This is a genomic window from Cupriavidus sp. FW305-3-2-15-C-LB2 (genome assembly GCF_058787575.1).
In genome coordinates, this window is record NZ_JBYSZW010000002.1 from 114,906 (window position 1) to 170,387 (window position 55,482).

At 69.0% G+C, this 55,482-nt stretch carries 52 protein-coding genes (1 of these 52 cut by a window edge); 25 read left to right on the top strand and 27 right to left on the bottom strand.

What is annotated here, in order from left to right; genetic code table 11:
• Positions 1-1,076: the 3' portion of an amino acid adenylation domain-containing protein gene (locus tag AC3WRR_RS02460; RefSeq protein WP_492296142.1), read on the top strand. Its footprint begins 4,951 nt before the window's first position; only the last 1,076 of its 6,027 coding nucleotides appear in the window; its start codon lies off the left edge, out of view; it ends in the stop codon at positions 1,074-1,076.
• 12 nt (positions 1,077-1,088) lie between these two features.
• On the opposite strand, the gene fhuF is transcribed toward AC3WRR_RS02460, so the two are convergent.
• Positions 1,089-1,844, bottom strand: coding sequence for a siderophore-iron reductase FhuF (fhuF, locus tag AC3WRR_RS02465; RefSeq protein WP_081050127.1), 756 nt, complete (start codon positions 1,842-1,844; stop codon positions 1,089-1,091).
• A 250-nt stretch (positions 1,845-2,094) separates the two neighbouring features.
• On the opposite strand from fhuF, the gene AC3WRR_RS02470 reads away from it, so the two are divergent.
• The 8 genes from AC3WRR_RS02470 to AC3WRR_RS02505 all read left to right on the top strand — a co-directional run bounded on the left by AC3WRR_RS02470 (position 2,095) and on the right by AC3WRR_RS02505 (position 14,292).
• Complete coding sequence (locus AC3WRR_RS02470; protein WP_492296144.1) at positions 2,095-5,322, top strand: amino acid adenylation domain-containing protein; 3,228 nt, start codon at positions 2,095-2,097, stop codon at positions 5,320-5,322.
• Complete coding sequence (locus AC3WRR_RS02475; protein ID WP_492296146.1) at positions 5,319-7,001, top strand: cyclic peptide export ABC transporter; 1,683 nt, start codon at positions 5,319-5,321, stop codon at positions 6,999-7,001. The genes AC3WRR_RS02470 and AC3WRR_RS02475 overlap by 4 nt, the downstream gene beginning before the upstream one ends.
• Positions 7,002-7,033: 32 nt before the next feature.
• Complete coding sequence (locus AC3WRR_RS02480; protein ID WP_010810184.1) at positions 7,034-8,134, top strand: GNAT family N-acetyltransferase; 1,101 nt, start codon at positions 7,034-7,036, stop codon at positions 8,132-8,134.
• A gap of 22 nt (positions 8,135-8,156) precedes the next feature.
• Entirely contained in the window at positions 8,157-9,557 is a 1,401-nt protein-coding gene (locus AC3WRR_RS02485) for a lysine N(6)-hydroxylase/L-ornithine N(5)-oxygenase family protein (RefSeq protein ID WP_010810183.1), read from the top strand.
• Positions 9,558-9,737: 180 nt separating this feature from the next.
• The gene (locus tag AC3WRR_RS02490) at positions 9,738-11,945 is read left to right on the top strand and encodes a TonB-dependent siderophore receptor (protein ID WP_492296148.1); all 2,208 of its coding nucleotides are present in this window, start codon (positions 9,738-9,740) and stop codon (positions 11,943-11,945) included.
• A 70-nt stretch (positions 11,946-12,015) separates the two neighbouring features.
• Positions 12,016-12,339 carry a hypothetical protein gene (locus AC3WRR_RS02495; protein ID WP_010810181.1) on the top strand — a complete coding sequence of 108 codons (324 nt, stop codon included), beginning with the start codon at positions 12,016-12,018 and terminating at the stop codon, positions 12,337-12,339.
• Positions 12,336-13,967 (top strand): PepSY-associated TM helix domain-containing protein, encoded by a 1,632-nt coding sequence (locus AC3WRR_RS02500; RefSeq protein ID WP_492296149.1) that lies wholly within the window; start codon positions 12,336-12,338, stop codon positions 13,965-13,967. The genes AC3WRR_RS02495 and AC3WRR_RS02500 overlap by 4 nt, the downstream gene beginning before the upstream one ends.
• A complete protein-coding gene (locus AC3WRR_RS02505; RefSeq protein ID WP_010810179.1) occupies positions 13,951-14,292 on the top strand; it encodes a DUF3325 domain-containing protein in 342 nt (113 codons plus the stop codon). Before AC3WRR_RS02500 ends, AC3WRR_RS02505 begins: the two co-directional genes overlap by 17 nt.
• Positions 14,293-14,420: 128 nt before the next feature.
• Here AC3WRR_RS02505 and AC3WRR_RS02510 read toward each other — a convergent pair whose 3' ends face one another.
• The 3 genes from AC3WRR_RS02510 to AC3WRR_RS02520 form a co-directional block, all read right to left on the bottom strand.
• Positions 14,421-14,753 (bottom strand): DUF2917 domain-containing protein, encoded by a 333-nt coding sequence (locus tag AC3WRR_RS02510; protein WP_010810178.1) that lies wholly within the window; start codon positions 14,751-14,753, stop codon positions 14,421-14,423.
• Between the two features lie 14 nt (positions 14,754-14,767).
• A complete protein-coding gene (locus AC3WRR_RS02515; RefSeq protein WP_492296151.1) occupies positions 14,768-15,793 on the bottom strand; it encodes an alpha/beta fold hydrolase in 1,026 nt (341 codons plus the stop codon).
• Positions 15,794-15,964: 171 nt separating this feature from the next.
• Positions 15,965-16,570, bottom strand: a complete 606-nt coding sequence (locus AC3WRR_RS02520; RefSeq protein WP_041688140.1) for a TetR/AcrR family transcriptional regulator — start codon at positions 16,568-16,570, stop codon at positions 15,965-15,967.
• Between the two features lie 338 nt (positions 16,571-16,908).
• On the opposite strand from AC3WRR_RS02520, the gene AC3WRR_RS02525 reads away from it, so the two are divergent.
• From AC3WRR_RS02525 to fahA, 3 genes are all read left to right on the top strand, one after another.
• Positions 16,909-17,295 carry a helix-turn-helix domain-containing protein gene (locus AC3WRR_RS02525; RefSeq protein WP_011617393.1) on the top strand — a complete coding sequence of 129 codons (387 nt, stop codon included), beginning with the start codon at positions 16,909-16,911 and terminating at the stop codon, positions 17,293-17,295.
• A 507-nt stretch (positions 17,296-17,802) separates the two neighbouring features.
• Positions 17,803-19,122 carry a homogentisate 1,2-dioxygenase gene (hmgA, locus tag AC3WRR_RS02530; RefSeq protein ID WP_011617392.1) on the top strand — a complete coding sequence of 440 codons (1,320 nt, stop codon included), beginning with the start codon at positions 17,803-17,805 and terminating at the stop codon, positions 19,120-19,122.
• 137 nt (positions 19,123-19,259) lie between these two features.
• Positions 19,260-20,522, top strand: a complete 1,263-nt coding sequence (gene fahA / locus AC3WRR_RS02535; protein WP_010810173.1) for a fumarylacetoacetase — start codon at positions 19,260-19,262, stop codon at positions 20,520-20,522.
• 6 nt (positions 20,523-20,528) lie between these two features.
• Here the strand turns inward: fahA and AC3WRR_RS02540 are convergent, their stop codons facing one another.
• The 9 genes from AC3WRR_RS02540 to AC3WRR_RS02580 form a co-directional block, all read right to left on the bottom strand.
• Complete coding sequence (locus AC3WRR_RS02540; RefSeq protein ID WP_010810172.1) at positions 20,529-21,017, bottom strand: hotdog family protein; 489 nt, start codon at positions 21,015-21,017, stop codon at positions 20,529-20,531.
• Entirely contained in the window at positions 21,010-21,822 is an 813-nt protein-coding gene (locus tag AC3WRR_RS02545) for a beta-ketoacyl synthase chain length factor (RefSeq protein WP_011617391.1), read from the bottom strand. The genes AC3WRR_RS02540 and AC3WRR_RS02545 overlap by 8 nt, the downstream gene beginning before the upstream one ends.
• Before the next feature lie 8 nt (positions 21,823-21,830).
• On the bottom strand, positions 21,831-23,033 hold the full coding sequence (locus AC3WRR_RS02550) for a beta-ketoacyl-[acyl-carrier-protein] synthase family protein (protein WP_492296153.1): 1,203 nt from the start codon (positions 23,031-23,033) through the stop codon (positions 21,831-21,833).
• 66 nt (positions 23,034-23,099) lie between these two features.
• A complete protein-coding gene (locus AC3WRR_RS02555; RefSeq protein ID WP_058696462.1) occupies positions 23,100-23,948 on the bottom strand; it encodes a polysaccharide deacetylase family protein in 849 nt (282 codons plus the stop codon).
• Complete coding sequence (locus AC3WRR_RS02560; protein WP_136227915.1) at positions 23,945-26,344, bottom strand: MMPL family transporter; 2,400 nt, start codon at positions 26,342-26,344, stop codon at positions 23,945-23,947. The genes AC3WRR_RS02555 and AC3WRR_RS02560 overlap by 4 nt, the downstream gene beginning before the upstream one ends.
• Before the next feature lie 20 nt (positions 26,345-26,364).
• Entirely contained in the window at positions 26,365-26,964 is a 600-nt protein-coding gene (locus tag AC3WRR_RS02565; protein WP_492296155.1) for a LolA-related protein, read from the bottom strand.
• A 24-nt stretch (positions 26,965-26,988) separates the two neighbouring features.
• A complete protein-coding gene (locus AC3WRR_RS02570; protein ID WP_011617386.1) occupies positions 26,989-27,963 on the bottom strand; it encodes a lysophospholipid acyltransferase family protein in 975 nt (324 codons plus the stop codon).
• On the bottom strand, positions 27,957-29,672 hold the full coding sequence (locus tag AC3WRR_RS02575) for an AMP-binding protein (RefSeq protein ID WP_492296157.1): 1,716 nt from the start codon (positions 29,670-29,672) through the stop codon (positions 27,957-27,959). Before AC3WRR_RS02575 ends, AC3WRR_RS02570 begins: the two co-directional genes overlap by 7 nt.
• Positions 29,673-29,721: 49 nt before the next feature.
• A complete protein-coding gene (locus tag AC3WRR_RS02580) occupies positions 29,722-30,456 on the bottom strand; it encodes a COG4648 family protein (protein WP_041688134.1) in 735 nt (244 codons plus the stop codon).
• 267 nt (positions 30,457-30,723) lie between these two features.
• Between AC3WRR_RS02580 and AC3WRR_RS02585 the strand changes: the two genes are divergently transcribed.
• Together AC3WRR_RS02585 and AC3WRR_RS02590 are read left to right on the top strand one after the other, a co-directional pair.
• Entirely contained in the window at positions 30,724-30,984 is a 261-nt protein-coding gene (locus AC3WRR_RS02585; protein ID WP_010810163.1) for a phosphopantetheine-binding protein, read from the top strand.
• A 55-nt stretch (positions 30,985-31,039) separates the two neighbouring features.
• Positions 31,040-31,894 carry a glycosyltransferase family 2 protein gene (locus AC3WRR_RS02590; RefSeq protein WP_058696458.1) on the top strand — a complete coding sequence of 285 codons (855 nt, stop codon included), beginning with the start codon at positions 31,040-31,042 and terminating at the stop codon, positions 31,892-31,894.
• Positions 31,895-31,965: 71 nt separating this feature from the next.
• Here AC3WRR_RS02590 and AC3WRR_RS02595 read toward each other — a convergent pair whose 3' ends face one another.
• A complete protein-coding gene (locus AC3WRR_RS02595; protein ID WP_010810161.1) occupies positions 31,966-32,142 on the bottom strand; it encodes a glycine zipper 2TM domain-containing protein in 177 nt (58 codons plus the stop codon).
• 143 nt (positions 32,143-32,285) lie between these two features.
• Positions 32,286-33,233: an NAD(P)-dependent oxidoreductase gene (locus tag AC3WRR_RS02600; protein ID WP_256333578.1), complete on the bottom strand. Its 948-nt coding sequence runs from the start codon at positions 33,231-33,233 to the stop codon at positions 32,286-32,288.
• A gap of 231 nt (positions 33,234-33,464) precedes the next feature.
• On the opposite strand from AC3WRR_RS02600, the gene AC3WRR_RS02605 reads away from it, so the two are divergent.
• From AC3WRR_RS02605 to AC3WRR_RS02615, 3 genes are all read left to right on the top strand, one after another.
• Positions 33,465-33,716 (top strand): helix-turn-helix domain-containing protein, encoded by a 252-nt coding sequence (locus AC3WRR_RS02605; RefSeq protein ID WP_011617379.1) that lies wholly within the window; start codon positions 33,465-33,467, stop codon positions 33,714-33,716.
• A gap of 2 nt (positions 33,717-33,718) precedes the next feature.
• Positions 33,719-35,074 (top strand): type II toxin-antitoxin system HipA family toxin, encoded by a 1,356-nt coding sequence (locus AC3WRR_RS02610; protein WP_492296159.1) that lies wholly within the window; start codon positions 33,719-33,721, stop codon positions 35,072-35,074.
• A gap of 153 nt (positions 35,075-35,227) precedes the next feature.
• Positions 35,228-35,398 carry a hypothetical protein gene (locus AC3WRR_RS02615; protein ID WP_010810157.1) on the top strand — a complete coding sequence of 57 codons (171 nt, stop codon included), beginning with the start codon at positions 35,228-35,230 and terminating at the stop codon, positions 35,396-35,398.
• A gap of 131 nt (positions 35,399-35,529) precedes the next feature.
• Here the strand turns inward: AC3WRR_RS02615 and AC3WRR_RS02620 are convergent, their stop codons facing one another.
• Positions 35,530-36,465: a LysR family transcriptional regulator gene (locus tag AC3WRR_RS02620; protein ID WP_492296161.1), complete on the bottom strand. Its 936-nt coding sequence runs from the start codon at positions 36,463-36,465 to the stop codon at positions 35,530-35,532.
• A 188-nt stretch (positions 36,466-36,653) separates the two neighbouring features.
• Between AC3WRR_RS02620 and AC3WRR_RS02625 the strand changes: the two genes are divergently transcribed.
• Both AC3WRR_RS02625 and AC3WRR_RS02630 read left to right on the top strand, forming a co-directional pair.
• Positions 36,654-37,622, top strand: coding sequence for a 3-hydroxyacyl-CoA dehydrogenase family protein (locus AC3WRR_RS02625; protein ID WP_492296162.1), 969 nt, complete (start codon positions 36,654-36,656; stop codon positions 37,620-37,622).
• Complete coding sequence (locus tag AC3WRR_RS02630) at positions 37,619-38,500, top strand: beta-keto acid cleavage family enzyme (protein WP_439669169.1); 882 nt, start codon at positions 37,619-37,621, stop codon at positions 38,498-38,500. The genes AC3WRR_RS02625 and AC3WRR_RS02630 overlap by 4 nt, the downstream gene beginning before the upstream one ends.
• 22 nt (positions 38,501-38,522) lie before the next feature.
• On the opposite strand, the gene AC3WRR_RS02635 is transcribed toward AC3WRR_RS02630, so the two are convergent.
• Positions 38,523-38,756 (bottom strand): hypothetical protein, encoded by a 234-nt coding sequence (locus AC3WRR_RS02635; RefSeq protein WP_010810153.1) that lies wholly within the window; start codon positions 38,754-38,756, stop codon positions 38,523-38,525.
• A gap of 273 nt (positions 38,757-39,029) precedes the next feature.
• Between AC3WRR_RS02635 and AC3WRR_RS02640 the strand changes: the two genes are divergently transcribed.
• On the top strand, positions 39,030-39,350 hold the full coding sequence (locus AC3WRR_RS02640; RefSeq protein WP_010810152.1) for an H-NS family nucleoid-associated regulatory protein: 321 nt from the start codon (positions 39,030-39,032) through the stop codon (positions 39,348-39,350).
• A gap of 113 nt (positions 39,351-39,463) precedes the next feature.
• On the opposite strand, the gene AC3WRR_RS02645 is transcribed toward AC3WRR_RS02640, so the two are convergent.
• Positions 39,464-39,907 (bottom strand): hypothetical protein, encoded by a 444-nt coding sequence (locus tag AC3WRR_RS02645; protein WP_492292555.1) that lies wholly within the window; start codon positions 39,905-39,907, stop codon positions 39,464-39,466.
• A gap of 199 nt (positions 39,908-40,106) precedes the next feature.
• Between AC3WRR_RS02645 and AC3WRR_RS02650 the strand changes: the two genes are divergently transcribed.
• The 4 genes from AC3WRR_RS02650 (at position 40,107) to AC3WRR_RS02665 (ending at position 45,243) form a co-directional block, all read left to right on the top strand.
• Positions 40,107-40,796: a heavy metal response regulator transcription factor gene (locus AC3WRR_RS02650; protein WP_010810150.1), complete on the top strand. Its 690-nt coding sequence runs from the start codon at positions 40,107-40,109 to the stop codon at positions 40,794-40,796.
• Positions 40,793-42,250 carry a heavy metal sensor histidine kinase gene (locus tag AC3WRR_RS02655; protein ID WP_492296164.1) on the top strand — a complete coding sequence of 486 codons (1,458 nt, stop codon included), beginning with the start codon at positions 40,793-40,795 and terminating at the stop codon, positions 42,248-42,250. The genes AC3WRR_RS02650 and AC3WRR_RS02655 overlap by 4 nt, the downstream gene beginning before the upstream one ends.
• Before the next feature lie 102 nt (positions 42,251-42,352).
• The gene (locus AC3WRR_RS02660; RefSeq protein ID WP_010810148.1) at positions 42,353-42,763 is read left to right on the top strand and encodes a VOC family protein; all 411 of its coding nucleotides are present in this window, start codon (positions 42,353-42,355) and stop codon (positions 42,761-42,763) included.
• Positions 42,764-42,867: 104 nt separating this feature from the next.
• The gene (locus AC3WRR_RS02665; RefSeq protein WP_492296166.1) at positions 42,868-45,243 is read left to right on the top strand and encodes a heavy metal translocating P-type ATPase; all 2,376 of its coding nucleotides are present in this window, start codon (positions 42,868-42,870) and stop codon (positions 45,241-45,243) included.
• 29 nt (positions 45,244-45,272) lie between these two features.
• Here the strand turns inward: AC3WRR_RS02665 and AC3WRR_RS02670 are convergent, their stop codons facing one another.
• Genes AC3WRR_RS02670 through AC3WRR_RS02700 form a run of 7 tightly spaced genes read right to left on the bottom strand, consistent with a single transcriptional unit; the run spans position 45,273 to position 52,516 of the window.
• Positions 45,273-46,169, bottom strand: a complete 897-nt coding sequence (locus AC3WRR_RS02670; protein ID WP_011617369.1) for a polysaccharide deacetylase family protein — start codon at positions 46,167-46,169, stop codon at positions 45,273-45,275.
• Between the two features lie 13 nt (positions 46,170-46,182).
• A complete protein-coding gene (locus AC3WRR_RS02675) occupies positions 46,183-47,235 on the bottom strand; it encodes a bifunctional UDP-4-keto-pentose/UDP-xylose synthase (RefSeq protein ID WP_011617368.1) in 1,053 nt (350 codons plus the stop codon).
• Positions 47,232-48,173 (bottom strand): formyltransferase, encoded by a 942-nt coding sequence (locus AC3WRR_RS02680; protein WP_058698855.1) that lies wholly within the window; start codon positions 48,171-48,173, stop codon positions 47,232-47,234. The genes AC3WRR_RS02675 and AC3WRR_RS02680 overlap by 4 nt, the downstream gene beginning before the upstream one ends.
• Entirely contained in the window at positions 48,173-49,162 is a 990-nt protein-coding gene (locus AC3WRR_RS02685; protein WP_439671919.1) for a glycosyltransferase, read from the bottom strand. Before AC3WRR_RS02685 ends, AC3WRR_RS02680 begins: the two co-directional genes overlap by 1 nt.
• Positions 49,141-50,313 carry a DegT/DnrJ/EryC1/StrS family aminotransferase gene (locus AC3WRR_RS02690; RefSeq protein ID WP_058698856.1) on the bottom strand — a complete coding sequence of 391 codons (1,173 nt, stop codon included), beginning with the start codon at positions 50,311-50,313 and terminating at the stop codon, positions 49,141-49,143. The genes AC3WRR_RS02685 and AC3WRR_RS02690 overlap by 22 nt, the downstream gene beginning before the upstream one ends.
• A gap of 55 nt (positions 50,314-50,368) precedes the next feature.
• Positions 50,369-50,740: an EamA family transporter gene (locus AC3WRR_RS02695; protein WP_011617364.1), complete on the bottom strand. Its 372-nt coding sequence runs from the start codon at positions 50,738-50,740 to the stop codon at positions 50,369-50,371.
• Between the two features lie 36 nt (positions 50,741-50,776).
• Positions 50,777-52,516: a glycosyltransferase family 39 protein gene (locus AC3WRR_RS02700; protein WP_492296168.1), complete on the bottom strand. Its 1,740-nt coding sequence runs from the start codon at positions 52,514-52,516 to the stop codon at positions 50,777-50,779.
• Between the two features lie 435 nt (positions 52,517-52,951).
• On the opposite strand from AC3WRR_RS02700, the gene AC3WRR_RS02705 reads away from it, so the two are divergent.
• Positions 52,952-53,845, top strand: a complete 894-nt coding sequence (locus tag AC3WRR_RS02705; RefSeq protein WP_011617362.1) for a hypothetical protein — start codon at positions 52,952-52,954, stop codon at positions 53,843-53,845.
• Positions 53,846-53,914: 69 nt separating this feature from the next.
• Here AC3WRR_RS02705 and AC3WRR_RS02710 read toward each other — a convergent pair whose 3' ends face one another.
• Positions 53,915-54,226 (bottom strand): hypothetical protein, encoded by a 312-nt coding sequence (locus AC3WRR_RS02710; protein ID WP_011617361.1) that lies wholly within the window; start codon positions 54,224-54,226, stop codon positions 53,915-53,917.
• Between the two features lie 188 nt (positions 54,227-54,414).
• On the bottom strand, positions 54,415-55,353 hold the full coding sequence (locus AC3WRR_RS02715; protein WP_492296170.1) for an amino acid ABC transporter substrate-binding protein: 939 nt from the start codon (positions 55,351-55,353) through the stop codon (positions 54,415-54,417).
• Between the last annotated feature and the right edge of the window lie 129 nt (positions 55,354-55,482).

The following is a 55,482-nucleotide window of genomic DNA, read 5'->3' on the forward strand; positions in this document are numbered from 1 at the left end:
ATCGCCCGGCCGCGGCCGCCGACGATGCCCAATGGCAGGCGCTGTGCGAGGCCGAGTTCCGCGAGGGCTTCGACCTGGGCCAGGCGCCGCTGATGCGGCTGACGCTGGTGCGCATCGGCGACCACAGCTGGCGCTTCCTCTGGACCTGGCATCACCTGCTGCTGGACGGCTGGAGCATGTCGCGCCTGCTGGGCGAGGTGCTGCGTGGCTACGACGGCGAGCAGCCGGCCCAGCCCGCGGTGTCGCTGCGCCGCTACGTGGCGTGGCAGCAGGCGCAGTCAGGCGCCGATCCTGAACAACGCTGGCGCGAGCGCCTGGCGCCGCTGGCACGCCAACCGGTGCGCATCACGTGCGAGGTCGCGCCGGCACGGCGCGGGCAGCAGATCCGGGCGGTGGAGCACGTGGTGCAGGCCGATGCGCTGCGCACGCTGGCCGCTTTCGCCAGCCGCCAGCACGTCACCGTCAACACGCTGGTGCAGGCAGCATGGATGCTGGCGCTGCGCCAGGCCACCGGTGCGCGCACGGTGGGGATGGCCGTGGTGGGCTCGGGCCGTTCGGCGGAGTTGCCCGGCATCGAAGACATCATGGGCTTGCTCGCGAGTACCTTGCCGCTGGTGCAGGCGCTGCCCGACTCGCTGCGCGTGGCCGACTGGCTGCCGGCGCTGCAGGCCGACAACCTGGCGCTGCGCGAGATCGAGCATGCGCCGCCGGCGTGGCTGCAGAGCTGGGCGGCCGGCAGCGACGATGCCGCGCGCACGCCGTTCGACACCATGCTGATCTACGAGAACTACCCGGTCGACAGCACGCTGCGGGAAACCCAGCGCGGCGTGCTGCGCTTCAGCGATGTCGATAACCGCGGACAGATGAGCTATCCGGTAACGGCCATCGTGATTCCGCGTGAAACGCTGACGCTGCGCGTGGAGTACGACACGGCGGCGCTCGACGACAGCGCGGCGAAGGAACTGACCCGGCAGTGCGTGGCGATCCTGCTGGCGCTGCCGGCGCTGGCCGGCGCCACGCTGGGCGAAGTGCCGGTGCGCGTGGAGCACGGCAGCGCCAGCGCGCTGGCGGCCTAGGTGCCGACGGCTTTACCGCAGCAGGCGGCGCGGGCAGTCGCCGCACAGCGTGAAGGCCGGCAAGCGGTAGCGCAGGCAACACAGCCGGCGCAGCCACAGCGTGGTGGTGGTGCCGTCCTGCGTCACGCGGTGCGCGCGCATCGGCGCATGCAGCGGGTTGTCGCGGCCGTCGGGGCGGGTGCGGGTGTCTATCAGCCAGGCCGCGTCGGCAGCCAGCGTGGCGTCCGTGGCCGGCATATCCGGCTGCAGCAGGGCGGGCGCGTGGCGCAATACCTCGGCGACGACAGCGCCGGCATTGGCCCACAGCAGGCGCGGCGACGCGCCGCTGGCCGCTGCCAGCGCTTCGATCAGCGGTGCCAGCAGGTCGTCCAGCAGGGCGCCGTAACGCTGCTGCGGCGGCGCGCCGGCAAACCTCTGGCCAGCGTGTGGCAGCAGCAACGTCACGGCGCGGCCGTGCCGATCGGGCCGGATGGCCGTGTCGCGCAAGGGCAGCACGTGGTGCGCCAGCGCCGCGGCGGCCACCGTGCCAGGCAGCAGCGCGGAGAAGCAATGCCGCGCCCAGACCGAGCCGGCCACGCGCGCATCGTCGCCACCGTAGTGGACGGCCATGGCGTGAAGCGCCTGCCGTAGTGGGGCGCGGCCCGCCGGCGCGGACATGAGCGCGGCGGGCATGACGTCATCGGACGTCGTGGGGCCGATGCGTACGGCCTCGGCGTAGTGACGCAGCGGCTCGGGAAACAGTGCAAGCAGGATCGGTAACGGAAACAAGAGGCAGCCCCGTACGGCGTTGCGGATATGCAGTCAACGCCTTTTCTTTGTTGAAAATGAGAATGATTATCAGGTATATTCGCAATTCGCTTTGTAAAGACAATCTCGCACCTGGGCGCCCCCTTGCCAGTCAGTCGCAGCATGGCCGCGGCTGCGGGGCGGTCCTGGCCTTGCCGTTCGCGCGGCAAGGCCATGCGCGCGGTGGCAGCCAGGCCAGCAATGACTGCCTCGCGGCTCCCGAGGAGACCCAATGACGCAGCCTATGCCCGACCTGACGATCCGTGCGCGCGCCTCGCAAGACCCCGCGCCGCTGTCGTTCGCGCAGCAGCGCCTGTGGTTCCTGCAGCGCTACGCGCCGGACAGCACCGCGTACAACCTGGTGCGCGCCTGGCGCCTGCAGGGCCCGCTGTCGGCTCCGGCGCTGGAGCAGGCGCTGGCGCAGGTGACGGCGCGCCATGCGGTACTGCGTACCCGTTTCTCGACCGGTGACGGCGAGCCCCGGCAGATCGTCGACAACGCGCCGCCGGCCGTGCAATGGATCGACCTGCCCGCAGGCGAGCTCGATGCGCTGCTGCGCCGCGAGTCGGCGCGCGTATTCGACCTGCACGCCGCCGCGCCTTTCCACGTCACCGTCGCCCGGCTGGAGGAGGGCGCCCACGTGCTGGTGCTGGCCATGCACCACATCGTCTCGGACGGCTGGTCCAACCCGATCCTGGCGCGCGACCTCGCACGGGCCTATGCCGCGGCCGTCAATGGCAGCGAGCCGGGCTGGACGCCGTTGCCGGTGCAGTACGCCGACTACGCTGCCTGGCAGCGCGAGCGTCTCGATGGCCCTGCGCTCGATGCCGCGGTGGCACGCTGCGCGGACCGCCTGGGCATTGGCATTCCCGCGCTGGAACTGCCGCTCGATGCCCCGCGTCCGGCGCGGCCGGCAGGCAAGGGCGGGCGCGTCCGCTGGACGCTGTCGGACGACGTGGTGGCAGCGCTGCGCAGCTACTGCGCTGGTGGCACGGGTCGGGGTGGCCGGCTCACGCCGTTCGCCGTGTTGCTGGCCGCATGGCAGGCGCTGCTGGCGCGCCACAGCGGCCAGTCCGACTTTGCCGTGGGCGTGCCCAACGCAGCCCGCACGCATGAAGAGCTGGACGAACTGGTCGGCTGCTTCATCAATACCCAGGTCTATCGCGCCCGGCTGACGCCCGGCCTGAGCGGCCACGCGCTGTGTCAGCAGGTCCGCGACGATGCGCGCGCCGCGCTGGACCACGCCGACCTGCCGTTCGAACTGCTGGTCGACAGGCTGGCGCCGTCGCGCGACCCCAGCCGCACGCCGGTGTTCCAGGCGATGTTCAACCTGCAGATGGGCGAGCCCGCCGCCTTCACGCTGCCCGGCCTGCAGGCGAGCCCACTGCCGGTGCCCGACGACAGCGCCAAGTTCGACGTCACGCTCGACCTGCACGCCAGCGCCACGCGCGTGTCGGCCACGCTGGAATACGACGCCACGCTGTTCACCGCGGCCACGGCCCAGCGGATGGCGCGGCACTATGAACACCTGCTCGGCGCGATGCTGGCCGCGCCCGAGACGCCGCTCGAAGCACTGCCGCTGATGGATGAAGGCGAGCAGGCCCGGACGCTGGCCGACGGCAACGACACCGGCCTTGCACTCGACCCGGCCGACGACGTGGTCGCACGGATCGCGCGCGCCGCCGCGGCCACGCCCGATGCCATTGCGGTGACGGACGGCGCCTCGAGCCTGACCTATGCCGGGCTGGAAGCGACCGCCAACCGCATCGCGAACTGGTTGGCCGCGCAGGAACTCGGCGCCGAGGCGCTGGTCGGCGTGTGCCTGCCGCGCACGCCCGCGCTGGTGGCAGTGCTGCTCGGCATCCTGAAGGCGGGCGCCGCCTACCTGCCGGTCGACGCTCACCATCCGGCCGCGCGCAATGCCCACATCCTCGGCCATGCCCGTGCGCGCCTGATCCTGGCGAGCGCCGCTACACGCGCCGCGCTCGGCGACAGCGGCGCGGTGGTGCTGGTCGACGGCGACACGCCGCCCTGGAGCACGGCCCCCGATACGCCGCCGGCTGCGCCATGCCATCCGGCACAACTGGCCTACACGCTCTACACCTCCGGCTCGACCGGCACGCCCAAGGGCGTGCAGATTTCGCGCGGCGCGTTTGCCAACTTCTTGCGGGCGATGACGCCGGTGGTGCCGATGGACGGCAGCGACCGGCTGCTGGCGGTGACCACGCTCGGCTTTGATATCGCGGGGCTGGAGCTGTTCCTGCCGCTGGCCAGCGGCGCCCGCGTGGTGATCGCCACGCGCGACGATGCGCGCGACCCGGCGCGGCTGGCGGCGCTGATGTCCGCGCACGGCATCACCGTGATGCAGGCCACGCCCGCGACCTGGCAGATGCTGGTGACGCAAGCCTCGCCGGCATGGGAGGGGCTGCGCGTGCTGTGCGGCGGCGAGGCGCTGGGGCGCGAGCTGGCCACGGCACTGCTGGCCAGGGGCGCGCAGGTCTGCAACGTCTATGGCCCCACCGAGACCACGGTCTGGTCCGCGGCGCATGCGCTGGCGGCCGAGGGCGCTCCCGCGTGGGCGGTCGCGCCGGTCGGCCGGCCCATCGCCAACAACCAGCTCTACGTGCTGGACGCGCGGCTCGAACCGGTGCCCCCGGGCGTGGCCGGCGAGCTCTACATCGGCGGCGCCGGGCTGGCGCGCGGCTATGCCGAGGATCCGGCCCGCACCGCCGCGGCCTTCGTGCCCAACCCGTTCGCGCCCGGCACGCCGGGCGCCATGGCGGGCGACCGGCTGTACCGGACCGGCGACCTGGCGCGCAAGCGTGCCGACGGCATTGTCGAGTTCCTCGGCCGGCGCGACCACCAGGTCAAGGTGCGCGGCTTCCGCGTCGAACCGGGCGAGGTCGAGGCGGCGCTGAGCGCGTGCCCGCAGGTGAGCCAGGCAGTCTGTGTGGCCCGGCAGGGTCCCGACGGGATGGCGCGGCTGTGCGCGTACTACGTGGCCGCCACGGCTGGCGATGACTCGGACGACGCCATCCTCGCGCGCCTGCGCGAGCAGTTGCCCGGCTACATGGTGCCGTCCAGCCTGACGCGGCTCGATGCGCTGCCGCTCAACGCCAACGGCAAGGTCGACCGCCAGGCGCTGCCCGAGCCGGCCGCGCCGCGCGCGGCGGCGGCACCATCGACGCCGACCGAGCATGAACTGGCGGCGCTGTGGTGCGCGGTGCTGGACGTGGCCCAGGCCGGAGCCGACGACGATTTCTTCCTGCTGGGTGGCCATTCGCTGCTGCTGGTGCGGCTGCAGACCCGCATCCGCGAGCAGATGGCCTGCGAACTGGCGCTGCCGGCGCTGTTCGCTGCGCCCGTGCTGCGCGACATGGCCGCGGCGATCGACCAGGCCGGCCGGCGCGATGCCGACGCCGACCTGGCCTTCATGAACGATCTGCTGGAGGCCCTGTGAATCTGTTCCTCTCATTGCGCCGCCGCTTCGGCGGCCTCCTGCTGTTGGCGCTGGCCGCGGGCACCTGCAGCGCGCTCGCCGGCATCGCGCTGATTGCCGAGATCAACCGCATGATCGCCGCGCCGGCGGCGCTGGAAGCGGGGCGCACCGGCGTGCTGCTGGGCCTGCTGGCGGTGCTGTTCGGCTGCGGCTTCGGCTCGCAGGCGCTGCTGACCGCGCTGGGCCACCGCGTGGTGTACGACATGCGGCTGCGCATGCTCAAGCGCGTGCTCGATACCGACGTGGAGCGCCTGGAAGCGATCGGCGGCCCGACCGTCTATGCCACGCTGACCAAGGACATCGCCTCGATCGGCATGGCCTTCAACCGCGTGCCGTTCGTGTTCTACAACGGCGTGCTGGTGCTGGGCGGGCTGCTGTACCTGGGCTGGCTGTCGTGGCAGCTGTTCGTGCTCGGTGCCGCGGTGCTGGGCGCAGGCGTGCTGCTGGCGCAGCGCTGGGTGCTGCGCATGCGCACCCTGATGAAGGCGGTGCGCGATACCGACGACCGGCTCTACGCCGGCTACCAGGGCGCGATTGATGGCCGCTACGAACTGGCGCTCAATGCCTGGCGCAAGCAGAGCTTCTACCAGCGCGACTTCGAGCCCGCCGCGGAGTTTGCGCGCGCACATGAGGTGCGCGCCGACCGCTACTGGGTGCTGAGCCTGTCGTTCACCGCGACGCTGATCCTGGGGGTGGCGTGCGCGATCTTTATCGCCGGCGATGCGCTGGGTATTGGGCGCGAGCGCATCACCGCCTTCGTGCTGGTGCTGATGTTCCTGCGCATGCCGCTGAATGACCTGGTCGGCACGCTGCCGATCCTGATGACCGGCAACGTCGCGCTGCGCAAGATCGAGACGCTGCGGCTGGCGCCGTACACGGAGGATTTCGCGCTGCATTCGACCAATACCGCCGCTGCACCGCCCGCGCCGGGCACGCCGCTGATCACGCTGCAGGACGTGCGCTACGACTATCCCGGCCAGGGCGACGAGCGCGGCTTCCGCCTCGGCCCCGTGTCGCTGACGCTGTCCGCCGGCGAGACGGTCTTTATCGTCGGCGGCAACGGCAGCGGCAAGTCCACGCTGATGAAGCTGCTGGCGGGCCTGTACCAGCCGAGCGCCGGCAGCATAGCGCTCGGCGACCGGCCGGTGGGCACCGCCGAGCTGCCCTGGTATCGCAGCCATTTCGCCACGGTGTTCTCCAACGCCCATCTGTTCGCGCGGCTGGTCGGCCCGGACGGGCGCTTCGACGCCGCGGTGGCCAATGCTTTCCTGAAGCGGCTGCACATGGACCACAAGGTCGCCATCCGCGATGACCTGCTGTCGACCACGCAGCTGTCGCAGGGGCAACGCAAGCGGCTGGCGCTGCTGGCGGCTTATGTCGAGGCGCGCCCGGTGCTGCTGCTCGACGAATGGGCAGCCGACCAGGATCCCGTGTTCCGCGCCTATTTCTATGAATCGCTGCTGCCGGAGCTCAAGCGCAGCGGCAAGACCATTGTCGCGGTCAGCCATGACGACCGCTATTTCCACGTGGCCGACCGCGTGATCGGCGCCGACAGCGGCGTGATCCGCGCCGACAGCGCCACCGACAGCGCCGCCGCCCCCGCCGCGGCCGGCCAGACCGACCATCAGGCCGCCGCATGACGCGCGCCAACACAGACAGGGAGTCAGTTCACATGCAAAGCAATGCCGCGCCTTTGATGACCCACGCGATCGCGAGCCAGCCCTGGTTGTCCGCGACGAGCCCCACCCTGCAGAGCCGCTGGGATGGCTGCGCGCTGCAGCTAAGCCTCGACGGCACGCCGCTGCAGGCCTGGCAGTTTACGCCCGGCACCCAGCCGCGGCTGGCACTTGCCGATACCGACCCGGTCCATCCGCTGGCGCGCGCCGCGACCTTTGCCGCCTGCGAGGCGGTGCTGGCGCGCACCCCGGCGACGCAGGCAATCGCGCTGGACCTGCCCGATGCCATCGCCAACGCAATGCTGCGCGAGGGCAGCGCCACGCGCGCGGCCGGCGGCGAGCTGGTGACGCGCGTCGAGCAGCTCTGGCAACTGCCGGCGCTGTGGCACACCGGCACCTCGGGCCGCGACTATCCGCTGCAATACGCGATGACCCAGGGCCGGCGCCATCCGCTGCGCGCGCCCAAGCCGTCGGGCCAGGTCTATGCACGCCATATCCCGTGGCTCGGCCAGGTGTTCTCGATGCGGGTGGCCGATCTCGATGCCGACCTGGCGTGCTTCCACGGCTGGATGAACGATCCGCGCGTGGCGGCGTTCTGGGAGGAAGAAGGCGATCTGGAAAAACATCGCGATTACCTGTCGGCGCAGCTGGCCGACCCGCACACCATCCCGCTGATCGGCTGCCTGGACGGCAAGCCGTTCGCGTACTTCGAGGTGTACTGGGCCAAGGAGAACCGCATCGGCCCCTACTACGACGTCGACGACTTCGACCGCGGCTGGCACGTGCTGATCGGCGACGGCGAGATCCGTGGCAAGGCGTATATCAGCGCCTGGCTGCCGTCGCTGATGCACTACATGTTCCTGGACGACCCGCGCACGCAGCGCATCGTCGGCGAGCCCCGCATCGATCATGTGCAGCAGATCCGCAACCTGGACCGTTCCGGGTTTGCCAAGGTCAAGGCCTTCGATTTCCCGCACAAGCGCGCCATGCTGGTGATGCTGCTGCGCGAACGCTTCTTCGGCGAGCGCCTGTGGGTGCCGCAGGACGACGGGCAGGCGCAGCTGTCCGGTGCAGAACCGACCGCGCTGGCGGCCTGAGCCAGCCGCGCAAGGAGAGACCATGCTCTATTCCGCTTCCACCTTCGCCGCCCACGGCACCGATGCCGGTGCAGGGCCCGTGCTCGACCTGCTGGGCATCGGCTTCGGGCCTTCCAACCTCGCGCTGGCAGTGGCCCTGCGCGAAATGCTGCCGCAGCAGGCACCGTTCCGCTTCGGCTTTGTCGAGAAGAAACCGGGCTTCGTCTGGCACGGCAATATGCTGCTCGACAACAGCCGCATGCAGATCTCGTTCCTGAAGGACCTGGTCACGATGCGCAATCCGGCCAGCCGCTATACCTTCATCAACTACCTGCACGAGCGCGAGCGGCTGCTGGACTTCATCAACACCCGCACCTTCTATCCCAGCCGCTACGAGTTCAACGACTACCTGTCCTGGGTGGCGGGTGATTTTGCCGACGCCTGTCACTACGGCGAGGAAGTGGTTTCGGTCGCGCCCGAGCCCGCCGGCGGCAATGGCGATCTGGCCTGCCTGCGCGTGACCTCGCGCACGGCGGAAGGGGCGCTGACCGAGCGCCGCGCGCGCAACGTGGTGGTCAGCGTCGGCGGCGCGCCCAGCATTCCGGACGCCTTCGTGCCGCTGCGCGGCCACCCGCGGGTGTTCCATTCGTCGTCGTACCTCGAGTCGCTGGAGCGGCTGGAGCGCACAGCGCCCGTGCGGCGCGTGGCAGTAATTGGTTCGGGCCAGAGCGCCGCCGAGATTTTCCTGGACCTGCATGGCCGCGAAGGCGGCATTGCGGTCGACCTGGTCAGCCGTGCGCCGGCGCTCAAGCCGGCCGACGACAGCCCCTTCGTCAACGAGATCTTCAACCCGCGCTATATCGACTACCTGTTCTCGCGCGAGGCGACTGAGCGCGAGCAACTGCTGCGCGAGTTCGGTAATACCAACTACGCGGTGGTCGATACCGACCTGATCGAAGCCATTTACGAGGTGCTGTACCAGCAGAAGGTCACCGGCAAGGTGCGCCACCGCCTGCTGGCCGGCAGCGAGGCCCGCCATGCCGAGGCCGATGCCGACGGCGTGCGGCTGGACATTGCGCGGCGTGACGATGGCGCGCATCAGTTGCAGCGCTATGACGCGGTCATCCTCGCCACGGGCTACCGGCGCGAGCTGCACCAGTCGCTGCTGGCGCCGCTGGCGTCCTACCTGGACGACGCCAAGGGCTTCCAGGCCGACCGCGACTACCGGCTGCAGATGGCGCCGGGCTGCCAGGCGGGCGTATTCCTGCAGGGCTGCTGCGAAGCGACGCACGGCTTGTCGGACACGCTGCTGTCGGTGCTGGCGGTGCGCGCGCAGGAGATTGCGGCCGCCGTGCTGGGCAACCGGGCGGGTGCGGCATGCGCCATGGAGGCCGAGCCGCCTCGCAGCCGCCCCGCGCGCGTCGCGCACGCCGGCACGCACTGAGGTATCGCCCATACAAAGCAATATGAGGACCGGCGGCCGCGACCAGGCGGCCAGCCGGGTCCCACGGCCTGGATTTTCACAACCGAGCAGGGGAGTAAGAAGGAAATGAAACACAGCAACAGACGCGCGACCGAACGCGCGCGGGCAACAAGGCATGGGTCCGTGCAGTGCCGCGCCGCCATGCGCTGGATCCCGGCCGCCGTTGGCCTGATGGTCAGCGCGTCGGCTTTCGGACAGGAAAACGTGACAGGTTCGGCATCGTCGGCAACGCAGGCGGAGCAGCCGGCCCCCGCGGGCAGACCCGCCCGGCAACCGGAGCCTTCGCTGCCGGCGGTGACAGTCAACGGCGCCCGCGAAAACCCCGTCAACCCGCCTACTACCGCTGGCAGCAAGGTGCCGCTGACCGCGCGCGAGGTGCCGCAATCGGTCACCGTGGTCAACGCCGAGCGCATCCGCGAGCAGAACCTGACCACGCTGGAAGACGCGATGATGCAGGCTACCGGCGTGTTCGTCGAAAAGCGTGACCAGGAGCGTTCGATCTATTATTCGCGCGGGCTGGAGATCGACACCTTCATGCTGGACGGCGTGCCGACCAAGTATGACTGGCGCAACACCGTGCAGCCGGACCTGTCGATGATCGAGCGGGTGGAAGTGCTCAAGGGGCCGTCGGGCCTGCTCGCCGGGGCGGGCAAGACCGGCGGCGCGATCAACCTGGTGCGTAAGCGCCCGACGCGAGATACCCAGATCGGCGGCGCGCTGTCGGTGGGATCGTGGAACAACTACCGCGCCGAGGTGGATGCCGGCGGCGCGCTCAATGCCGACGGCACGCTGCGCGCGCGCATCACCGGCGCGTTCCAGGACAAGGACTCGTTCATCGACAAGACCAATATGCGCACCAGTGCGCTCTATGGCGTGATCGAGTACGACATCACGCCCAGCACGCTGGTGACGGTCGGCGCGAGCTACCAGGATTCGGAAGGCCGCCAGCCGTGGACGCTGCCGGCCTACTTCAACCCGGTCACGCGCCAGGCCAGCCTGCTCGACGTGCCGCGCTCGACTTACCTGGGCGCGGACTGGAACCGCGACCACTTCTATACCACCTCGGCCTTCGCCGAGCTGGAGCACAAGTTCGACAGCGGCTGGCAGGTCAAGGGTGCGCTGCGCTACCTGAACAACCGCCTGAACCGCGAGCAGGCCTATGCCTATACGCCGGTGATCCCGGGCGTGAACACGACCACGCTGTTCGCGGCCAAGCAGACCTACACGCAGGAGCAGACCAGCTTCGACCTCTACGCCAACGGGCCGTTCTCGCTGTTCGGGCGCCGGCACAAGGCGCTGGTCGGCTTCAATTTTTCCGATTCGGAACGGCGCGACCCCCGGTATGCCATTTCGCCGTTCTCGCAGGTCGTGAACATCTTCAACCCGCGCAGCGACTTCGCCAAGCCAACCTTCACCCCCAATGGCACAGGCATCACCACCACGACCAGGCAGTACGGCGTCTACGGCGACGCGCGCTTCTCGCTGGCGGATCCGGTGACGCTGGTGCTGGGCGGGCGGCTGAGCTGGTGGGACATCAGCGCGCGCCAGTACACGTCGACCACCAGCGTGACCCGGGGCGACGACATCAACGCCAAGTTCACGCCGTTCGCCGGGCTGATCTACGACTTCACCGAACACTGGTCGGCCTATGCCAGCTATGCCGAGATCTTCCAGCCGCAGGATGAGTACCTGACCGCCAGCGGCAACCTGGTCGATCCAATCAAGGGCAAGCAGTACGAGGTCGGCGTCAAGAGCGAATTTTTCGAGGGCGCGCTGAACACCTCGCTGGCACTGTTCGAGGTACGCGAGACCGGTCGCGCCACGCTCGACAATATCAACACGACCAATCCGAGCAATCCGTTCTTCGTGTCGCAGGGCGAGACCAAGAGCCAGGGCTTCGAGCTGGAAGCCAGCGGCCGCATCACGCCGAGCTGGACCATCTACGCCGGCTATACGTTCAACGTCACGCAGGACCTGCAGAACCGCACCGGCCAGGTCAACACGCCGTTCTCGGCGATTGCCCCCAAGCACCTGTTCAAGCTGTGGACGATGTACCGCCTGCCCGGCGATTTCAACCGCTGGCGCATCGGTGGCGGCATGACCGCGGTCAGCCATGTGCAGAACACCGCGCTGTTCCCCGCGCCGATTGGTGCGGTCACGCTGCGCCGCGGCGGCTATGCGACGTTCGATGCCGCGATCGGCTACGACTTCAACAAGCACGTGTCGGCGGACCTGAACCTGACCAACCTGTTCGACCGCAGCTACTACTCACGGATCAGCAACCCGCGCGAAGGCAACATCTGGGGCCAGCCGCGCGCGGCCATGTTCACCGTGCGCATGAAGATGTAAACGCAGCGGCCTTCGTGGTGGTGCGATGCCATTGCACTACCACGCCGGCCGCGCGTTGCGAGGAATTCCAATGAACGACAGTCCCTCATCCCTGCCATCGCGCCGCGCCTTCCCGCGCGCGCTGGCCATGACCGCCCGCGCGCTGGCCGCGCTGGCGGGCAGCTATGCCTTTGTCTGGGGCATCACCGCCGGCGGCGCCGCGCTCGGTTGGCGCCTGGGCCTGGCCCGCAGCGAGGCCGTGCTCTGGTTTTCGATGCTGGCCTTCCTCCTGTTTCCGATGATGTCACTGTGGGCGCTGGTGACGCGGCACTTGCTGCGCGTGTGGCTGGTGCTGGCGGCCGGCGCGGCCATCGGCGCCGGCGTGGCGTGGTGGCTGGGGGAGAAGCTGGCGTGACGCGACCCGCACGAAATAACAAGGCCCGCGCACAGAAGGCCGATGCACATGCCGGCGGCCTGCGCCAGGCCATGACCTGGGCGCACACCTGGATTGGCGTACTGCTCGGCGGTGTGCTGATGGTGGCGTTCTTCATGGGCTCGGTGGCGGTGTTCGACCGCGAGGTCGACCGCTGGATGATGCCGGCCACGCGCCTGGACGCAGCGCCGCCCACGATCGACATCGACACCGTGGTGCCGCGCGCCGTGGCGGCGCTGGCGAGCGGCAAGCCGCTGCGCGAATGGGCGGTCACGCTGCCCGAGCAGCGCACCCCGGTGATGATCGCGCGCGTGCGCTATGCCGCCGCGGGCGGGCAGATCCGCCTGGCCGATCCGCGCAGCGGCGAGCTGCTGCCTGACGTGGGCACTTTGGGCGCGTCGTCGTTCTTCTATCCGCTGCACTACAACCTGCACCTGCGCGCCTGGAACATCGGCTACTGGCTGGTGGGCCTGGCGGCGATGGCGATGCTGGCGGCGATCGTGTCGGGGGTGATCATCCACGTCCGCATCTTCCGCGACTTCTTTACGTTCCGGCCGCGCAAGCAGCTGCAGCGCAGCCTGCTGGACCTGCACAACCTGACCGGCGTGCTGGCGCTGCCGTTCCATGCGGTGATTACGTTCTCCGGGATCTGCATTGTCTACATGATCCTGATGCCGGCCGGCATCAGCGCGTTGTACCAGCAGCCGAACACCTTCTACGACCAGGCCTTGTCCGGCTACTCGCGCCCGCCCGCCGGGGTGGCGGCACCGATGGCCGCGCTGGGGCCGATGGTCGAGACCGCGCGCGCACGCTGGGGCGGGGCGGCGCCGGCCGCGATCCGGGTGTGGAACCCCGGCGATGCCAACGCCGTGGTCAAGGTGAGCCGCTCGGTGGGCGACCGCGTCAGCCTGGCCGACGACGCCGCCTACTTCGACGGCGCCACCGGTGCGTTGCTGCATCACGTGCCGTTGCAGCCCGCTGCGACCACGCAGCGCTTCCTGACCGGCATGCACTTCATCGCGTTCGGTCACTGGCCGCTGCGCTGGCTGTATTTCCTGGCCGGGCTGGCGGGGTGCGTGCTGATCGCTACCGGGCAGTTGTACTGGCTCGACAAGCGCCATGCGCGCCACGGCGAAAAGGGCGTGCGGCTGGCGGCCGCGGTCACCGCGGGTACCACCACGGGCCTGGTCATCGCCACGCTGGCGATGATGGTGGCCAACCGGCTGCTGCCGATGACGCTGCCGTCGCGCGAGTTTATCGAGGCCGGGCTGTTCTTCCTGGTCTGGCTGACCACCGCGATCCATGCGCGGGTGGCGATGCGTCCGGGCAGCCGCACGCTGGTGCCATGGCGCCAGCAATGCCTGGCGATCGCCGCGCTGGCGCTGGCGGCGCCGGTGCTCAACGGCCTGAGCACCGGCGACTGGTTGCCGCTGGCGCTGGCGCGTGGCCACCTTGCCCTGGCCGGCGTCGACATCGTGCTGCTGCTGACCGGTGGGCTGGCGCTGGCGTCGGCGCGACGGCTGCGGCGCGTCGACGCGGCACGCCAGGCCCGGACCGCTGCTGCCAGCAGCCAGGCGCTAGAGGAGATGGACCGTGCCAATCACGCTTGAACACTTGCTGCTGCTGGGCCTGGCGCTGTGCGCGTACAGCGCTTTCGTGCTGTTTGCCTGCGCCACGGAGCGGCACTGGACCGAGTTGTCGGGGCAGGGCGCGGACCTGCCCGCCAGTGGCCGGCGGCGGCTGCGCTGCGCGGCCTGGGCGCTGGTGGCGCTTGGCGCCGTGGCCGCGCTGGCGGGCAACCGCACCGGCTTTGGCGTGCTGCTGTGGGCGCTGGCGATGATGGCGGGAGCGTTGGCGGTGTCGTTCACGCTGACCTGGCGGCGTGGCTGGCTGCAGGCGATCGCACGCGGGCTGATGGCTGTCTTGCGTATCTGAGACACGTGCCCCGCAAGGGACGCGCTTTTTATAGAAAAACGCAATTAACCGCCATAAGTTGCACCCGACCACGACCACGCATCCGCGTCAGGGCTGGCAGAGCCAGGGGGCGCCCCCAGCCCCGCGCATCATCGGCCTGCGCCGGTAAAGCCGCGCCCAGGCGGCGCCAGCAAGCGCCGCAGCCATTGCCGCCAGGTGCTCGCCGCCGGCCCGGCGCCTTGCCGGCAGCGCGTTACGTGCAGCGATGCCGTGGTGACGGCATACAGCTCGATATGGCCGCTGTCGGACAACGTAAAGCTCTCGCTCGCCGTCAGCGCCGTATCCTTCGGGTCTCCGTCGCGGATCAGCCAGAGTTCGCCTTCCGTGCAGCGCACGGCGACGTGTTCGCCGGGGCCCGCCACCAGCCGCAGCGAACTGCGTGCGGGCAGGGTGGCGGTCATGTCATTGCTCACCAGGAACATGATGGTCTCCAGGCTCAGTCGACGGCCAGCCCGTGCAACGCTGGCGGGATTGCCGCGCGCGCGGGGGCTGTGCCGGGCCGGATGAAATCGGCGATGTGCCGGATCACGCCGGGATCCTGCAGGATGCGGCGATGCCCCAGGCCGCTGGTCGTGACCAGTTGCGCGCCGGGCCAGGCGCCGGCGATGGCGGCACCGTCTTCCCAGCGCACTTCCTTGTCGTCGCGGTCATGGATCACCAGCGTTGGCGGGACCGGCCGGGTGCGGCCGACGTCGGGCACGTTGAAGGCCGACCATGGCAGTCCCAGCCAGCGCTCGCTCTGGCGCTGCATGCGTGCCAGCACGCCGGGCGTGAAGCCCATTTGCCAGGCCAGCGACGCGCACGCGGCGTGCATGTCGGCCGGCGATCCGACCAGCACGGTGGCGCGGGCGGGCAGGCCCTCACGCAGCGCCAGCGCGGTGGCCGCGCCGCCGAGCGAGTGCGCCACCACGGCGTGCACCGGCCCCGCGTGCCAGGCCGCGGCGAGCAGCGAGCGCGACATTTCCAGCACCGAGGTCTGCGCCGCGCCGCGTGCGCCGGCATCGGAGGCGCCGTGCGAGAGCGCATCGAAGGCCACCACGCGCATGCCGGCGGCCAGCAGGCCATCGACAACCGCATGCCACTGGCCGGCATGTCCACCCCAGCCGTGCGCGAGCAGTATCACGGGGCCGGACCTGCCCCAGCGATAGACGCGCACGCGCCGGCTCGGGCCCTGGCCCGTCACCAGCGCCCAGTCGGCGCGCGCACTGTCCAGCAGGCGCCGTGCTGCCGATGTGGCGGCGGCGCGCGGCGGCTTGAACCAGATGTGCTCCAGCGCCCGCGCTGTCGCGCCGGGCCTGACCACGCTGCCCGCCAGCCAGCGCAACCGCTGCCAGCCCTGCAAGGCCCGCTCCACCGCGCCGGACTTGCCGGGGCGCAGCGGCGCATCGCCGGCGCGCGCGGGCAAGGGCGCGGCGGTGCGGGATGAGGAAACCGGGGAAGGAGAAGAGACTGCTTGCGTCACGACCTGCACCTCCAATGGATTCTGGATGGCACGGCATCATCGGCACCGGCCCCGCCGGCGGCTTTCCGTGCTGTTGTTACGACCGACCAGTCGTGCTTTTTTCGGTACAAAAAAAGTCCGCCGGAGCGGTTGCTGCCTGCCGGCGGGATTGCGCCGGCGCCAATGTGTGGATCAGTGGCCGCGAGCACCCTCGGCGGCACGGGCCACCAGGGCCGCAAATGCGCGCCGCGCCATGGTCTCGGCATCGTCGCGGCCAAGCAGCTTGAACGATTGCTGGAAGGCCATGCCGATACCCGAGAGTTCGAAAGCAAATTGCCGTGGGTCGGTATCCGGCCCGAAATGGCCCTCATCGATGGCGTCGCCCACCACGCGCGCAACCGTGCTGTGCCAGTCCTTCAGCGACTGCACCACCAGGTCGCGGATCGAGCCCGGCCGGTCGCGGTATTCCTGGCCCAGCGCCGTGAACAGGCAACGTCCCTGCGTCACCGTGCCGCCCAGCCATTCCAGGTAGCCTTCGAACAGCCCCTGCAGTCGTGGCATGCCGCGCGGCTGGCGCATCGCCGGCCGGATCACGATCTCGCCGAAGCGCTCAACGGCCAGGTCCAGCACTGCCTGCTGCAACACCTCCTTGGACTTGAAGTGCGCATACAGGCCGCTCTTCGACATATTGGTGTCCGCGGCCAGCGTGGCCAGCGACAATTGTTCGAAGCCGACCTTGGCAGCGGTGTCCAGTGCCTGTTCGACGATGGCGTTGCGGGTGAGTTGTCCTTTCTGCATGGTGTGGAGAATAGCACGACCGGTCGGTTTGTCAACGAAACCAGATGCATGGTATTTGCCCCGACTTGCGCACTTGTGTCCGGGAGGCCATAACGTCATATGGATATGCATGTGACGTCAACGCAAACCGCCAAGGCCCGTTAGAGACTGGGCGGTGCAGCGTTGTTGTGCACGATCCGGCTCTTTGATGTTCGCCAACCGGCCGATGTCAGGGCGGGATTGCGGACTTCTAAGAAATCTGCACAAAGTGTTTCTGCGGTTACATACGGAACGCTTTGCGTGCTCTATACTCGAATGCACGTCCGCGCACTTTTTTTCACTGGTGACTGGAGACCGACATGAACAGTACAGCCGTGCCAAGAGGCGCTAGCGAACCGTTCCGGCAACTGCGGGCGTTGCGTCGCGCGCGCAAGCTCAAGCAGGAGGACGTCGCCCGTAAAGCGGGGATTTCCCGGGAAGCCTACCTGCGGGCGGAGTCGGGTCAGGCCGATCCCCGCATGTCGACGTTCCTGGCCGCCTGCGAGGCGCTGGGCCTGGAAGTCGTGCTGGCCCCGCAGCATCTTGCTGCAGACGTCAACGCATTTATTGCCAGCCGCAATGGCGGCGTGACGGCAGCTTCCATGGCAGGCCAGCCGGCCGCCGGAAGCACGGCCGCGCCGGCTGCGGCACCGGCTTCCGGAGGCGGTTTCGGCTCCGGGACCGGAGAGGGCCACAAGCCGGTCTGACTGGCCGCTGCCTGGCCGGCCGCGTTCGCAACGCGCCGGCACTGGAAGCTGGCCTCCAGGCCACCCATGACAACCGGCGCGGGGCTTTCCGCACTGCGCCGGTTGCTACCGTCCTGAGCGCCGTTCGCGACGCCTGGCGTGGATGACGCCGCAGGCCTGGCTGCCTGCTTCGGCGCTTTCCCGCATTTCCTGGTTTTTCCCGCTGCGTGAGCAACTGCCGCCGCGCAGGCGTCGACGCGCGCATCCCGGCGCTTCCTGCTTTTTCCCGCTGTTCCCGTTTCCCACCTACAACTGCAATGCAAGCGGCGTTCGACGCATGCGTCAGCGGTGCCGTTTGACACGTCCGAAGTTGGCTATTACGATATGGTAAATTCATTACGCATTACGTAATTCATGCTCCGTGCACCGCGCACAGACTGAATACGGACCGGCAGGCACTCCCAGCAGAGGCCGCCAGGCGCCAGCGCAGCGCCAGATGGACTGAGACCCAGGAACGCTGACGACACCATGACACTCACGCACACCCAGCTCGCCGAGCACGGCTATATGTCCGGCTTCGCCAATGAATTCGCCACCGAGGCGCTGCCCGGTGCGCTGCCTGTAGGAAGGAACTCGCCGCAGTGCGCGCCCTACGGCCTGTACGCCGAGCAGCTGTCCGGCACGGCCTTCACCGCGCCGCGCGCGCACAACCGGCGCTCGTGGCTGTACCGCATTCGCCCGGCCGCGATGCATACGCCGTTCACGCAGATCGAGCAGTCGCGTTTCCTGAGCCGTTTCGACCAGGTGCCGCCGTCGCCCAACCAGATGCGCTGGAGCCCGCCGGCAATGCCGTCGGTGCCGACCGACTTTGTCGACGGCATCGTCACCATGGCCGGCAATGGCGGCCCCGAGGCCATGACCGGCTGCGGCATCCACCTGTACCTGGCCAACCAGTCGATGCAGGACCGGTTCTTCTACAACGCCGACGGCGAGATGCTGATCGTGCCGCAGCAGGGCCGCCTGCTGATGGTGACCGAGCTTGGCCGGCTGGAAGTGGAGCCGCAGGAGATCGTGGTGATCCCGCGCGGCGTGCGCTTCCGCGTGGAGCTGCCCGACGGCGAGGCGCGCGGCTATATCTGCGAGAACTACGGCGCCTTGTTCCAGCTGCCCGACCTGGGCGTGATCGGCTCCAACGGCCTGGCCAACCCGCGCGACTTCCTGTCGCCGGTTGCCAGCTATGAAGACCGCGAGGGTGATTTCGAGCTGGTGGCCAAGTTCCAGGGCAACCTGTGGCGCGCCGGGATCGGCCACTCGCCGCTGGACGTGGTGGCCTGGCATGGCAACTACACCCCGTACAAGTACGACCTGCGCCGCTTCAATACCATCGGTTCGATCAGCTTCGACCACCCGGATCCGTCGATCTTCCTGGTGCTGCAGTCGCCGTCGGCCACGCCGGGCGTGGACACCATCGACTTCGTCATCTTCGGGCCGCGCTGGCTGGCGATGCAGGACTCGTTCCGCCCGCCCTGGTTCCACCGCAATATCGCCAGCGAGTTCATGGGCCTGATCACCGGCGTCTACGACGCCAAGGCCGAAGGCTTTGCCCCGGGCGGCGCCAGCCTGCACAACTGCATGAGCGGCCACGGCCCGGATGCGGAAACCTTCGAGAAGGCCAGCGCCGCCGATACCTCGAAGCCGCACCGCATCGAGGACACCATGGCCTTCATGTTCGAGACCCCGGGCGTGATCCGCCCGACGCCGTATGCCGCGCAGTCGGCCTCGCTGCAGCAGGACTACTACACGTGCTGGCAGGGCCTGAAGAAACACTTCAACCCGAACACCCGCTGATCTCGCGCGCCTGGCCGCCCGCCCGGCTTTCTCCCCTCGCGCAAGCGGGAGAGGGGCCGGGCGGAGAGAGCCGGCGCTCGTCGAGCATGATGCGTCACCGCACGCGACAAGTGCCACCAAATTTTCGGAGTATCCCAATGACCGCCCCCAAGACCAGCTGGATCGCTTCCGCCAACGACGGCCAGTCCCACTTCCCGCTGCAGAACCTGCCGTATGGCGTGTTTTCGACCAAGGGCCAGGCCCCGCGCGTCGGCGTTGCCATCGGCGACCAGGTGCTGGACCTCGCCGCGCTGGATGAGGCCGGCCTGCTGCCGGCCGCTGCCAAAGGCACGTTTGCCGCAAGCAGCCTGAACCGCTTTATCGCTTTGGGCAAGCCGGTGTGGAGCGAAACCCGCAAGCGCCTGGGCGCGCTGCTGTCTGGTGATGACGCCGCGCTGCGCGACAACGCCGCCCTGCGCGACCAGGCACTGGTGCCGATGTCGGCCGCGACGCTGCACCTGCCGGTGGAGATCCCGGGCTACACGGACTTCTATTCGTCCAGGGAGCACGCCACCAACGTCGGCCGCATGTTCCGCGACCCGGACAATGCGCTGCTGCCGAACTGGCTGGAAATCCCGATCGGCTACAACGGCCGTGCCAGCTCGGTGGTGGTGAGCGGCACGCCGCTGCATCGTCCCAACGGCCAGATCAAGCTGCCGAACGAGGCACGCCCGATCTTCAGCGCCTGCCGCAAGCTGGACTTTGAACTGGAGATGGGCTTTATCGTCGGCAAGGAATCGGCGCTGGGCGAGCCCGTCAGCACCGCCGATGCGCCGGCGCATATGTTCGGCATGGTGCTGCTCAATGACTGGAGCGCGCGCGATATCCAGCAGTGGGAATACGTGCCGCTGGGGCCGTTCAACAGCAAGGGCTTCGGCACCTCGATCTCGCCGTGGGTGGTGACGATGGAAGCGCTCGAGCCGTTCCGCCGCGACAACCCCGAGCAATCGCCGCAGCCGCTGCCGTACCTGCAGCAGCAGGACAAGAATGCCTACGACATCGCCCTGGAAGTCGCGCTGCAGCCGCAGGGCGCAGCGGCACCCAGCACCATCTGCCGCACCAACTTCAAGGCGATGTACTGGACCATGGCACAGCAGCTGGCCCACCACACGGTGTCGGGCTGCAATGTGCGCGTGGGCGACCTGATGGGCTCGGGCACGATCAGCGGCACCACGCCGGACTCCTACGGCAGCCTGCTGGAAATGACCCGCAACGGCGCCGAGCCGGTGACGCTGGCCGACGGCAGCCGCCGAGCCTTCCTGGAGGATGGCGACGACGTGATCATGACCGGCTACTGCCAGGGCGAAGGCTATCGCGTCGGCTTCGGCGCGGTGTCGGGCAAGATCCTGCCGGCGCGCTGAAGCGCTTCAGCCGGCGCCGCGGTCGGCGCTTTGGCCGACTGCGGCGGCATCCAGGATGACCGCCGCGCGGCCTGACAGCAGTGCCTGGCCCTTGGCGCTGACGGTGAAGGCATACAGCACGCTGCTGCCTTCACCGCTGATGCGCTGTGCCTCGACCTGCAGCGGCGCGTCGATATCGTCGAGCCGCTCCACATGGAGCACCAGCTTGCGCACGCTGGCCAGGTAGCCCGAGCGCGGGCGCTGTGCGCCCATTCCTGATTCCGCTTCCGCCAGCAATGCGCCGTGCACGGCCATGGCCTGTGCCGCGTATTCAATGCCGCTGAGCGCGGCCAGCCGGCCGTGCGCGCGCAGCGGGTTGTCCGCGCGCGTATGCGTGGCTGACGTGCAGCGAACCGATGCCGGATCCCAGGCCAGCACGCCGTCGAGCAGGCACATCGTGCCCTGGTGCGGAATGCGTGCCGCGATCCAGTCGCGGTCTTTCAGCAGCTCAGCCATCCGCCTGGCCGCCGAGGCTTTCCACCTCGGCCGCAAGCTGCAGCGTATCCAGATAATCGAGCACCACGGTGGTGGCCTCGCCGCGGGCGATGGCCGCCAGCAGCGGCAGCATGCGTGCGGCCGGTGCCGACGTGCGCAGTGCTTCCAGCGCGGCGTCCGGCATCACCGTGGCTGGCGCCTGCTTCAGCGCCACGCCGACGCGCGCGAGCGAACGCGCGCTCTGCCGCGGCGTGACCAGCAGGGCCACGCCGAAGGGATCGGGGATCGGGCGGTGGCTATGCAGCGGCTCGGGGTAGCCGGTGTCATAGGCGATCAGCAGGCAGGGTTCGGCATCGGCGGCGGCCTGCAGCACGCATTCGAGCAAGCCCGCGCTGCCACTGCCATCCATGGCGCACAGCACATTGGAGGTGCGCATCGCGCCCGCGGCGATCGACCAGTAGCCGGCGGTGGCGTTGTGCACGGAGTTGTGGAAGCGCGTGGGCGACATCAGCGGCTCGGGCTCGGCCAGCGCTTCGCAGATCGCATGGAAGTTGAAGCCGTCGCTGCTGGACGAGGCAAAGATCGTCGGCAGCTGCGCGGCTTCGCAGTCGCTGGCGGCGACGGCCTGCTGGCCGACACCAAGCGCCAGCCGTACGGTCGGGCCGGTGCGGCGACGCTCGGCCGGCGGCAGGCCCGCGGGTGGCGGCAGTTCGGTGGGCGCGTGCGCGTATGGCACGCGGCCGGCAAGGACTTCGGCGGCCTGCTGCCAGCCGGTCAGGCCGGGGCCGAGCAGGCCGATGCTTTCGATATACACGTGCTGCGGCATGGCGATGCTCAGTGGGAAGCCGCGTCCGCGCGGGCGAACAGCAGGCTGCAGTTGGATCCGCCGAAGCCGAAGGCATTGGTCATCGCATAGCGCAGCGGTGCCTCGCGGTTGGCGAGCTGGTAGTTCACGTCCAGCGCCGGATCCACCTGCGTGGTGTTGATGCCGCCGGGCATCAGGCCGTGGCGCAGCGCCAGCGCGCAAATGACGGCTTCGAGCGCGCCGGCGGCACCCAGCGCATGCCCGGTGGCGCCCTTGGTTGAGCTGCACGGCGTGCCGGGCAGCACCGCGGCCATGGCCATGGCCTCGGCCGCGTCGTTGCTGCGCGTGGCGGTGCCATGCAGGTTGACGTAGCCGACCTGCGCCGGCGCGACCCCCGCGCTGGCCAGTGCCTGCTCTAGTGCCAGGCGCGCGCCCAGCCCGTCGGGGTGCGGGGTCGACATATGGTGCGCATCGCTGGATTCGCCGATCCCGGCCAGCAGGATGGCATCGCCTTGCGCGCTGCCGGCCACGCGCTCGAGCAGGCCGAATGCCGCGCCCTCGCCGATCGAGATGCCGTTGCGCGCCACGTCATAGGGCCGGCACGGCTGGTCGGACAACAGCTCCAGCGAATTGAAGCCGTACAGCGTGGTGTGGCACAGCGAATCGACGCCGCCGACCACAGCCACATCGATCAGCCCTGCCTCCAGCATGCGCCGTGCCGAACCGAACACCTTGGCGCCGGATGAACAGGCCGAGGACACCGCAGCCGCGGGACCGGTCAGTCCCAGGTATTGGCGCAGGAAGGCGGGCAGCGAGTAGGGGTTGTGGGTGGTGGCGTAATGGAAGCCCGGCGGCAGCGCGCCGCTGGCAGGATCGCGCTGGCGATAGGCCAGTTCCGTCTGCAGCACGCCCGCGGTGCTGGTGCCCAGGAAGACGCCGACCCGGTGGGCGCCGTAGCGCGCCGCCGCTTCGCGCACGCGCGCGGCAAAGCCGTCCTGCTCCAGCGCCAGTTGCGCCAGCCGGTTGTTGCGGCAGTCGAATTCGGCCAGTGCGGGCGGCAGTGCCACGGTGTCCAGGCCGGGGACTTCGCCGACGAAGGTATCGAGCTCGACACCGCCGAAGCGGCAGGGCGCCAGGCCGCCGCGCTGCGCACGCAGTGCCGACAGGGTGGCGTCTACACCGGCGCCAAGGCAGCTGGTGGCCGTGAAATGCGAGAACAGGAGCGGGGACACGGCTTAGGGGGAACGAATGGAAGGAATCTCGGAAGGCTGTGCCAATTGTAACAAGCCGCCGCTCACTCAGGCTGTCGGCACGGCCGCGCGCAGCGTGACGCAGCGCAGGCCGGCGCGTTCAATGGCAGCGAGCAGGCCCGGCAGCACGGTGGTGCAATGTGCATTGCCGGCGGCATCGGTGCCGGGATTGCCGTCGTGCAGCAGCAGGATGTCGCGCCCGGCGAGCTTGCCGGTGAGGCGCTGCGCCACGCGCCCCGCGTGGTCGCCGCAGCGGGTATCGAAGCCGCGCCGGGTCCAGGCCGCAAGCTGAAGCCCGAGCCGGCACAGCACCGGCTCAAGGAAGGGATTGCGCAGCCCCGCGGGCGCGCGGAAGAAGCGCGGCGCCTGGCCGGTGAGGTCGGTCAGCACCTGCTGCGCGGCACCGATGTCGCGCAGCATGCGCCCGGGACCGAACACCGAGAAGTGCAGCCGGTGGTACATGCTGTGGTTCTCCACGGCGTGGCCGCGGCCGACGATCTCGCGCACCAGTTCCGGATGCGCCGCGGCGCGCGCGCCGACGCAGAAGAAGGTCGCGCGCGCGCCGTGCTGATCCAGCATGTCGAGCACGCGCGGCGTCAACGCCGGGTTGGGGCCGTCGTCGAATGTCAGTGCCACGCAATCATCGGCAGAGGGCGGCAGGCGCAGCACATTGGGGCCAAGCCAGTGGCTGCGCGGCCACAGGCCGGCGGCGCACATTGCCGCATGGGCGGCACCAACGCCGGCCAGCGCCATGCCCATGGCCTCAGGGTGCGCCAGCATTGCGCCGGCGGCACCCAGGTGCACGGCGGCGGCGCCGTAAAGCAGCGGGGTGGGGCGCCAGGGGCGGCTGTAAGAGGTGCCGCGCAAGGCTACGCGCGGTGCGGGATACGAATTCATGTTGCACTCTTGGCTGTGTCTGGCGCCGCGGGGCGCGCCAGGATCGCCGAAAACCACAGGGCCAGCACGGCCCCTGGACCTACTGTCAGGCCGAAGGCCTTGAGCAGCGGCAGGCTCGACAGCGCCAGCAGGCCGAAGGCGGCCACCGTGGTCAGGTTGGCCAGCAGCAGCGACACCAGCGTATGCGGTGAAGCGCCCGCCACCTGGCTGCCTGCAGCGGGGCCGTTGAAGAATAGCGCGTAATTGGAGCCCACGGCCATCAGCAGCAGCAGGCCCACCAGGTGCAGCAGCGTCAGCGGCTGGCCGAGCGCTGCCAGCCCGCCCAGCACCACCAGCGCCGCCGCGGCCAGCGGCAGCACCGTGGCCACGACGCGCCGTGCCGAGCGCAGCGCCACGGCCAGCAGCACGATGATCGCCAGCAGGCCGGCCAGCGACAGCAGCAAGGCCTCGCGCAGGTAGCCGGTGTAGAGGCGGTCGGATTCGCCCTTGAGGTCGACGAACAGCGTGTCGGGAACGCCGGCCCGCGCCACCGCGGCCCGCACCGCGCCGGTGTCGACGCCGTCGGCCGCGCCGGTGCTTTGTTGGGCCGGTGCGCGCAGCGGCAGCGTGGCGCTCCAGCGCCCGTCGCGCTGCGCCAGCAACGCATCGACAGCCAGCGCCATGGAGGTGCCGCGCAAGTCCTCGCGCCGCAGCAGCGCACCGGTGCGCGCGGCCTCGGCCTGCGCCAGGAAAGGCGCGAACAGTGACGCGCGCACCGGCTGCGTGGCGATGGCGGCGCCCAGGCGCTGCGCCAGCTCGTCGGGCGGCGGCAGGCTGGCCTGGCGCTCGCGCTGGGTCGCCGCGCTGGGCAGGTAGCGCGCCGGGCTCTCGTAGCCGCCGATGAAATTCTGTGCCACCAGCGGGTCCAGTTCACGGGCCACGCGCTCCGCGCCCTGCAGCACGGATTCCTGGTCCGGCCCGGACAGCACCACCAGGTAGCGCACGTCGGGCGCGCCAAGATCCTCGCGCAACCTGGTATCGAGGGCCTGGTCGCTGGCCGACACCGGGCTCAGCGCCTGCAGCTCGCGGCCCCACAGCGTGCCGCGGTGCATGGCCAGCACCGTGGCGGCTGCCACCACCAGCACGAGCACCAGCCAGCGCAGCCGGTGCGCGCGCGCCGCCAGCCACTGCAGCCGGCGGCCCAGCGGCGCCACGTCGCGCAGGTGCAGCGTGGCCGGCACCAACTGCGGCAGCACGAAGCGCGTCACCAGCGCCGCGGTCGCCAGCCCGGCAATCGAATACAGCCCCAGCTGCGCCAGCCCCGGAAAGCCCGACAGCAGCAGCGAGGCAAAGCCGCAGACCGAGGTCAGCACGCCCAGGCGCACCGTCGGCCAGAAGCCGCCCAGCCAGGCGCGCTCGTCGCGCCGGCCGTCGCGCGTGTACTGCGCGGACTGCACGAACAGGTAGATCGAATAGTCGACCGCCTCGCCGATCAGCGTGGTGCCGAAGCCCAGCGTCAGTCCGTGCACCGAGCCGCCGAAGCCCAGGCTGACCGCGGCAATGCCCGCCAGCGCGCCGCTCAGTACCGGCACCAGCCCCAGCACCAGCAGCGGCACCGAGCGGTAGACCAGCAGCAGCAGCGTGACGATGATGGCCACGCCGATGGTCGACAGGCGCTCCACGTCATGGCGGATGGTGTCGCGTGCATTGACGGAGAACACGCCCGGCCCGGTCATCGCCAGCTGGTACTTGCCAGCGATCGCAGCCTTGGCAAACGCCTCGCGCACGGCCCCGATGGCTTGTGCCTGCGCATCCGTGTCAGACCCCGCGGCGGCGGTCTGCGCCAGCAGCACCGCGCGCTTGCCGTCGCGCGACGCCCAGGCGCCGGCGTGCATGGGCACGCGCTGCCCGGCATCCAGCTGTGCCAGCATCGCGGCCACTTCGCCGGTGGGATCGCGCGGCAGCAGCGACTTGGTGAAGAGCCCGGCGGACGAGGCCAGCAGCTCGAACGATTCATTCAGCGCCTGCGCCAGGCCGCGTTCACTGAAGCGCTCGGGCGTGACCGCGGGGCTGAGCAGGTAGCGGTGCGCAAACACGTATTGGCGGTCTGCATCCTGGTTGACCGGCTCGCCGTTCTGGATCGCCGTGAAGCGCGGGTCGCCGCGCAGCTGTGCCGCCATGGCACGCGACACCGCGGCGCGGCCATCGGCATCGCCGCCTTCGATCCCGACCAGGACCAGGCGCGATACCAGCCCGTCGCGCAGCTGGTTCACCAGCAATTGCTGCTCGGCGCTGGGCAGGCGCGGCAGGAAGGCCGAGAGGTCGGCCGTGAAGGTGGTGCGGCTGATCACAGCCGCGCAGGCGAGCATGGCGAAGATCCACAGTGCCAGTGCGAGCCGGCGCATCGCTGGGCGCATCGTTGCGGGCGGCGCTGCGCTCATGGGCGGCCGGCAGGTCGGATCTTCATCACCGAGCGGTCGCCGTCGGCCTGCTGGATCTCGACGCGGTCAAGCGCATCCTGGCTGCCGTCGATGCGCACCTGGCTGACCACCGCGGCCATGCGCGAGTCCGCCGGAGTCAGTGTCAGCGTCCAGCGGCTGGCACGGCCTTCCAGGCCGAGCTTGTAGTAGCGCTCAAGCGTCTGGCGGTTGCCTGCCAGCGTGCCGCGGATGCTTTCGATAAAGGCAGCCAGCTCGGGGTAGTTCTGCAGCGGCATGGTGTAGCGCTTGCCGTCGCGCTCGACCGTCAGCATGTCGCCGTCGAGCACCATGTTCTCGGCCTTGGGCGACAGTGTGCGCTTCTCCAGGTGGTCGGGCGCCGTGAACAGCAGCTCGCCGGACGACTGCACCGGCTTGTCGACTATCGCCAGGTACTTGGTCTCGGTGAACAGCACGCGCCCAGACTTGCGCTGCGCCAGGGTGGACATCAGCTGGTCGACGCCAAATGTGGCGGCGCCGGACGGCGTGGCCAGCGCAAGCATGGCGCCGGCCAGCAGCATCGACAGCAGGAAGCGGAAAGGGCGTCTGGAAAGGGGCATCAGGGGCTGCTCAGGGCTCGCGGGTCATGGCTCGTTGCCCGGCGGCGGCTGTTCAGACAGCGGCGGGCCGGCGTGCCAGAAATCGTAGAAGTTGAACCAGTTGTACGGGGCGCTGCGGCAGAATTGTTCCAGCAGGCGCACGTATTCGGCCAGCGCGGTTTGCACGGCTGCCTCGCGCTGGCCGCGTGCGGTTTCGGTGAAGTCGGCCAGCGGCACGAAGTGCACATCGTAGCGGTTGCCGCCGCGGTACAGGCCGGTGATGAAGAACACCGGCCGGCGCAGCATCGCCGCCATGCGCAGCGGGCCGGTCGGAAGGCCGGTCGGCGTGCCGAGGAAGCTGCACTGCTGCACCGGGTCGGTGGCGCGTTGCGACAGCGTGCGGTCGGCCAGCATGCCGATCATGTAGCCGCGGTCAAGGTAGTCGCGCACCCGCAGCATGGTGTCGAAGCGGCCCAGCGCGATCACGTCCTGGCGCATCGCCGGGTTGATCGACGTCAGCACGTCATTGAGCTTGTGCGCGTTTTCCTCGTACATGGTGATCGCGACTTCCATGTCCGGGTGCCGCCGCCCGAGCGCGCGCACCACCTCGAAGCTGCCCAGGTGCGCACCCAGCAGGATTGCGCCGCGGCCGCGCGCCATCGCGGCTTCCAGCTGCTCCTCTCCGTGCAGGCGGATATCGAACAGGTCGAAGCGGCCGTTGAGCAGGTAGATGCGGTCATGGATGGTCGAGGCGAAGGTGAACACATGCCGGTAGCCATCGATCCAGTTGGCATCGCGCCCGAGGGCGCGGCCCATGTAGGCGCGCGAGGCATGGCGTGCCGCCGGCGCGAACAGCATGAAGTACGCCGCAATCCCCCGCAGCACCACGCGCCCGACGGGGCGGCCGAGTGCCAGCGAGATCCACGTCATGACGCGCAGCAGCGTGATGCTGCCGCGCTCCTGGCGGCGCGACCATTCGGATTCCAGCGGCGGCTGCCGCCTCCACAGCCAGCTCAGCATGCCGATGCCCCCGCGTGCGTCGCGGCACCGCGCACCTGCAGCGTGCCGCTGGCGACGTCGCGTCCGGCGCTGCGCAGCGTGAAGCGGATACTCACGCCGCCATCGGCCGCTGCGTCGGCCTGGTGGAGGATCTCAACGCGCTCGCCCGGGGTCACCGGGCTCAGGAACTTGATGGTGCCGGCCTCGGTGACGGCAAGGCGGCGGCCCATTGCAATGCCGAGTGCCAGCACCGCGTGGTCCAGCAGTACCACCCCCGGCACGATCGGATGGCCGGGAAAGTGGCCGGCGATGGCCGGGTGATCGGCGTCGATGACAAAGCCGGGCCTTGCCGCGCTATCGCCGTGGTGCGCCCCGGCAAGCCTTGCGACCAGCGCCGCCAGGGCCTCGCGCGGCAGCTTGCCGGCCGCATTGCGCGGCAGGCTGTCGGCAAAGAGGAGCGGGCGTGGCAGGAAGGCCGGGTCGATGCGCGCGCGCAGCGCCTGCTGCAGCTGCGCCGGGGCGACGCCTGGCGCCACTGCCACGGCCACCAGCCGCACCACGTGGCCATGCGTGTCGCCTTCGTGCGCATCATCGGGCATGAAGAACGCACCGTCGCGCACGCCGTCGATGGCCGTGAGCTGGTGGTTCAGGTAAGCCAGCGAGGTGCGCTTACCGGCGATATTCAGCATGTCGGCCTTGCGGCCATGGAGCAGGAAGTGGCCGGCATCCAGCGGCGCGATGGCGTCGCCCAGCGGCACCGGCTGCTCGATATGGCCGCCTTCGGCCCAGGTCTCGGCGGCGCCGGCGCCCTGGCGTGCCTGCAGCCGCACGCCCGGCACCAGTGTCCAGGCATCAGCCTGCGCGGTGCGGCGCGTGGCGATCTGGCCGGTCTCGGTGCTACCGTAGATCTCGCACAGCGGAGCGCCGAACAGGGTCTCGGTCTCGCCCGCCAGCTGGCGGCCAAGCGGGGCGGTCGCGCACAGCACCAGGTCTGCCGGCGGCATTGCCATGCCCGACTGCACCAGCGTGCGCAGGTGCACGGGCGAGCTGACCAGCGCACGCGGGGCCGGCACCGAGGCGAGGGCATCGTGCACGTCGGCGGGATAGAAGGCCGGGGCCGCCACCAGGGCCGCGCGGCCCTGCAGCACCAGCATGACCGTGGCCTCCAGCCCGAACATATGCTGCGGCGGCACCGTGCCCACCACGGTCCAGGCACGCCCGTCCAGCAGGCCGAGCCGCTGTGCCGCGGCCTGCGCGCACCGGGCCATCGCGCCCCAGGTCTTGCGGTGCGGCACCGGCGTGCCGGTCGAGCCTGACGTGAACACGTACGCCATGACCTGGGTCGCGGCAATCCGCGGGATCTCGACCGGCCCGTCCGTGGCCGCGCCGCGCAGGCCGTCGTGATAGTGGAACGCCGGCATGGCGAATGCCGCGTCAGGCTGGTCGTGCAGGCAGAAGGCGTCCGGGGCAAAGTCGGCCAGCTGGCGCACCATCTCCGGCGTATGCGATGGCGGCAGCAGGGTGGCCTTGCCCGCCAGCAGCGCGGCGCACAGGCCGACGGTGAAGCGGTAGCGGTCGGTGCAGGCGTTGAATACGTGCCCGCCTGCGGGCAGCGCATCGGCCAGGCTGGACGCATCTGCCAGGAACTGGCGCACGCTGACAGGCCGTCCGTGCGCCCAGGCGATGATGTCTTCGGGCGAGGCATGCGCGACGATCGGGAGCATGGTCATGGGGCTGAGCCTGTGCCTGTTGCCAGTGTAGGGGCCGGTTTGCGGCGCGTCAGCGCGGCAAACCGGGCCGGTCCGCACGGGCAGCCATGACTGCGCGATAGCCATGCACCGCGTCCAGCAGGCCGCCGTGGGCCATGCCCGGGAAGGCAACGCGGCGGCACACGGCTTCGCCCACGAACATCAGCGCGATCAGCAGCGGCGTGGCCAGGTTGGCGAAGCTGGACCAGGTCGCCACCGGCGCGAGCACGAACAGCAGCGTCGATACACCTACCATCGCGGCAAAGAACAGCGTCCAGGCCTGGGTCACGCGCAGCGTGTAGCGCAGGTGCGCGGGGGGCAGCTGGCCATGGATTGCCGTCGCGATCTGCGTGCACAGTGGCGTGCGGCCGGGACGCAGGCTCAGCGCGAACATCACGCCCAGCGCGGCATTGATGCCGGCGTGCTGCAGGAAATAGGTCCAGCCGAAATGCGCGGCCAACGGCATGCGCCAGATCCACAGGGCGGCGCAGGCGGCCAGCAAGGCGGCCATTGCGGGCAGGCGCCCCCAAGTGCGGAGGCAGGCAAGGAAGCCGATCAGCAGGAACGGCGCCGCCCCGAGCCACAGCGCGGCGACTTCGGCACCTGGCTGGTGTGCCGCATGGTGCAGGGCGGATTCGTAGGCGACAAAGGCGGCCACCGCTGCAATCCAGCCATGGCGCCGGCCTGCCGGCACGGCATCCTGCCGTACAGGCGTGGCTGGCGCGGCGGGCGTGGAGGGGCGGTCGAATTGCTGGCTCGATGGCATCTGCGAGGGTATATTGTGTGTAGCGTAAGTCGCTTGGTGCACGGCGTTGCCGGAAATGGCGCCGCGTGGTGCGCGAAGCGAACGCTTTATACCCCAAAAGACCGGCCCGACGTGGTGATGATTCCCAAAAGGCCTGCCTTTGTTGTTACTAAACTTCTCTCAACTGGCTGGGATTTGCCCCTTTTGATAGCATCGGTTGCCCTGCCATGCGGCCTGGACAACCTTTCCCGGACCCATGCCGCAGCGGCATTCCAGCCACCTAGCGACATGACCGAACTCGAAACCGAACTTGCCCGCCTGATCATCGACGAACTCGAAATTGCCGAGCTACGGCTGGAGGATATCAACGCCGCCACGCCGCTCTATGGCGAAGGCTTCGGGCTGGATTCCATCGATATCCTCGAGATCGCACTGCTGGTGTCGCGCAAGTACGGGGTCGAACTGCGTTCGGACAACCCCGACAACAAGACCATCTTCGCCTCGCTGGGCAGCCTGGCCAACTATCTGGCGGAACACCGTACGCGCTAGTTCGGCAGCCGCACCCAACCTTCCCCCCTTTCCAAAGCCAGGACCGGAGCACGACATGCCGCAGCAAGCCATGCCCGGGCCCGCACTGGTAGCCGGCGGCAGCGCCTGCCCGATGGGTGACGCCGAGCCGTCCGCCACGCACCTGGTGCTGATCCCCAGCTATAACCCCGGCGTGCGCCTGCATGAGGTGCTGCGCGCGGCGCGCGCCGCCTGGACACCGGTCTGGGTGGTCGTGGACGGCAGCACCGATGGCAGCGACCAGTGGCTGCTGGCGCAGGCAGCCACCGATCCCGGGCTGCGCGTCCTGGTGCTGCCGCACAACCAGGGCAAGGGCACCGCGGTGCTGCATGGCATCGATTCCGCCGCCGCGGCCGGTTTCACGCATGTGCTGGTGATGGATTCGGACGGGCAGCACCCCGCGCACCTGATTGCGCAATTCATGGCGATATCACAGCGCAACCCGGGCGCCATGGTGCTGGGCCGGCCCGTCTTCGACGCCAGCGCGCCGCGCGAGCGGGTCTACTGGCGGCGCATGTCCAACTTCTGGGCGGATGTCGAGACGCTATGGGCGGGCATCGGGGATTCCCTGTACGGCTTTCGCGTCTACCCGATCGCGCCGCTGCGCGCCGTCATGCGCGAGAGCCGCTGGATGCGCCGCTTCGACTTCGACCCGGAAGTGGCGGTGCGGCTGTGCTGGCGCGGCGTGCGCCCCATCAATGCCGACGCCCCGGTGCGCTACTTCGGCCAGCGCGAGGGTGGGGTGTCACACTTCCGCTATCTGCGCGACAACCTGCTGCTGACCGGCATGCACCTGCGGCTGCTGGCCGGCTTCATGCTGCGGCTGCCTGTCCTGGTGTGGCAGCGGCTGCGGCGGGCGGCCGGCGACGCGTCGTGCCGGCCGAAAGCCTGAACCCGCAAAAGAAGCAGAAAGGCCGCGCGAAGCGGCCTTTCTGCTTGTTGGGCCCAGGGGCCAGGGTTTGCTTACTTGCCCAGTTCGTGACCAATCACGCCGCCCACCACGGCACCGCCGATGGTCCCGGCGGCGCTGCCGTCAGTCAGCTCGTGTCCGGCCACGCCGCCGGCCACCGCGCCCGCCGCCGTACAGCCGGCCAGCGCCATGCTTGCGCTTACCAGTAGTGCACCTGCGAGTTTCCACATGATGGTCTCCTGCATCGTTGGCGGGCCAGTTGCAGGCAACCGGCCCCATGTGTCCAGCTTAGGCCCATGCCGGGCAGGGGCCTCTCCGAGACACGCCGATTGCGCTGTAGGAATCGGACGACGCAGGTGGCGCAGCGGTGGCGTCAGGCGTCGCCGGCGTGCTGGCGCAGGCGCTTGATCAGCGAAGAAGTGTCGGCGCGGCCGCAGCCCATCTGCTGCAGGTCGGCATAGAACTGGTCGACCAGCGCCGTCACCGGCAGGCCGGCGCCGTTGCGGCGCGCCTCGTCCAGGCACAGGCCCAGGTCCTTGCGCATCCAGTCCACCGCGAAGCCGAAGTCGAACTTGTTGTCGATCATGGTGGGGCCGCGGTTCTCGAGCTGCCATGAGCCGGCCGCGCCCTTGCTGATGACGTCCAGCACCAGGCGCATGTCCAGCCCGGCGCGCTCGCCAAAGGCGATGGCCTCGGACAGGCCCTGGATCAGCCCGGCGATGCTGATCTGGTTGACCATCTTGGCCAGTTGCCCGGCGCCGGATTCGCCGATGCGCGTGACGGCGCGTGCGTAGGCGGCAATGACCGGTTCGGCGCGCGCATAGGCGTCGGCATCGCCGCCGCACATGATGGTCAGGATGCCTTTCTCCGCGCCGACTTCGCCGCCGGAGACCGGGCCGTCGACAAAGTGCAGGCCGTGCTCGCGCGCGGCGGCGTGGAGTTCGCGCGCCACGTTGGCGCTGGCGGTGGTGTGGTCCACGAAAATGCAGCCGCTGGGCGCGCTGAAGAAGGCGCCGTCATGCCCGGTCAGCACCGCGCGCAGGTCGTCGTCATTGCCCACGCAGGAGCAGACCACCTGCGCATCGCGCACGGCCTGTGCCGGCGTGGGAGCCGCTTTGCCGCCGAACTTCCCGACCCAGGCCTGCGCCTTGGCGGCGGTGCGGTTGTACACGGTGACCTCGTGCCCCTTGGTGGCGAGGTGGCCGGCCATGTGGAAACCCATGACGCCCAGTCCGAGAAATGCGACACGCATGCTGCTGCTCCGTTGCTTGTATGTTTGGGATCGGTGAGGCGCGGCCCCGTTTGCGTGATGCCACGCCAGGGTCCTCCGCCGGCGGGACGGCTGGGCCGCCTCCGGCCCCAGAGTATACGGGGGCGCGGGGGCGGGGGACAGATACAGAGCCCGGCACGATGCTGCGCTACAGAATGCGGCTTCGGGCACATATAGTCATGACATCGTTAAATAAAAAATACCTATGAGATAGGTATTTGAAAAATACCCATGTTGTCGCTAATATAGAAATACCTATCATATTGGTATTCCATCGGCACGATGAAGCAAATCGTCTCCACTCCCTGGCAGCTTGGCCAGATCCTGCAGGCAGCGCGCAAGGCGGCCGGCCTGAACCAGACCGAGGCCGCCGCGCGGCTGAATATCAGCCAGAGCCGGATGTCGCACATGGAGCTGAACCCCGACACCATCAGCGTCGACCAGTTGCTGGCGCTGGTCGGCGCGCTCGGGCTGGAATTGGTGGTTCAGGACCGGGCCACGGGGGCCGCCGAGGTGTCCGACGTGGCGTGGTAATCATGGCGGCACGCAGGTCACGTACGCCGGCGCTGTCGGTCTGGGCCAACGGGCAGCGCGTGGGCACCTGGCGCCAGCCGTCCGGTACCGGGATGGAACTGGAATACGACGAGGACTGGATCCGCTCTGAAGCCGGGCGGCCCCTGTCTCTGTCGCTCGGGTATGGCCTGGGCAACCGGCGCGTGGTGCGTGGGGATGCCGTGCGCAACTACTTCGACAACCTGTTGCCGGACAGCGAGGCCATCCGGCGCCGGTTGGCGCTGCGCTTCCAGACCGGCTCGGTGGAAGCCTTCGAGCTGCTCGCCGCCATCGGCCGCGATTGCGTGGGCGCGGTGCAGATCCTGGGCGAAGACGAAGCGCCTGCGGGCATCGACCGGATCGAAGGCGAACCGCTATCGGACGAGCAGATCGAGCGCTGGCTGGAGGATATCGTCGCCACCCCCGCGCTTGGGCGGCATGAGCACGACGACGACTTCCGCATCTCCATGGCCGGCGCGCAGGAGAAGACTGCGCTGCTGCGCCATGACGGCCAATGGCTGCGGCCGCATGGCGCCACCCCGACCACACATATTTTCAAGCTGCCACTGGGCCTGGTGGGAAACCGCAGGGCCGACCTGAGCACGTCGGTGGAAAACGAATGGCTGTGCCTGAAGATCCTTGCCGCCTATGGCTTGCCGGTGGCCGATTGCGAGATGCTGACGTTCGGCCGCCGCAAGGTGCTGAGCGTCACGCGTTTCGACCGCCAGCCTCATCCGTCAGGCAATTGGCTGCTGCGGCTGCTGCAGGAAGATTTCTGCCAGGTGTTCGGCCACAGCCCGCTGCAGAAATACGAGGCCGATGGCGGGCCCGGCATGATCGAGATCGCCACGGTGCTGCGCAACTCAGTGGCCCAGGCCGATGATCTGCAGACGCTGCTGGCCGCGCAGTTGCTGTTCTGGCTGCTGGCGGCACCGGACGGGCACGCCAAGAACTTCAGCATCCGCCTGCTGGCCGGCGGGCGCTACCGCATGACGCCGCTGTACGACGTGATGTCGATCTGGCCGGTGGTGGGCCAGGGCGCCAACCAGTTCTCCTGGCACAAGGCCAAGCTGGCCATGGCGGTCGCCGGCCGCAGCCGGCACTACGGCCTGCGCGATATCCAGCGCCGCCATTTCAATGCGATGGCACCGCGCTGTTTCCTGGGTGCCGATGCCGAGGCGCTGATCGGGCGCATCATCGCGCGGACCCCGGCGGTGATCGCCGAGGTCGGCGCAGCACTGCCCGCGGGTTTTCCGCAGAAGGTGGCGGACACGATACTGGAGGGTCTGCGGGCATCGGTGCAGCGTCTGGCAGAGATGCCGGCGCAGGTGGAGCGGTGAGCCCCGGAGAGGCTTTGCCGCCGGAGCTGACCGCCGCGCACAACACCACAAGGTCAGAACCCGCCTACGCCAGCTTCCGCCCTTGTCCTATCCCTTGCGCCTCGCGCCCTGCCTACATTGAAGCCAGGTTGCACCACCGCAAGGAGCCGACTCATGTCATTCGCGCTATACATTATCGGCCTGTTGGTCCTGGTTGCCGGCGTTGCCTGGGGCATGGAAACCGCTGGCCTCGCGCCCGTGTATATCGGTATTGCCTGCCTGATCGTGCTTGGCATCGGCATCATGGCGGCGGTCTCGCGTACCCGTACCAAGGATCCCTCCTGAGGGTTGCGGGCCTGGCGCTGTGCCGGGCCCGCCCTTGTTTTTCGTGACGCCGCGCAGCGGCGGGCGCACCAGGTTGGCTTGGAACCAGGCCGGCGTCGCCTGCGCGCCATGGCCAGCCAGCATCTACTAGTTCACCGGGCCGTCGTGTCCACCGTATCCTGGACGGGCGGACTCGCCAGCTGCGCGCGCACCGCCGCCGCCAGTTCGGCAGCCGCCGGCGACAGGCTGCGGTTGCGCGAGGTCACCAGCCCGATCGAGCGCTCGGTCACCGGCGCCGTCAGCAGGCGCTCGACAATGCCGGGCTGGCGCACCGTGCCGGCCGCGATCTCTGGCAGCGCGGCCACGCCGAAGCCGCATTCGACCATGGCCGCGATGGTGGCCAGGCGCTCGGCCTCGAATACCGGCTGGAAGCGGATGCGGTTCTGCAGGAAGGCCCATTCCGCGTACTGGCGCACGCTGCTCGGGTGCGTCATCGACACATGGGGCGCGCTGGCGGTATCGGCCCAGCGCAGCGGCCCGGGGCTGCGCGCGAGCGGGTGCGCCGACGGGATCAGCAGCACGAAGCGGTCCGACAGCAGCGGCTCATACTGCAGGTCAGCCTGTTGCGGATCGGCCGCGGTCAGCGCGAAATCCACGTCGCCGGCGCGCACCAGATCGAAGGCCGGGCCGGAGAGGGTATCGAATACCTTCAGCGCCACTTCCGGGCGCGCCTGGTGGTAGGCCATCAGCACGCGCGGCAGCATGCGCGCCGCCAGCGAGGGCAGCGCCGCCACCGCCACCTGGCCGCGCTCGGCGCTGGCAATGCCGGTCACGGCGTCGATGGCGCCGCGGAACGCCGCCTGCAGCAGCGCGGCCTGCTGCATGAAGACCTGGCCGGCCGCGGTCAGACGCACGTTGCGGGTGGTGCGGTCGAACAGGCGCACGCCGAGGGATTCCTCGATGCGCAGGATCTGCGTGGACAGGGCGGATTGCGACACGTGCAGCTGGTTGGCGGCCTGGCGGAAGTTGAGCGTGCGGCCAAGCACCAGCGTGGTTTCGATGTCGCGCATCGACAGGTTGATTTTCATCTGCGGCAGCGGGCCGGCGGCGTCCGCCGGCCGAATCACACGATTGATCTGATTTGTGGATCATTCTATCCATAGAATCGACTTCTTCAATCAAAGCAAGTTCTCTACACTGCCGGGATTCGATGCCCCGCCATCAGGATTTGTCGCGATGGCGAGTGCGCGCCACGTCGCATCCCCTGGGAGAACCTATGCCGAACCCGACCGCACCGGTCATCCTGAGCCGCCCCGGCGCCGCGCATGCGGTGGTGGTGGGCGGCGGCACCATGGGCGCCGATGTTGCCGTGGTGCTGACCCGCGCGCTGTGCCGCACCACCGTGGTCGAGCCCGATGCCGGCCGCGCCGGCGCCATGCCCGGGCGCGTGCGCGGCAACCTGGCCGCGATCGGCCGTGAACAAGGCGCGGAGCGCCTGGCGGTGGCCGCGACGCTGGATGCGGTGGACTGGTCCACCGTGGACCTGGTGATCGAGTGCATCCCGGAACAGCTGGACCTGAAGCAGGCGCTCTTTGCCGAGCTGGTGCGGCGCGCGCGGCCCGATACGGTGCTGGCCAGCAACAGCTCCAGCTTCCCGATCAGCGCCATCGGCGCGGGACTCGACTCGCGTGTGCGCATGCTCGGCCTGCACTTCTTCATGCCGGCGCACCTGGTGCCGCTGGTGGAAGTGGTGATGGGCGATGACAGCGACGAGGCCTGTGCCGACGCGCTGATCGCCTTCATGCGCCGCTGCGCGATGGTGCCGGTCAAGGTGCGCAAGGACCTGCCGGGCTTTCTTGCCAACCGGCTGCAGCATGCGCTGTCGCGCGAGGCATTCAGCCTGATCGACCGCGGCATTGCCTCGCCCGAGGATGTCGATGCGGCGGTGCGCTTCGGCTTTGGCTTTCGCTTCCTGGCGGCCGGGCCGGTGCTGCAGCGTGACCACGCGGGCATCGACGTGCACGCGGCCGCCGGCGCCACCATGTACCCGACCTTCTGCAACGACGACCATCCGGCGCGCTGCCTGTCCGAGCGCGCCGCCGACGGCCGCCACGGCATGAAGCGCGGCGAAGGCTTCTACCAGTGGACCCCCGAAACCATTTCCGCCGAGCGCGCACGCTATGACAGCCTGCTGCGCGCCGGCCTGGCGCTGATCGCGCCTGAACTGCCCGAGATCGAGCCATGACCCGGACCCCTTCCCAAGCCCCCGTAGCCGCGGCCCGCGTGCCGCTGGCCGATGCGCCGCTGATCGTCACCGTGGCGCCCAACGGCGCCTACAAGCGCGCCAGCGACCATCCGGCGGTGCCGCTGACCGCCGCCGCACTGGCCGCTGAAGCGCGCGCCTGCCTGGATGCCGGCGCGGCCATGATGCACATGCATGTGCGCGATGCCGAAGGCCGCCACTCGCTCGACGTGCAGGCCTACCGCGACGCGCTGGCCGCGGTGAAGCAGGCCGTGGGCGAAGCGTTGCTGGTGCAGGTGACGAGCGAGGCCGCGGGCGTCTACCAGGCCGCGGAGCAGATGGCGATGGTGCGTGAGCTGCGGCCCGAAGCCGTTTCGGTGGGCCTGCGCGAAGTCGCCGTGCCGGACATCCCGGACAGCGAACTGGCGGCGTTCTTCGCCTGGCTGGCGCGTGAGCGCGTGATGACGCAGGTGATCCTGTATGACGTGGCCGATGTGCGGCGCTGGCAGTCGATGCGCGAGCGCGGCATGGTGCCGCCGGGCGCATGGTCGGTGCTGTACGTGCTGGGGCGCTATGCCGCCGGGCAGGTGTCGTCGCCGCACGACCTGCTGCCGTTCCTGCAGGCCGCGGGCGAGTCCGGCGACGCGTTGCCGTGGGCGATCTGCGCCTTCGGCCGCGAAGAGAATGCCTGCGTGACCGCGGCCGCCGCATTTGGCGGCCATGTGCGGGTGGGATTCGAGAACAACCTGCTGCTGCGCGACGGCAGCCGCGCACCCGGCAACCATGCGCTGGTGGCGCAGGCGGTGCAAGGCGGCCTGACGCTGGGCCGGCCGATTGCCGACGCCGCCGATGCGCGCCGCATCTACGGCGAGGTGCGCTGAGGCGCTGCCCGGCCGGCTACCGTCACGCGCCGTCGCTGAAGCTGTCGCGCGGGCCGTTGGGGTTATGCGCGCCGTCGGTAAAGGTGCTGCGCGGGCCCGTTGCGGCGTTCGCACCGTCCGTGAACGCGCTGCGGGTGCCGGTGGCGCTGTGCGCCCCGTCGCTGAACGGATCGGCACTGCGCGGTGCAGCCTGCGCAGTGCCGACCACGGCAGCAATAAGGGCGGTGGCCACAAAGACTTGCCTGAGTGCTTGCATGAGTCGCTTCTCCGTAAGGGTGCCGGCCCGAAATGGGCGGCGGTGAAGCAAGTCTAGACAGCGCGTGCCCACACGAGCATGACCGGCACATGACATTGCTGTCACTCGGCAGCGGACGAGCGCGGCAAGCGCACGGCAATTGGCCGCGCGCCCACGACGGAAACGCAGCAGCGCCGGGCAAAGGCTGTAGAATCACGGCTATCCGACCGGCCTGCGGTTCCATCGCCGGTTTTTCATTGCCCGCGGAAATGCAGCGGGCCTCTCACGAGAGTCATGTCCGAGTCTGATTCAGCCAAACTCGCTGCGGTGGCGTGGATCCGCGAGCAAATGGACCGTCATGCCCTGACGTTCGACGATCTTGTCGCCGCCGGGTGCTTTGATCATGTTGCCATCGACGCCGGGCCTGAGCCGGCGCCTGACGCCGCGCCAGCCGTGGCCCAGCTTATCCCGCAGGCCGCCCCCAAGGCTGCCGCTGCGCGCCCGCTATACCGCAATGCGCTCGGCCAGAGCTGGGACGGGCAGGGCGAGTATCCGGACTGGCTGCAGCGGGCCGTGAACGCCGGGCAGTCGATCGAATTCTTCCGCGTCGAATAAAACGCGCAGGCTAAGACGCGCAGGCGGGACAATCCGCCGCGCCTTGCCGGCGCCAGGGGTATTCCGCAAAACGGAAGGGAAGCGATGCGGGCGCTGTGCCCGCTACGACGCGCTCAGCAGCGTGCGGGCAGCAGGCGTTCCAGCGGCTGGGTGCCGGTGAACACCGCCGGCGTGGCCATTGGTGCCGCGTGCGCCCAATGCACCAGCACCTCCGCAGGCAGTTCGCGCAGCACGCCGGACGCGGCCGATGGCTGCGTCTCCAGCGGCGTGGCGCCGTGGTCGGTCGCCTGCGGCGCATCGGAATCGTGCAGCTGCAGCGGATGGCCGCTGCCGGAAGGCTCGGCCATCACCTGGACCGCGCTGCCGCGGCAGGTGCCCGGGCCGGTGCCGTCCAGTGCCGCTTCCGCCTCCATTTTTGCGGCCGCATGCCGTTCCGGCAGCGACAGCCCGGCTGCCTGTACCGCGCTGCATACCGTGGCCGTTGCCGCTGCAGCGCCGGAGACGGGCAGCGCAAGCATGGCGAGGGACAGCAGCAGGCAATTCGGCAGGCGTTTCATCGGCGGGGGGCGGGCAGAATGGGGGAAAGGGTGGCGCAAACCGGCACGACGCCGGTGATGATCGCGCATTTTACCGGGGTTTTCGCCTGCATTGCCCTGGCATGGCGATGACATTTGTGAAATCTTTGCCCATTGGCGCTCATCCTCGGCTAGCGTTACGCCATGGCGGCGCTGGTGCCGCCCGGAAAGTGATCGAATCATGCGTATCCTGATTGTCGAGGACGAACCCAAGGCGGGCGACTACCTGCACAAGGGCCTGACCGAATCCGGCTTCGTGGTGGACCTGGCGCGCGACGGCGCGGATGGCCTGGCCCATGCGCGCGAGCATCCCTATGACCTGATCGTGCTGGACGTGATGCTGCCCGGCCTGGATGGCTGGCAGGTGCTGCGCGAGCTGCGCCGCGAGCGCGATACCCCGGTGCTGTTCCTGACCGCGCGCGACGAGCTGTCCGACCGCCTCAAGGGGCTGGAGCTCGGCGCCGACGACTATATGGTCAAGCCCTTTGCCTTTGCCGAGCTGGTGCTGCGCATCCGCACCATCCTGCGGCGCGGCCCGCTGCGCGAGAGCGAGTTCATCGAAGTGGCCGACCTGCAGATCGACGCCATCCGCCGCCGCGTGGTGCGCGCCGGCCAGAAGATCGACCTGACCTCCAAGGAGTTCGCACTGCTGTACCTGCTCGCGCGCCGGCGCGGCGAGGTGCTGTCGCGCTCGCTGATCGCCTCGCAGGTGTGGGACGTCAACTTCGACAGCAATACCAATGTGGTCGATGTCTCGATCCGGCGCCTGCGCGCCAAGGTCGACGATCCCTTCCCGCATAAGCTGATCCACACGCGGCGCGGCATGGGCTACGTGCTGGACGACAGCGAGGACCGGGACCAGGACGCATGATGCGGCTGCCGTCTTCGCTTACCACGCGGCTGGCGCTGGCGTACGGGCTGGCCACGGCGGTGATTCTCGCCAGCGTGGCGGCCTACCTGTCCGGGGCGCTGTCGGCGCAGCTGGAGGGGCGCGATGAAAGCGAGCTGGTCGGCGAGGTGCTGCTGGTGCGCCACCTGCTGCGCGAGGTGCGCAGCGAGGCCGAGATACGCGCCGATACCCACCGTTTTGCCGATATTGCGATGGGCCACGAGGGGCTGATCCTGGTGGTGCGCTCACGCCAGGGCGAGCCGCTGGTCACGCTCAATCCGCGCAATGAATCGGTGCCGCCGCTGCGCGTGCTGCCCGCCACCACGCAGCCAGAGAAGAGCATGTTGCAGACCTGGTACCCCAAGAATGGCGTGCCCTCGCGCGGCATTGCGGCGTTGGGCCAGCTGGGGGATTCGGACAAGGCCGTGGAGATCGTGGTGCTGCGCGATGCCGGCTACCGCGTGGCGCTGATCCGCGACTACCGCCACCAGGTGCTGTGGGCCACGCTGTGCGGCGCTGCCGTGGCGGCGGGCCTGGGCTTCGTGCTGGCGCGGCGCGGGCTGCGGCCGTTGCGGCGCATGGCCGCCGATGCCGCCGCGGTCACCACCAGTCGCCTTGCCACGCGGCTTGACGTGGGCAGCGCGCCGGCCGAGCTGCGCGAGCTGGCGGCGGCCCTCAACGACATGCTGGCGCGGCTGCAGGACAGTTTCTCGCGGCTGTCCGAGTTCTCGGCGGACCTGGCGCATGATTTCCGCACGCCGATCAGCAACCTGATCGGCCAGACCCAGGTCACGCTGGCGCAGAGCCGCGGCGTGGCCGAGTATGAGGCGCTGCTCGAATCCAACCTGGAAGAGTACGAGCGCCTGGCGCGCATGATCGAGAACATGCTGTTCCTGGCGCGCGCCGACCATGCGCAGGTGGCGCTGGGCATCCGCACGCTGGACGCGCGCGAAGAACTGGACAAGATGGCCGAGTACTTCGAGGCCGTGGCCGCCGACCGCGAGGTCGCGCTGACGGTGACCGGTACGGCAATGGTGCAGGCCGACCAGACGCTGCTGCGCCGCGCGGTCACCAACCTGCTCGACAATGCGCTGCGCCATGCGCCGGCGGGCAGCACGGTGCGGCTCGACGTGGAGCGCGCCCCGGCCCCGGTCAGCGGCACGGCCTGCCTCCGCGTGACCAATGCCGGGCCGGCGATCCCGCCCGAGACCTTGCCGCATATCTTCGGGCGCTTCTACCGGGCCGATCCGTCGCGCCGCAACTCGGCGGCGTCGACCGGGCTGGGGCTGGCCATCGTCGACACCATCATGCGGCTGCATGGCGGCAGCGTGACGGTGCGCAGCGTTGAAGGCGAAACGATGTTCTCGCTGCAATTTCCCGCCGAGGCATTGGCCACTGCCGCGCCGCCCGCGCCGGCCCCCGCCGCGGTCTCCTGAATCCGGCTGGGCGCTTGCACCGGACCGGCACGCGCGCATAATGGCGCGCGGGCGAACAGCCAATGCCATGCAGCCCGATCGACCATTCACAAGGAGAGCGATATGCAGGTGCAACCCTATCTGGATTTTGGCGGCCGTTTCGATGAGGCCGTGGCCTTCTACGGCAAGGTGCTGGGCGCGCAGGTCACGTTCGCGATGCGCTACAAGGATGCCCCGCCTAGCCCCGGCATGGAGGTTCCCGATGACTGGAAGGACAAGGTGATGCACGCCAATATCCAGTTCGGCGAGAACCAGGTGATGGCGTCCGACGGCCGGCGCGGGGAGCGCCCGGCGTTCAGCGGCTTCAGCCTGTCGGTGGGGGCGGTCAGCAAGGACGAGGGCCAGCGCATCTTCGACGGCCTGAGCGAAGACGGCCAGGTGGTGGTGCCGTACCAGAAGACCTTCTGGGCCGAAGGCTTCGGCATGCTGGTGGACCGCTTCGGCATGTCCTGGATGGTCAACTGCGAGCACTGACGTGCCGCCGCGGCATGGTGCGCAGTCGCTGCCATGCCGCTTGACTCTGTAGTCGCTACAGGGTCTTCAATGTCATCAGGCTAAACCAGCGGGAACAACAAGATATGGCTCGCACGTCACCTGAGGACGCACTCCCTCAAGATCACGCTGCCCACGCGCATGATGGCGCCGCCCACCGGCATGGCGGGCATGATCACGACCATCACCACGACCACGATCATGACCATCATGGGCATGGCCATGCCGAGGCCCGGCAGGCACCGGCGGCTTCCGCCTGCTGCGGCGGCGGCTGCTCGTCCACGGTTGCGCTGACGCCCGCCGCACCGGTCGACATCCCCGCCGGCGCGCAGACCGCTGCGTGGCGCATCGACGCGATGGACTGCCCGACCGAGGAAACGCTGATCCGCAACAAGCTGGGCGGCATGGCCGGCGTGGCGGCGCTGGAGTTCAACCTGATCCAGCGGGTGCTGACGGTGCATCACACCTTGCCGTCGGCGGAGCCGGTGGCCAGGGCGATCGAGAGCCTGGGCATGCAGCCGGTGCCGCTGAGCACCGAGGCCGCGCAGCAAGTCTTGCCGCAAACCACGGCAAGCAAGCCCTGGTGGCCGCTGGCGCTGGCCGGCGTGGCCGCCTTGGGTGCCGAAGCTGCGGAGTGGCTGGGCCTGGGCTTGCCGTGGCTGCCCGCCGTGCTGGCGCTGGCGGCGGTGGCGCTGGGCGGGCTGACCACCTACCGCAAGGGCTGGATCGCGCTGCGCAATGGCAACCTGAACATCAATGCGCTGATGAGCATTGCCGTCACCGGCGCACTGCTGTTGCGCCAGTGGCCGGAAGCGGCCATGGTGATGGTGCTGTTCGCGCTGGCCGAGCGCATCGAGGCAGCCTCGCTGGACCGGGCGCGCAATGCGATCCGCGGCTTGATGGCGATGGCGCCGGAACAGGCCACGGTGCAGCGCGCCGATGGCAGCTGGGAGACCGTGCCTGCCGCCGGCGTCGCCGTGGGCGCGCTGGTGCGGCTGCGGCCAGGCGAGCGCGTCGCGCTCGACGGCAAGGTCGTGCGCGGCCAGTCGGCGCTGGACCAGGCGCCCATCACCGGCGAAAGCGTGCCGGTCGACAAGACCGAGGGCGATGCGCTGTTCGCCGGCTCGATCAACCAGTCCGGCGAGCTGGAGTACACCGTGACGGCGCCCGCCAGCGATTCCACGCTGGCCCGCATCATCCACGCGGTCGAGGCCGCGCAGGGCAGCCGTGCGCCCACGCAGCGCTTTGTCGACCAGTTCGCGCGCATCTACACGCCCACGGTGTTCGCGCTTGCGCTGGCGGTTGCGGTGGTGCCGCCGCTGGCCATGGGCGGCGCCTGGGTCGACTGGATCTACAAGGCGCTGGTGCTGCTGGTGATCGCCTGCCCCTGCGCGCTGGTAATCTCCACGCCGGTGACCATCGTCAGCGGGCTGGCCGCGGCCGCGCGCCGCGGCATCCTGGTCAAGGGCGGGGTGTACCTAGAGCAGGGCCGGCACCTGGCCTGGGTGGCGCTGGACAAGACCGGCACGATCACGCACGGCAAGCCCGCGCAGACCAACCATGCGCTGCTGGCCGAGGACGCGCCGCAGGCGCGCGCCATTGCCGCCAGCCTGGCGGCGCGCTCGGACCACCCGGTTTCACGCGCGGTGGCCACGGCGGCCGCGGCCGACGGGATCGGCACGCTGCCGGTGGACGACTTCGAGGCGCTGGCGGGGCGCGGCACGCGCGGCAAGGTGCAGGGCGTGGCGTACTGCCTGGGCAACCATCGCCTGGTGCATGAGATGGGCGCCTGCTCGCCGGCGCTGGAGGCGCGGCTCGAAGCGCTTGAGCGCGAGGGCAAGACCGTGGTGCTGCTGGCGCGCGTCGACGGCCACGGCGCCGCCACGGCGCTGGCGCTGTTCGCGGTGGCGGATACCGTGCGCGACACCAGCCGGCAGGCGATTGCCGAACTGCATGAACTGGGCGTCAGGACGCTGATGCTGTCGGGCGACAATCCACACACGGCGCAAGCCATTGCGGCGCAGGTCGGCATCGATGAGGCGCGCGGCAACCAGTTGCCGCAGGACAAGGCCGACGGCATCGCGGCGCTTGCCGGCGCCGCCCACGCGCGCGGCGGCCGCATCGGCATGGTGGGCGACGGCATCAACGACGCGCCGGCGCTGGCGCGTGCCGATATCGGCTTCGCCATGGGCGCAGCCGGCACCGACACCGCAATCGAGACCGCCGACGTGGCGCTGATGGACGATGACCTGCGCAAGATCCCGGCCTTTGTGCGCCTGTCGCGCCGCACCTCAGGCATCCTCACGCAGAACATCGCGCTGGCGCTCGGCATCAAGGCCGTGTTCCTGGTGCTGACGGTGCTGGGGATGGGGACGATGTGGATGGCGGTGTTCGCCGATATGGGCGCGAGCCTGCTGGTGGTGTTCAACGGGCTGCGCGTGGGGGCGGAGCGGCGCGGCTAGCGCTTGCCGGCAAACGAGAAGTCACGCGGTCAGCCCTGCGGCTGCACGATCAACTCCCCACTGCGCCCCGGGATCTCTCCCCACGTTACCGGCAACTCCGGCAATCCCTGCCGATTCAGCCCGCGATACCACGTCGCCATCGACACCAGCTCGTGCCCCTGCGCACGCCATCCGGCCAGCAGCCGCTCGAACACCGGCGCCAGCTTGCCGCCTTCCAGCTCGGTATGCAGCGTGAAGACATGGTCGCGCGTGCCTTCGGTCAGCTTCAGCAGCGCGGTGTGGACGTTGTCTTCGGTCAGGTCGTCGGTGCCGATCAGTTCATCCAGCGTGGGCAGCGTGGTCGGCATCTGCACGTGCCGGCAGGGCACGCCGTCGATCGTCGGAACATAAGGCGCGGTGCCGCGTCCATCCGACGCGTACGCCATGCCCCAGTCATCGATCTGGCGGAACGCATCCTCGTTCATCTGCCAGCCGGCTGCGCCGTGCGTGGCCGGCGCTTCGCCGAAGATCTCGGTGTAGCGCGCGAACGCCTGCTGCATCTGCCGGCGCGTCCAGGCAGCATCGCGCTCGCGCACGTTGTCCTGCCAGTAGACGTGGTCCCAGGTGTGGATGCCACACTCATGGCCGGCAGCGCGCGCCGCGCGCATCTCGGCGGCGCCCTTGCGGCCGATGTCCGGCCCCGGCAGCAGCACGCCATACATCAGCGTGCGCAGGCCATAGTTGGACACCACCGAGGTGCGCGACACCTTCTTCAGGAAGCCGGGCCGGAATACGCGCCGCAGCGCCCAGCCGGTATGGTCGGGGCCGAGGCTGAACAGGAAGGTTGCCTGCGCTTGCGCAGCCGCCAGCATCGACAGCAGCTTCGGCACGCCTTCGCGCGTGCCGCGCAGCGTGTCGACGTCGACCTTCAGGGCAATGCGTGCCATTTGCGTTGCGCGCTCAGTTGGCCGAATCGACCAGCGTGCGGGCCTCGACCACCTTGCCGCGGTACGCCTCGAAGATGCGGCGCAGCGCCGCTTCCATGCTGATCCCGGGCTTCCAGCCCAGCTCTTCGATGGTGTTGTCGATCCTGGGCACGCGATGCTGCACGTCCTGGTAGCCCTTGCCGTAGAAGTCGCCCGAGGAGGTCTCGATGATCTGCGTCTTGCGCGCTTCCTCCGCGTATTCCGGATAGTCCGCCGCCATCTTCAGCATCATCTCGGCCAGCTCGCGCACCGAGTGGATATTGCCCGGGTTGCCGATGTTGTAGATCTTGCCGCTGGCCACGCCGTTTGGATTCTCGATGATGCGCATCAGCGCGTCGATGCCGTCGGCGATATCGGCAAAGGCGCGCTGCTGGGCGCCGCCGTCGACCAGCTTGATCGGCTCGCCGCGCACGATATGGCCGAGGAACTGCGTCACCACGCGCGACGAGCCTTCCTTCGATTCGAAGATCGAATCCAGCCCCGCGCCGATCCAGTTGAACGGACGGAACAGGGTGTAGTTCAGGCCTTGCTCCATGCCGTAGGCGTGGATCACGCGGTCCATCAGCTGCTTGGAGCAGGCATAGATCCAGCGCGGCTTGTTGATCGGGCCGTAGACCAGCGGCGAGGCCTCGGGGTCGAACTCTTCATCGCTGCACATGCCGTAGACCTCGGAGGTCGACGGGAACACCAGGTGCTTGCCGTACTTGACCGCGGCGCGCACGATCGGCAGGTTGGCCTCGAAGTCCAGCTCGAACACGCGCAGCGGCTGGCGCACGTAGGTGGCCGGGGTGGCGATGGCCACCAGCGGCAGCACCACATCGCACTTGCGGATGTTGTACTCGATCCACTCCTTGTTGATGGTGATGTCACCCTCGAAGAAGTGCATGCGCGGGTGGTCGACGAGGTCGCCGAGGCGGTCCGACGACATGTCCATGCCGTAGACCTCCCACGGCGTGGTTTCCAGGATGCGGCGCGTCAGGTGATGGCCGATGAAGCCGTTGACGCCAAGAATCAGGACCTTTTTCATCGGCTTTCCTCGTTGGATGATTCGGTATGGATAAGTTTGGCGAAGGCTTGCGGCGTGAGTGCCGAGCCATCCTGTGCCAGCAATCGGGTGACCATGACCAGGCCGCCGTCGCCGCACAGGCCGATGATCTGGCCGTCATGCACATGCAGGCCGGGCGCCGTGCCGGCGGGCAGCGCCAGCGCAAGCTCCGGCAGCGGCCGGCGCGCCTGCGCCACAATGAAGCGGTGCCCGGCAAGGTCGGTAAAGGCGCCGGGATAGGGCGGCGCGACGGCGCGCACGAGGTTGTAGACCTCGGCGGCCGGGCGGCTCCAGTCGATGCGGCCGTCTTCCGGCTTGCGCCCGGAGAAGTAGCTGCCCTCGGCCAGCCGGTTGGGGTGTTGCGGCGTGTGCCCGGCGATCATCGCGGGCAGGACGCGCCACAACGTCTGTTCGGCGGCGACGGTGACTTTCTCGAAGACTTCGCCCGCAGTGTCGTCCGGCAGGATCGGCACCGCGGTCTGGTCGACGATATAGCCCGCGTCAGGCCTGGCTTCCATGGCGTGCAGCGTGGCGCCGGTCTCGGTCTCGCCGTGCAGTACCGCCCAGTTCACCGGCACGCGGCCGCGGTACTTGGGCAGCAGCGAGCCGTGCATGTTGAAGGCGCCGCCGGGGGCCAGCGCCAGCACGCCCGCCGGGATCATGGCGCGGTAGTAGAACGAGAAGATGACGTCCGGGTGAGCGTCGCGCACGGCCTGGGCGATCGCGGGATCGGCAGGGTCCTCGCCATAGACGAAGGGGATGCCCAGCTCGGCGGCGGTGTCGGCCACGCGGCGGAACCAGATGTTCTCGTCGGGGCGGTCGCGGTGCGTGATCACCAGCGCAACCTCCACGCCGCGCGCATGCAGCACGCGCAGGCAGCGGTCGCCGACATTGTGGTAGCCGAAGACGACGGCGCGCATCATTGCTCCGCGCCAGCGGCAGTCGGCGTGACACGCCGGTCCGCTTCCAGCACGGCCTTGATGCGGTAGCGCGGGCGGTCGCGCACTTCCTGGTGGATGCGGCCGACGTACTCGCCCAGCAGGCCCACGCCGAACAGCAGGATGCCGATCAGGAAGAAGTTCATTGCGAACAGCGTGAACACACCCTGGACTTCCGAGCCGAGCACGAAGCGCCGCACCAGCAGCACCACGAACAGCACGCCCGAGAGCAGCGACAGGATCGTGCCGATCGCCGAGAACCACTGCAGCGGCACGATCGAAAAGCCGGTCACCAAGTCGAAGTTCAGGCGGATCAGCTGGTACAGCGAATACTTGGATTCGCCTGCGTGGCGCTGTTCGTGACCGACTTCGATTTCGACCGGATTGGAAGCAAAGGTGTAGGCCAGCGCGGGGATGAAGGTATTGACCTCGCGGCAGGCATTGATCGTGTCGACCACATTGCGGTCATAGGCGCGCAGCATGCAGCCCTGGTCCGTCATGCGGATCTTGGTGATGCGCTCGCGCAGCCGGTTCATCGCGCGCGAGGCATAGCGGCGGAACGCGGTGTCGTTGCGCTGGCGGCGGATGGTGCCGACGTAGTCGTGGCCGGCGCGCATGGCTTCGACCAGGCGCGGGATTTCTTCCGGCGGGTTCTGCAGGTCGGCGTCCAGCGTGATCACGATCTTGCCGCGGGTCTGCTCGAAGCCCGCCAGGATCGCCATATGCTGGCCGAAATTGCCGGCGAACAGCACCACCCGGGTCACATCCGGGCGCTTGTGGAACTGCGCCGCCAGCAGCTGCGCCGAGCGGTCGACGCTGCCGTCGTTGATGAAGATGATCTCGTACGACTCGCCAAGGCCATCCAGCGCCGGATAGAGGCGGTCGAACAGGGCTTGCAGCCCGTCTTCTTCGTTGTAGACCGGAATGACGACCGAGACTTCGACCGGGCTCATTTGGAGAGACGTTTGCATGTTTCGCTGAGGATTGCACAGACCCGCTCCACATCGGTGGCTTGCATCGCGGGGAACAGCGGCAGCGTGACGATGCCGCGCCCGATGCGTTCGGCATGCGGCAGCATGCCTTCGCGCCAGCCGAGCGAGCGGTAGTAGGTAAAAAGATGAATGGGCGGGTAGTGCACGCCGGTGCCGATGCCGCGCTCGCGCATGGCCTCCATGACCTGCTGGCGCGCCCGGGCCGGGCCGCCTTGCAGGCGCTCGGTCGGCAGCACCACCTGGAACATGTGCCAGTTGGTGGTGGCATCGTGTGCATCCAGCGCTTGCGGCAGCTCGATGCCCAGCGCCTCCAGGCCACTGTCGGCGGCACAGCGGAAATACGTCTCGGCCAGCTCGGCGCGGCGCGCGGTGATGGCGTCGAGCTTGCCCAGCTGCGCCAGCCCGACCGCGGCGTTGACGTCGGTCAGGTTGAACTTGCCGCCGGGCTCTTCGACATCCATGCCGTCCATGCCGGTGCGGATCACACCCTGCAGCCGCAGGCGCTCGGCGCGCACGGCTTCTTCGGGCGTGTTCATCACCAGGCAGCCGCCTTCGATGGTGGTGATGTTCTTGTTGGCCTGGAAGCTGAAGCTGACCAGGTCGCCAAGGGCGCCGATGCGCTGGCCGCGCCAGCGCGAGTCGATTGCCTGCGCGGCATCCTCGATCACGCGCAGCCCGTGCTTGCTGGCAATGGCGTACAGGCGGTCCATGTCCACCGGCAGCCCCGACAGGTACACCGGCATGATGGCGCGCGTGCGCGGCGTGATCGCGGCCTCGACGGCATCCAGGTCGAGATTGCGCGTGCGCGGGTCGATATCGACGAACACCGGCCGCGCGCCTACTGCCAGCACCACGTTGGCGGTGGCGACCCAGGTGACCGGCGTGGTGATGACCTCATCGCCCGGCCCGATATCGGCAATGCGCAGCGCGATCTCCATCGTGGCCGAGCCATTGGCGAAGGTGCGCACCGGGCGTCCGCCGAACAGGCCTGACAGCGCGGCCTCGAAGGCCTGCATCTTCGGGCCGGAGGTGATCCAGCCCGAGGCCAGCACCTTGCCGACTTCGGCAATGGCGGCGGCGTCGATGTCAGGCCGGACAAAAGGCAGGAACTCAGGGGCGGATGCGGTCATGGCAGGGCGAGGAAGTACGGTCGGTGTCGGAACTGGCGGCGTGCGCGCAGGCGCGTCATGAGCGGGCGATCAGGAAGACGCCCGCCAGTATCAGCAGGATGCCGGCCACGCGCAAGGGGCCGATCATCTCGCCGAACAGCCACCAGGCGGCCAGTGCATTGACCACATAGCCGAGCGACAGCATCGGGTAGGCGATCGACACATCCACGCGCGACAGCCCCACGATCCATACCCCCACGCTGACCACGTACAGCGTCAGCCCGGCCAGCACCGGCCATTGGGTCAGCACGCGCAGCGCCGTCACCAGCAGCGTGCCGCGGTCCAGCGTGATCGCGCCGATGGCATTGACGCCGGCCTTGAGCAACAGTTGCGCAGCCGCATTGAGCAGCACGCCGGTCAGGATGAAAGCGAAGGTGGAGAGCGTCATGGCGCTGCGTAGTGCAGGAATTGCAGGAGTTGCAGGTTACTGTCCTGGGGGTTGCGTCTGCGGGCCATTGCCCGGCAGCGCGAAATTGGCGACCGCCACACGGCGGCGGTCACCGGCGATCCTGTGCATCGGCACGCCGCGCGCAGCCAGTGCGTCGTAGGTCGAGGGCAACATGATCGCTACCGCGCGCTTGCCGTCCTGCCAGCGCGCGATAAAGCCATCGATGGTCGGGATCCACTTCTGCGGTTCCTGGCCGATGCCGAATTCCAGCTCATCGGGATGCGCCACCATGATGGTGGTGCGGCGCAGGTAGAACGGCAGCGTGTGGTCGAGCATGCCCACACTGTACAGCGGCATGTCCGGCGTCAGCACGGCATTGATGGCGGGCACCAGGTCCGCGCCGGAACTGGGCCGGCCCATGGCTTCGTGACCGCGCAGCGCCACCGTGGAGCAGATGAACATCACCAGCGCATAGGCCACCACGCTGGGAAACACCCCACGCGTGCGCAGCAGCCGGCGCGCCAGCAGTGCGCCGCCCAGCATCACCGCGAAGGCGATGCCGGTCCACACTGCGAATTCCCGATAGACCACATTGGGCGTGCTGGGCTTGTCCATCATGCCGACAAACGGGCACGCCAGCAGCCCGACCACGCCCAGGGCAATCATGGCATTGACCTGCCAGCGCCACGTGCGTTCCGTCAACGTGTCCAGCGCCACGCCTGCCAGCAGCGCCAGCGCCGGGAAGATCGGCACGATATAGCCGGGCAGCTTGGAGCCGGACAGGCTGAAAAAGACAAAGATCGCCACGGCCCACAGCGCCGCCAGCAGGGCGGGCTGGAATGGCCGCGGCGAGGTGCCGCGAGCGACGCCGGCGCGCTCGCGCACGGCCTTCCACATTTGCGGAACCAGGCCCAGCCAGGGCAGGAAGCCGGCCAGCAGCAGCGGCACGAAGAACCAGATCGCGCCTTCGCGCTGGTGCACGTTCGAGGTATAGCGTTGCCAGTGCTCGTGGATAAAGAAGAAATGCAGGAATTCCGGATTGCGTTCCGACACCAGCCAGAACCACGGCACCGTCACCACCAGCATGGCGACGATGCCGCCCGGCAGATGCAGGCGGCACCACAAGCGGAAGTCGCGTGTCACCAGCGTGTAGACCACCAGCACCAGCCCCGGCAGCGCCAGCCCGACCAGTCCCTTGACCAGCACCGCCACGCCCATCGCCGCCCAGCAGGCGAGCATCCAGTTGCGGCGTTCGGCGCGGGTGGCATCCGGGTGCTGCGCCAGCAGCATGAAGGCCAGCACGCACGCCATGGCGCCGGCCAGCGTCATGTCCAGCGAGTTGAAGTGGCCGGCGATATTCCACATCGGCGCGGAAACCAGCACCAGCCCCGTCAGCATCGCCACGCGCCGGCCGTACCAGCGTGCCGCGGCCAGCATCGACACGCCCAGCCCCAGGATGCCGGACAGGGCCACGCACAGCCGCGCCTGCCAGTCGCCCACGCCAAACAGCGTGTAGGCCAGCGTGGTCACCCACAGGTGGAAGGGCGGCTTCTCGAAATACTTGAGTTCGTGGTAGCGGATCGTGACCCAGTCGCCGGTAGCGAACATTTCGCGGGCAATCTCGGCGTAGCGGCCTTCATCGGAGCGCAGCAGGTGACGCATGTCGAGGGTGCCGAACCAGACCAGCAGGATAAACAGGCTGGCCAGTGCGACCGCACTGGCGGTGGTGGCTCCAACGGACAGCGCGGCAGCCCGCGAGGTCGATGAACTACGCATAGATCTCCTGGAAAAGCGCGACGGATCGATGGTCCTGCGTGGGGCGCGCGGTGACGGGAAGCCATCACAACGCATGGCCTTGCCTGTTGGTGGACACCAGGGAGGCAAGTCGCCCGCGGCTGGCACGCTGGCATGCGCCTCGCACGCCGCTGCCGCCTCGGCACACGCGAGGCGGGCAATGGTAGCACGGTGGGCAGGCCGCCCCCGGCGGGTGCCGGAGACGGCCTGCGGGGCGCCAGATTGCCGCGGGGGAGAGAAAGTGCTGCTCAGGCCGGCTGCTGCCCGCTGCCCGCCGGCCACCGGCTGCCACAGGATCTGCGCGAAAAATTCGAGTTACACATGCAACAAAACGCGATAATTTCAGTGTCCAGGCGGTCGCCTGGCAGGCCGGGCGCAGGGTCAGGGGGCGCCTGGAAACTCTAGACGGGGATTCATGTGAAGAAAAAGGCGCAGCGGGACCGGCTGGCAGGCCTGGTGGCGGGCGTGGCCATGGCGCTGGCGCAGCATGCCGGCGCCCAGGGTGCGGCGGCGCTGCCGGGCGCCGGTGCGGCGGTGGCGCAGGCTGCGGCAAGCCAGGCGCAGGCAGCGGCGGCGGCCGTGCTGTGCAGTGCCCCATGGTTCCGCTCCGGCTCGCATGTGCAGATGGAAGGCGACGGCGTGATGCCAATGTCGGTCAGCATGACCCTGCGCGATGTGGTGCGCAGTCCGACCGGCTGCCGCGCGCAACTGGAGATCAATTCCAAGACTGCCCTGTCGGCGCTGATGGGGCCGCCGGTGATTACCACCCAGGTGCATGAAGTGGTGATCGACCGCCGTTCGCCCGGCGGCCAGACCAGCATCGAAAGCCAGCATGCCGTCATCAACGCCCGCGCGCGCTACGCGCGCATGTACGGCGAGGCGGCTTTCCGCGGCATGGGCGTGTTCAACTACGCCGGGCTGGACCTGCGCGAGGGCACCACGCTGGAGGGCGAGACCTTTGAGTCGAGCGTCTCGCTGAAAGTCTACCCGCTGGGATCGGATGAAGTGGTCAGCAACATGCGGGCGCAGCATGCGTCGATCTATATCGGCTCGCGCCACGTCGGCAAGCGGCAGACAATCAATACCGTCCTGGGGCGCAAGGAATGCCTGCCGGTCACCTACGAGAAACGCACCTCGCTGGGGCCGGTGCTGGTTGGCGAAGAAGTGGTACAGGTTGAGCCGACCGTGATGCATGTCACCGACTGGTATTGCCCCGCCGACGCCTTCGTGCTGCGCACCGAAGTGCGCCAGGATGACAAGGTGCAGCGCGTGGATGTCACCGCGCTGGAGCGCGACACGCAAGCGCCATAGGCTTGTGCGCTGGGGCAGGAAGCAAAAAAACCCGCCAAGGCGGGTTTTTTTGCGTCAGGCGCTTGCGGCTCAGCTGGCAGCCGGCGCCGAGGCGGCCTTCTTCTTGCTCTTCTTCTTGGTGGACTTCTTGGCCGGCTTTTGCTCGGCGGCCGGCGCGGAAGCGTCGGTCAGGTCGCTGCGGGTGCTCTTGTTCGCGCCCTGGCTGTACGGGTCGAACTTGTCGCCGGCCTTGGCCCCCTGGCTGTACGGGTCAAACTTCTCACCCGACTTGGCGCCCTGGGAATACGGATCGAACTGCTTCTTGCCGCCGGTCTGTGCCTGCACGGCCAGCGAAGCGGCGCCAAGGCAGAGTGCGATCGCGGTCGCGACGAACTTGTTCATGGTTTCTCCTGAGAAATGCCGCCGTCGGGCGGTCGTGTATGTGGCCTGTCCCTTGCACGGGACGGCTTGGCCCAGTGTCGCCAACATCTCACATTGCTGTCAACTTGGGGCTTGCCCCGGCGCCACGACCTCATGGAAACCCTGAATTGCGGCCCCAGCCCGATTGAGGTTCGCGACCGCTTGCCCGTTTACTCCGTGACCGCGTCCGACGGGTGCTTCCAGGCCGCGCGCACCTCGCCGGACGGCGCCAGCGCCAGGTTGATGCCGCGGCTGCCGATGGGCTGCTGGAACCAGCGCTTCTGCAGCGCCGTGACCTCCGGGCCGGCAAAGGTGTTGGCCAGCGCCTGGTCGACCAGGCGCTTCCATTCCGGATCGGCCTTGGACAGCATCAGCGCATTCTGCTCCACCGACAGCGCCGGGCCCACGATCACGTATTGCGACGGGTCCTTGGCGCGGGCGCGCAGGCCAGCCAGCAGCACATCGTCCATGACGAAGGCCTGGGCACGGCCGGATTCGAGCAGCAGGAACGATTCGCCATGGTCCTTGGCGTAGACGTCGTGGTAGCCGTACTGGGCCTTCATGCGGCGCACGTGGCGGTCGCCGGTCGATCCGGCGCTGGTGACCACGGTCTTGCCGCGCAGGTCGCCGAACGAGCGGATGCCGGAGTCGGCGCGCACCAGCATGCGCACGGTCGACACATAGTGCGAGACGCTGAACGCAACCTGCTTCTGGCGCTCAAGCGAATTGGTGTTGGGCGCGCAGTCCAGATCGACCAGCCCGTTGACCACGGCGGGAATGCGGTTCTGCGGCGTGAGCGGCATCCAGCGCACCTTCAGGTCTTTCAGGCCCAGTTGCTGGCGTGCTGCTTCGGCGGCGCGCACGCAAAGGTCGACCGCATAGCCGGCCGGTTGGCCCTTGTCATCGGCAAACGAGAATGGCAGCGCCGACTCGCGGTAACCGAGCACGATGGTGCCGGATTCGCGGATCTTGTCGAGCACAGGGCTCTGGGTGCTGGCCAGTGCCGGCGTCAGCGCGGCCGCGGACATGGCGGCGAGGGCGACGGCGGCCAGCGAGCGGCGGGCGCGGAGGAGTCGGGCGGACAGGGCGGGCAGGGTGAAGGCAGGCATGCGGGGGAAACCGGAAAGCGGCCGGCAAAGGCAAAGACAAGAGGGTATACCCTTGGTTAGGGCGGGCGAAGGACATTGTTGTCATAAGCAAATTCCCTGCCCCGAAAGCCTTGCCTGGGCCATCTGGCA

Bases quoted from the DNA above. Each gene is read 5' to 3' on its own strand.
- AC3WRR_RS02675 (WP_011617368.1), bottom strand. From the start codon at position 47,235: ATGAAAAAGGTCCTGATTCTTGGCGTCAACGGCTTCATCGGCCATCAC.
- AC3WRR_RS02625 (WP_492296162.1), top strand. From the start codon at position 36,654: ATGCCGAACCCGACCGCACCGGTCATCCTGAGCCGCCCCGGCGCCGCG.
- hmgA (WP_011617392.1), top strand. From the start codon at position 17,803: ATGACACTCACGCACACCCAGCTCGCCGAGCACGGCTATATGTCCGGC.
- AC3WRR_RS02585 (WP_010810163.1), top strand. From the start codon at position 30,724: ATGACCGAACTCGAAACCGAACTTGCCCGCCTGATCATCGACGAACTC.
- AC3WRR_RS02650 (WP_010810150.1), top strand. From the start codon at position 40,107: ATGCGTATCCTGATTGTCGAGGACGAACCCAAGGCGGGCGACTACCTG.
- AC3WRR_RS02665 (WP_492296166.1), top strand. From the start codon at position 42,868: ATGGCTCGCACGTCACCTGAGGACGCACTCCCTCAAGATCACGCTGCC.
- AC3WRR_RS02635 (WP_010810153.1), bottom strand. From the start codon at position 38,756: ATGCAAGCACTCAGGCAAGTCTTTGTGGCCACCGCCCTTATTGCTGCC.
- AC3WRR_RS02605 (WP_011617379.1), top strand. From the start codon at position 33,465: ATGAAGCAAATCGTCTCCACTCCCTGGCAGCTTGGCCAGATCCTGCAG.
- AC3WRR_RS02690 (WP_058698856.1), bottom strand. From the start codon at position 50,313: ATGACCGCATCCGCCCCTGAGTTCCTGCCTTTTGTCCGGCCTGACATC.
- fahA (WP_010810173.1), top strand. From the start codon at position 19,260: ATGACCGCCCCCAAGACCAGCTGGATCGCTTCCGCCAACGACGGCCAG.
- AC3WRR_RS02575 (WP_492296157.1), bottom strand. From the start codon at position 29,672: ATGACCATGCTCCCGATCGTCGCGCATGCCTCGCCCGAAGACATCATC.
- AC3WRR_RS02570 (WP_011617386.1), bottom strand. From the start codon at position 27,963: ATGCTGAGCTGGCTGTGGAGGCGGCAGCCGCCGCTGGAATCCGAATGG.
- AC3WRR_RS02620 (WP_492296161.1), bottom strand. From the start codon at position 36,465: ATGAAAATCAACCTGTCGATGCGCGACATCGAAACCACGCTGGTGCTT.
- AC3WRR_RS02710 (WP_011617361.1), bottom strand. From the start codon at position 54,226: ATGAACAAGTTCGTCGCGACCGCGATCGCACTCTGCCTTGGCGCCGCT.
- AC3WRR_RS02655 (WP_492296164.1), top strand. From the start codon at position 40,793: ATGATGCGGCTGCCGTCTTCGCTTACCACGCGGCTGGCGCTGGCGTAC.
- AC3WRR_RS02565 (WP_492296155.1), bottom strand. From the start codon at position 26,964: ATGCCCCTTTCCAGACGCCCTTTCCGCTTCCTGCTGTCGATGCTGCTG.
- AC3WRR_RS02580 (WP_041688134.1), bottom strand. From the start codon at position 30,456: ATGCCATCGAGCCAGCAATTCGACCGCCCCTCCACGCCCGCCGCGCCA.
- AC3WRR_RS02490 (WP_492296148.1), top strand. From the start codon at position 9,738: ATGCGCTGGATCCCGGCCGCCGTTGGCCTGATGGTCAGCGCGTCGGCT.
- AC3WRR_RS02695 (WP_011617364.1), bottom strand. From the start codon at position 50,740: ATGACGCTCTCCACCTTCGCTTTCATCCTGACCGGCGTGCTGCTCAAT.
- AC3WRR_RS02715 (WP_492296170.1), bottom strand. From the start codon at position 55,353: ATGCCTGCCTTCACCCTGCCCGCCCTGTCCGCCCGACTCCTCCGCGCC.
- AC3WRR_RS02510 (WP_010810178.1), bottom strand. From the start codon at position 14,753: ATGTTCCTGGTGAGCAATGACATGACCGCCACCCTGCCCGCACGCAGT.
- AC3WRR_RS02640 (WP_010810152.1), top strand. From the start codon at position 39,030: ATGTCCGAGTCTGATTCAGCCAAACTCGCTGCGGTGGCGTGGATCCGC.
- AC3WRR_RS02470 (WP_492296144.1), top strand. From the start codon at position 2,095: ATGACGCAGCCTATGCCCGACCTGACGATCCGTGCGCGCGCCTCGCAA.
- AC3WRR_RS02560 (WP_136227915.1), bottom strand. From the start codon at position 26,344: ATGCGCCCAGCGATGCGCCGGCTCGCACTGGCACTGTGGATCTTCGCC.
- AC3WRR_RS02615 (WP_010810157.1), top strand. From the start codon at position 35,228: ATGTCATTCGCGCTATACATTATCGGCCTGTTGGTCCTGGTTGCCGGC.
- AC3WRR_RS02685 (WP_439671919.1), bottom strand. From the start codon at position 49,162: ATGCAAACGTCTCTCCAAATGAGCCCGGTCGAAGTCTCGGTCGTCATT.
- AC3WRR_RS02555 (WP_058696462.1), bottom strand. From the start codon at position 23,948: ATGAATTCGTATCCCGCACCGCGCGTAGCCTTGCGCGGCACCTCTTAC.
- AC3WRR_RS02660 (WP_010810148.1), top strand. From the start codon at position 42,353: ATGCAGGTGCAACCCTATCTGGATTTTGGCGGCCGTTTCGATGAGGCC.
- AC3WRR_RS02480 (WP_010810184.1), top strand. From the start codon at position 7,034: ATGCAAAGCAATGCCGCGCCTTTGATGACCCACGCGATCGCGAGCCAG.
- AC3WRR_RS02590 (WP_058696458.1), top strand. From the start codon at position 31,040: ATGCCGCAGCAAGCCATGCCCGGGCCCGCACTGGTAGCCGGCGGCAGC.
- AC3WRR_RS02485 (WP_010810183.1), top strand. From the start codon at position 8,157: ATGCTCTATTCCGCTTCCACCTTCGCCGCCCACGGCACCGATGCCGGT.
- AC3WRR_RS02680 (WP_058698855.1), bottom strand. From the start codon at position 48,173: ATGCGCGCCGTCGTCTTCGGCTACCACAATGTCGGCGACCGCTGCCTG.
- AC3WRR_RS02540 (WP_010810172.1), bottom strand. From the start codon at position 21,017: ATGGCTGAGCTGCTGAAAGACCGCGACTGGATCGCGGCACGCATTCCG.
- AC3WRR_RS02545 (WP_011617391.1), bottom strand. From the start codon at position 21,822: ATGCCGCAGCACGTGTATATCGAAAGCATCGGCCTGCTCGGCCCCGGC.
- AC3WRR_RS02595 (WP_010810161.1), bottom strand. From the start codon at position 32,142: ATGTGGAAACTCGCAGGTGCACTACTGGTAAGCGCAAGCATGGCGCTG.
- AC3WRR_RS02670 (WP_011617369.1), bottom strand. From the start codon at position 46,169: ATGGCACGCATTGCCCTGAAGGTCGACGTCGACACGCTGCGCGGCACG.
- AC3WRR_RS02630 (WP_439669169.1), top strand. From the start codon at position 37,619: ATGACCCGGACCCCTTCCCAAGCCCCCGTAGCCGCGGCCCGCGTGCCG.
- AC3WRR_RS02610 (WP_492296159.1), top strand. From the start codon at position 33,719: ATGGCGGCACGCAGGTCACGTACGCCGGCGCTGTCGGTCTGGGCCAAC.
- AC3WRR_RS02520 (WP_041688140.1), bottom strand. From the start codon at position 16,570: ATGCAGAAAGGACAACTCACCCGCAACGCCATCGTCGAACAGGCACTG.
- AC3WRR_RS02495 (WP_010810181.1), top strand. From the start codon at position 12,016: ATGAACGACAGTCCCTCATCCCTGCCATCGCGCCGCGCCTTCCCGCGC.
- AC3WRR_RS02700 (WP_492296168.1), bottom strand. From the start codon at position 52,516: ATGCGTAGTTCATCGACCTCGCGGGCTGCCGCGCTGTCCGTTGGAGCC.
- AC3WRR_RS02645 (WP_492292555.1), bottom strand. From the start codon at position 39,907: ATGAAACGCCTGCCGAATTGCCTGCTGCTGTCCCTCGCCATGCTTGCG.
- AC3WRR_RS02525 (WP_011617393.1), top strand. From the start codon at position 16,909: ATGAACAGTACAGCCGTGCCAAGAGGCGCTAGCGAACCGTTCCGGCAA.